The sequence below is a fragment of the Thalassospira povalilytica genome (genome assembly GCF_002844235.1).
Classification (GTDB): Bacteria; Pseudomonadota; Alphaproteobacteria; order Rhodospirillales; family Thalassospiraceae; genus Thalassospira; species Thalassospira povalilytica.
The window spans coordinates 1-57671 of the sequence record NZ_PGTS01000010.1; the positions used below are offsets into that span (position 1 = coordinate 1).

The window sequence follows — 57671 nt, forward strand, 5'->3', positions numbered from 1 at the left end:
GGCATGTGAAGAACCGGCACGCAGGTCAACCGTTAGCTTTGCGTTAATTGGTGTTTTCGCCCCAGCGGCGGATGCTGGCTTCGAGCATGTTTTGCATGGCGTCATCGGCCAGCAGTTTGAGAATCGCCTGGGTGATGCGGCCGCGCAATGCGCCGGTATTGCATTCGGAGCGGTGCGACATGGTCAGATAGAGATTTTCGGTACTGACCGGGGTCTCGTAGCTGCGGATATTGGTGATATGTTCGCGCGCCGCCACGGCCTTGCCGGGGAATTCTTCGTAAATCAGATATTCACCGCGATTATAGGACAGCATGCGCAAGCCCTGTTCGAGGCTGGGCACTTCGGTAATGCTGAGATTTTGCGCCGCATAGGTATCAAAATCCTGACCGAAGCTGTTATTGATCACGGTCAGGCCTTCGAGCCCGCGCAAATCAGACCAGTGTTGATAATTGAGATCAAGATTATCGCGGGTCCAGATGACGGTGCGCGTCCCCTGAAACGCCGGATAGAAATAATCCATATATTCGAGCCGCGGCAGTGTCAGGAAAGCCCCGGCGATCATATCAAGGGTGCCGTCACGCATGCTTTGCTGCACACGGCCCCAACTGCCGGCATGCAAGACTTCGATCCGCACCCCGGCCAGTTCACCAACCTGTTTGAGAAAGTCGGCCGCCGCCCCTTCGAGGTGCTGTCCATCAGCCGATTGCCATAGATAAGGCGGGTAGTCCGGATTGCCCGATGCCAGAAGATGGCCGCAATCGCGCGATCCGTCAGCATTCCGTTTGAAATGCCCGGTTCGCTCATCTGCAAATGCGATATCTGCACCAAATGCACAGGCCATCGCCGCAGCCAGGACGACCAACATCCTTTTCATGCAGAGCCAACTCCTTGTTACCTCAGCCATGGCACGCCGACATTCCCCATATGTGGTGAGACACCACCAGAATTTCCCGAGGGGCCGGTCGATTATTTTGACCTGCCAGACATCCGCCGTGCCGATCCGTTCCACCAAACCGCGCCAGAGCCCGTATCACGGCCTCAAATCACTGGTCCAAATCACCGGCCCGAAACTTGGTCCGGGAATCGGCATCGAACATCAAAACCATGGCAGCAAATCCGCACACCAGACCGGTTTTCAGTCAAGTCGCCATCAAGCCATCTGCAACCTGATCGCAACCTGACTGCAACCTGACTGCAAACCATCCGTAAATCGCCGACCATCCCCCTATAAAGGATAGGTGTTTGGGTTGGAATTTACAGCTTTTGTTTTCAACCAGGAATCGAAAACGAAAAAGCCGGCCTTAACAGCCGACTTTTTCTTTGATTTCCGGACGTTCCGAAGCGCAGAAGCTGGGCTGTGGAACGTTATATCCGTATGCGATCGTGCGAGATCAGCCTGTAATCAGGCCGAACGACGCTTCATGCCCTGATTGCCACCACGGCCTTCGGAGCGGCGCGGGCGATCAGAGAAATCACGGCGTCCGCCGTCACGACCGGCATCACGGCCACCATCGCGACCACGGAAATTGCCACCGCGATCACCACGCGGCTTGTCGGCAAAACGACGTTCGTCACGGTTGCCGCCTTCGCCGCGACCTTCACCACGGGGGCGGAAGTTGCCACCGCGATTGCCACCGCGTTCTTCACGATCACCGCGCGGTGCACGATCATCATTGTCAAAGCGCGGTTTGCGATCATTGCGGAATTCGCGGTCATCACGACGCGGACGATCGGCAAAATCACGACGGCCACCGTCACGGGCACCATCACGACCGCCATCACGGCCACCGAAACCGCGCGCTGCGCGTTCACCCTGGAAGCCGCCTTCGCGGCCACCTTCACGGGCGCCATCGCGACCGGCATCACGACCGCCGCCAAAGCCGCGACCACGACCACCGTCACGGCCACCGCCGAAACCACGACCACGGCCACCATCGCGACCGCCGCCAAAGCCGCCACGACCGCGACCACCAAAGCCACGACCAGCGCCTTCACGGCCACCTCGACCACCACCGGAACGCGGCGGCGGGGGCGGAGCATGGAATTCGTGATCTTCGTCGATATCGACATCCTGCTTGATGATGCGTTCGATGTTGCGCAGCAGACGAATGTCACGCGGTTCGCAGAACGAAATCGCGGTACCTTCGGCGCCACCACGACCGGTACGGCCGATACGGTGGACATAGCTTTCCGGATCGTGCGGCAGGTCATAGTTGATGACATGCGTGATGCCCGGAACGTCAATACCACGTGCAGCAACGTCGGTCGCAATCAGAACCGGGAAACGGCCATTGCGGAAGTTGCGCAGGATTTTCTGACGGATGCGCTGCTGTTTGTCGCCATGGATCGCGTCACTGTCGACACCTTCATCGCGCAGCTGGAACGACAGCTCGTCCGCATCGGCCTTGGTTTTGGTGAAGACCAGAACACGTTCGACTTCGTCACGGTTCAGCAGCTGAACCAGAAGCGACATCTTGTCATGGCGTTTCACGAACATGCCACGCTGGGTCACACGTTCGGTCACGCTTGATTGCGGGGCGGTTTCGACCTTGACCGGGTCTTTGAGCAGACGGTCGGTCAGATGTTTGACTTCGGCCGGCATGGTTGCCGAGAACATCACCGTCTGGTGGTTGTTCGGCAGCAGTTCGGCAACGGTCAGAACATCTTCGGAGAAGCCCATGTCAAGCATACGGTCGGCTTCATCAAGGATGAAGACTTCGACATCGTCAAAGCGAACCGTGTTGCGCGACATGTGGTCAAGCAGACGACCCGGGGTCGCAACCAGGATATCAACGCCACGGCGCAGTTCCTGAATCTGCGGGCCCATCGGCGAGCCGCCATAGACAACAGAAGAAAACAGGCGGATGCCTTTTTTGAAGTCACGCAGGCACTGGCCGATCTGGGTCGCCAGTTCGCGGGTCGGCGCAAGAATAACGGCGCGCGGCTGACCCGGTTTCGGACGCTGCGGGTTTTCAGCAAGACGCTGCAGCAACGGCAGGCAGAAAGCGGCAGTTTTGCCGCCACCCGTATGGGAAATACCCATAAGGTCACGCCCTTCGAGAAGTGCCGGGATCGTCGCAGCCTGGATTTCGGTCGGCGCGGAGAAACCAGCAGCTTCAACATTGCGCAGCAGGGGCTCGATCAGGTTGAGCCCATCAAAATTCGTCATAAAGGATAGCCCTTCGTTTATCCGGTCGGCGCCATGTTCACGCCAATGGTGCCTGCTCAAACGCAGTCGAGACCGGTGCATGGCAAAGCAGCCACTGCGTCGGACCCTGCATGAGAGGCAAATGATGTGAGGTTACGACGTCATCACGTCGAAACCGCCCTCGCCTTGTTCATACAGTTCCTGACAGCTCATTCTGTCTTTGCAAGCGAAGGAATGAGCCGGGTGATACAGATGTCTTGCGCATAAGTCAATCAAATGCCTGCGCCGGGCAGCCATGCAAAAACGCGCAGATGACACATTCAACCAAGGCGATTTACGGTTTCGTTTACGATTTGCGGTAAATAATTCAATCGCCACAATCGCTTGTAAGGGGAAAGTTATGCGGTTCCGGGTTGTTACGGGGATATTTTCCATTCCCGCCATTTGTTTACTTGTGCTGCTTGCCATCATCGCAACGGTCGCACTGAATTACCAAACCAGCCTTCGTAACGGGAAATTCGAACAGATTTCCCATCTGACCGAAGGCGCTGTGACCATCGTCAACAGCTATGTCGCCAAAGCCAAAAGCGGCGATATGAGCGAGGACGAAGCCAAGGCTGCGGCATTGGCAATCCTGAATGCCTATCGGTTTGACGGCGCGAACTATATCTATGCGTCCGATTACAGCCATTGCATGGTGCTTGATCCGTTAAGCCCCGAAGATGTCGGCAAATGCAACCCCGACAGCAAGGTCCGCAACATGATCGTCAATACCGCCAAGGCCGGCGGTGGCATCATCACCTATGAAACCAAGAAACCCGGCGAAGGCGACAAGCTGATTGAAAAGGCCGCCTATGTCCGCCCGATCAAGGAATGGGGCTGGGCGCTGGGTGCGGGTGTCTATATGGATGACGTGCAGTCGGAATTCATGTCGATCATCCAGCATATCGCGGTCATTTCGATCATTGCCATTGTCATTGCAGGGTCCCTGTCCTGGGTTGTCGGCACGCGAATCACGCGCAGCATCGTCGGTTTGAACAGTTCAATCCGCACAATCGCCGAAGGCAATTACGATGCCCCGGTCGAAGTCGAATCGCGTTTCGTTGAAATCGGCGATATGGCGCAGGGCGTTCTGGCATTGCGTGACAAATCCGCACAGGCACAGAAACTTGAATCCGATGCGGCCGTTCAGAAGCAGAAAGCCGAAGAAGAACGTCGCAGCAATATCCGGTCAATCGCCCAGAAACTTGAAAGCGAAGTTGGCGGCATTGCCGGGGCACTTGACCGTTCGATCCAGCGCAGCAACGATCTTGCGATCAGCATGGCCCACAATGCCGACGGCATCCTGGGTCAAAGCCAGCAGGTGGCATCGGCCGCCGGTGAAGTATCGCAGAATGTCGATGCGGTTGCGGCCGCGACCGAAGAACTTTCATCCTCGATCACGGAAATCAACGTTCAGATTTCCCAGATGTCGCACACTGTTGAACGGGCAACCGATGAAAGCCAAAGCGCATCGAACGATGTTGCCGGCCTGTCGGAAACGGTCGAGAAGATCAAGGAAATCATCGGCCTGATCAATGACATTGCCGGCCAGACCAACCTTCTGGCCCTTAACGCAACCATCGAGGCGGCCCGTGCGGGCGAAGCCGGCAAAGGCTTTGCCGTGGTGGCAAACGAGGTCAAGAACCTTGCGACCCAGACTGCCAAGGCAACCGATGAAATTGCCGCCCAGATCAATGCCATTGTTGATGGAACCGAACGTGCCGTAACCGGCATTTCACGGGTTTCGGAAACCATCGAACAGGTGCGCAGTGCATCCACCGCAATTGCCGCGGCCATCGAAGAACAGGGTGCGGCGACCCAGGAAATTTCGGGCAACGCAAACCGCAGTGCGGATGGCGTGAAACAGATTTCCTATAGCGTTGATGAAACCATGAAGAACGCGCAAAGCACCACCGATGATGCCGACGAACTGAAATCGGCATCGGCCGAACTTTCGAACCGTTCGGCCGAGCTGACCCAGATCATTCATCGGTTCTCGGGCGATCTTTTGAAACAGGCCGGGGATTGATCCCGACCCGATCAACCGACTTTGAACGACATTAAACAAGAAAGGGCCGAACGATTTCGTTCGGCCCTTTTTTCATGTCTGACGTCAAGGGTACGAAACGCACCGCCCCAATGATCATTCTGCGGGAAGGTCATTTTCCTTGCGGAACGGGTGAGCCGGATAAACGCCCAAAATGCGAACTTCGTGCGAGAAGAATTGCAGTTCTTCGAGCGCGTGGCGCAGACCAAGCTGTTCGGGATGGGCTTCGACTTCGGCAAAGAACTGGGTCGCGGTGAAGTGGCCTTCGACCATGTAGCTTTCAAGCTTGGTCATGTTGATGCCGTTGGTGGCAAAACCGCCCAGTGCCTTGTAAAGGGCGGCGGCAACGTTGCGCACCCGGAAGACGAAACTGGTCACAACCGGGGTGCCGTCATTGGCGATATCAAGCGGCTCCCGGGCGAGAATGATAAAACGCGTGGTGTTGTGGGCGGCGTCTTCGACCTCGGTACGCAGCACATCAAGGCCGTAAATTTCAGCCGCCAGAACCGGGGCAATCGCGGCAATGGATTTATCGCCGCGATCGGCGACTTCCTTGGCGCAGCCGGCCGTATCGGGACCGACCACCGCATTGACACCGAGTTCCTTGCGCAGTTTGCGACATTGGCCAAGGGCGTGCACGTGGCTGTGGATTTCCTTGATGTCTTCGATCTTTGTGCCCGGTACGGCGACCAGCGCATGGTTAATGCGCAGGAAGGTTTCACCGATAATATGCACGCCCGATTCCGGCAGGATGTGGTGCACATCGGCGACACGCCCGGCCAGGGTGTTATCAATCGGGATCACCGCCAGTTCGACTTCGCCTTCTTCCAATGCACTAAAGGCGCCTTCAAAGGTCCTGTAGGGTACTGTCGTTGCACCCGGAAAGGCGCGACGGGCTGCCTGATCTGAATAGGCACCGTGCATTCCCTGAAAAGCGATCCTTTGTTGCGCTGGCATCTGGCTGTTTCCTGATAGTTTAGACGGACTTGTATCAACCGCCCCGAACAGGCGGCCTGATAGAAAACCCCAATTGGGGCGCGAACTCAATCCAATGTTTGGAAATCAGGCCCCGAGAACCTGACGGGCCCGTTCGAGATCTTCGGGCGTGTCCACGCCAAGCGGCACGCCATCCACCAGCGCCACCGCAATCACCATGCCGTTTTCAAGCGCACGCAACTGTTCGAGCTTTTCACGGCTTTCAAGTTCGCCCGGCGGCAGGGCAACAAAGCGGTCCAGTGCCGCACGGCGATAGGTATAAAGCCCGATATGATGATAAAGCGGCCCGTCACCATAAGGCGCGGTCGCGCGCGTGAAATAAAGCGCCCGGGCAACACGGCCATTGCCAAAGGCGGCCACCGCCTTGACCACATTGGGGTTGGTGCGTTCTTCAATGCGGGTGATTTCAGCAGCCAGCGTTGCAATATCGACCGCCGGATCATTAAGCGGTTCAAACACGGCGCGGATATCGGCGGCATCAATGGTCGGCAGATCGCCCTGCACATTGACGACCGCATCATATTTGCCGTCGGGATCGAAAGTTTGCAGCGCCTGATGAACACGATCCGATCCGCTGGGCAGATCCGGGTCGGTCAGAACCGCGATACCCCCGGCCGCTTCGACCGCATCGGCAATTTCCTGTTCGGCACAGGCCACCAGAACCGGGCCAATCGCGGCCTCGTTCGCGCGTCGCCAGACCTGAACGATCATGGGTTCCCCGCAAATATCGGCCAACGGTTTGTTGGGCAGGCGGGTAGAGGCCATGCGGGCAGGAATTACAACAACTGGATTGCGCGGCGTCGACATTTTGGAACTCCGGTCAGGCATAAATTCCCTGTGTTTGATCTCGCGCAATGCGTGTTCGATCAACGCGATGGCAAAACACGGGTGTGAATCGGCGCGACATTAGCCGGTTTTGGGGAGTTTACGAAAGACGGAAATGTTTTTCAGATGCTACTAGACGAAAGTTCTAGAGCATCCGTTTTCGCCTTGGTGTTTAAGAAAGGTTGATGCAAATCGCTGAAACGTATAGTTTCCCACCGAACAGTTTTGCCTGCGGTAACATGTGTGTTTCTCAACTACGAGGATTGCCAGGGGGGCGCATGGATGAACTGACTATAATGAGAAACCTGAGAGTGATTAGGCTGTAACGGGGTCCCGTCATGAACACGATGGAAATCAACAAGATCGTCGCCGGAGTCATCTGCGCCGTACTTCTGGTAGTGGTTGTCGGCAAAATTGGTGGCGCACTGGTTCATCCCGATGAACTGGAAGCACCGGTTTATCCCTTCTCCGAGGATCTGATGGCGGGTGCGAGTGCCACGACCGCAGCAGCACCGGCTGCGCCGGCCGGCCCGGAACCGATTCTTGCGATGCTGGCATCGGCTGATCTTGCCGAAGGCGAAAAAGTCTTCAAGAAATGCGCATCCTGCCACGATGTCGAAAAAGGCGGCCCGAACAAGACCGGCCCGAACCTTTATGGAATCGTTGGTGCGGCCTTTGCGCATAAAAGCGACTTCTCCTATTCCGATGGCATGGCCAACCATGGCAGCAATTGGGGCTTTGAGGAGCTGAACGAATTCCTTTACAAGCCGCGCGATTACATCGATGGCACGAAAATGAGCTTCGGCGGCCTGAAAAAGGCATCTGATCGTGCTGCTGTCATTGCATGGCTTAATACCAAATCCGACAATCCGCTGCCGCTGCCCGATCCGGCAGAAGCTGCTGCGACCGAACAGGGTGCTGCCGAAGAAGCTGCTGCACCGGCCGAAGGTGAAGCTGCTGCGCAGTAAGCGGATGTGACGTCGTCAGATTTTTCTGATCAGACATTGATTTTTCACAGGGGACAGGTAACTGTCCCCTGTTTGCGTTTGGTGGTCGCGTTTTTGCCGGGACCAGCAGGCAGATGTTATTTGCCGGCCCGATATCGGGTGTTCTGGCAGGCCCTTTGATGCCAACTTCATTCAGGAATGTGCTTTCATGGAAAATCTCGACCGCTTTTTAGAGATCGCCCACAAACTGGCCGATGCGGCCCGCCCGGTTGTGCGCAAATATTACCGCACCCCGGTTGCCGTCGACGTGAAAGCAGATGACAGCCCGGTCACCATTGCCGATCGCGAAGTCGAACGCACCATGCGCGATATCCTGAATGCCGAATTGCCCGATCACGGCATCCTTGGCGAAGAACACGGGCGCGAAAATATCGATGCCGAATATGTCTGGGTTCTTGATCCGATTGACGGCACCAAATCATTCATTTCCGGCAAGCCGAGCTTTGCCACCCTGATTGCACTTTGCCACCGGGGCAAACCGGTGATGGGCATTATCGATCAGGCGATCACCGATGAACGCTGGGTCGGGGTGATGGGCAAGCCCAGCACCATGAACGGTGCCGAAATCAGTGCGCGTGAATGCGAAGACTTGGCAAGTGCGACCTTCTTTACCACCGCGCCCGAACTTTTCCGCGACAAGACGTTTGCCGCCTATCAGGCGGTTTCCAAACAGTGCCGGGTTCCGATGTACGGGGTTGATGCCTATGCCTATGGGCTGACCGCGCTTGGTCTTGCCGATACAGTGGTTGAATGCGGGCTTCAGGCCTATGATTTCTGTGCGCTGGTGCCGGTCGTCGAAGGGGCTGGCGGGGTGATGACCGACTGGTCGGGCAAGGAACTTGGCATCGACAGTGCCGGTGATGTTGTCGCAAGCGGTGATGCGCGCTGCCATGCCGATGTTCTTGCCACCATCAAGGGCGCGATGGCGTAATCGCACACGGTTTCCGACCCGCCAAACAATCAACGATCCGCCCTGCCCGATCGCTGGGCGGCTCTACTGTTTGCTCCACTGTTAACTCCCTTGGCTTCGGCCCACCCCGATCCGTCGGCGCAATTGTTATTTCACGGTTTTTCGGGCACACTTTTGCGATGAAACAACCAGTCGGGGAAACAACCAGTCGGGTCGGGCGATGTTTGAATGGGTGATCATTCTTTTTCTGGGATCGGGGCTGGTTTACGGGCTGTTTTCCCGCCGCCTGCAACGGCGCAATATTTCATCACCGATGATGATGGTTATAAGCGGGGCACTGATTGCCTTGCCGCTTGGCATCTGGCATGAGGCGCCACTTCGGGCGCTGAGTGGCGGGCTTCATTTCGCCACCCGTTTTGCCGAGATGACGCTTGCGATCATTCTGTTTCTTGATGCTGCGGTTCTGAATTATCGCAAGGAACAGGCGGCCAAGAACATTGCGTTGCGGCTACTTCTGATTGGTTTGCCGCTGACCATTTTGGCGACCTGGGGCTTTATTGTCGGGCTTGATGACAGTGTGCGGCTGATCCCGGCACTTATTCTTGCACTGATTGTCAGCCCGACCGATGCCGCCCTTGGCCGTCCGGTTCTTGAGAATCGGGACGTGCCCGACCCGGTGCGCCAGGGCATCAATATCGAAAGCGGGCTTAATGACGGGCTGGTCTTGCCGGTCTTTACCACGGCGGTTTTGCTTGAAGCCAATCTTCTAAGCAACGGGCATCAGGGCTGGATCAAGGAAGCGTTGCTTGAAATTTCGGCAGGTGCCGGGATTGGCATCGGATGCGGGTTTGTGCTGGGCAAGATCGTCAATCATGTGGTGACCCGCGACATGATTGTTGACCGGTTTGAACGGCTGCTGGGTGTGCTTGCCGCGATCCTGATTTATCTTTTGGCCGAACAGCTTGGCGGCAACGGCTTTGTCGCGGCCTTTGCCGGGGGGCTGTCGCTTAATATTTCCAGTGACCGGGTGCGCGACACCATCGAAAGCTTCGGCGAGGCAGAGGCAGAACTTCTGACCATGCTGACATTCTTTGTGTTCGGGATGATTGTCGTGCCGGCGGTGTATGAAAGCTGGACCTGGGAGATGCTGGCATTCTCGGTTGCAAGCCTTGTGATCCTGCGCCCGCTTTGTGTGTGGATCTGCATGATCGGGTCGCCCTACAGCCCGGGGGAAAAGCTTTATATCGGGTGGTTCGGGCCGCGCGGGATTGCCTCGGTGATCTATATGCTGATCATGGCGACCCTGATTGATCCGGGCGAATTCATGCCGCTTTTTGCCGCCGGAACCATGATCATCTGCATCAGCATCGTCGCCCACGGCATCAGTGCCGCCCCGGCATCGCGCGCCCTTGTGCGCTATCTGGCAAAAAGATCCGCCAAGGATTGAGATGCCACCATTGATCCGCCGCCGTGGCTGGAATGGGGGGCCGGGATGGAGAATTGGCTTGTCTTTCGCCAGCATCCCATATCAGGCATGTGACCGGACCTTCATGACTGATGCTCGTGCCTGATGCATGTGGCCGGTGCTTGTAACCGGTGCCGCCCTCCAATAGCTGAGGCCAATACGTCCCCTGCCCGGCCCGCCAATACAGACCGGGCGCGCGCATGACAAATCACGGCACGGCATGGCCCCGCGAGATGCCGGATGGCGCAGGATGGTGAGGGCGCAGGGTGGTGATGGCGCCGGATTACGACGGAGGGTGAAGGAGGCCTTCCGGGGTGCAAGGCCCGACTATTGCTGGCTGATGGCCAGCCGTGCGCCAAGGGTAATGAACATGGCACCAAGGGCGCGCTGCAACCATGCGCCAAGTTTTCTGTGGCCCCTGATCCGAATGGCTGCCGCCGCGACCATCAGGACAAGGCTGCTTTCAACCACAAGCCCGATCAGATTGACGACAGATCCCAGCACCAGAAACTGCATCGCGCCATCACCGCTGTGCGGATCAACAAATTGCGGCAGAAACGCCATGAAAAAGATCGCGACCTTGGGGTTAAGCACATCAATCATCACGCCCTGTCGCCATGCCTGAAAGACCGTCATCGGCCTGGTGGAAATGGCAATGGCCGGGGTACTGTCATCATTCCCATCACGGCCCGGTTTACCTGCAAAGCTTGCGCGCAACGCCCCGATGCCCAGCCACACCAGATAGGCCACCCCGACCCATTTGACGATGGCAAAGGCAAGGGCCGACGTCGCAAGGATCGCCGATAGACCAAGAGCCGCAGCCAAGACATGCACAAAGGCGCCCGACACCACGCCAAAACTCGAAAACAGTCCGATCTTGCGGCCATGCACGGCGGTTTGGCCAACGATATAGGCCATATCAGGCCCCGGCGAGATATTGAGCAAAAAGGCCGCCATCAGAAACGGGCCATATTGCACCAGAAGATCGAACATCAAAGCTGCTCGCGGCCATAATAGATCAGATCGATTTCAAGCGCCTTGCCACCGGCCTCAAGCACCATGCTGGAAACCTGTCCGCGATGGTGGGTCTGATGATTGAACATATGACCCAGCACCAGATCACGCGGCATGGTATAGGCCCCGGCGGTGACCGACTGATAGGTCAGATCCGATGCAATTACATCGTCAGTCAGGGTTGCGATGAAATCGGTAATGTCCTGATCCTGTGCGATGCGCGCAGCACGCAAATCATCAAAATCGGCAAACAGAATGGTATCAAGCGCCATGGCAACCGGTGCGCCACTGAGCCGCGACAACCACAAGCGATCAGCGACCAGAAGATGGTTCAGGGTACGCATGATCGACGGAAAGAACGCCCGGCGCGGCGCATCAAGTGCGGCAGGCGGCAGGGCGGCACAGGCATCATAGACATGCCGGTTGGCCCAGGCATTGTAATCTGCCAGACGCTTGAAATAGGCCACACTGTTCATTCTGATCTCCGTTGACAGGCGGTTGCGCGACCGCAGTGCTCAGGGCTTGAGCCCGGTCGGACTACCGGCAACCTGTTCAAGCACGGCCGCGGCCGGTTTGGGAACACGTTTGGTCAGAATAACCACATTGCCCACCAAAGTCAGGCCCACACCCCAGATGACGTGGCTGGTCCAGTGGAAATCCTCAAACCAGGTCGACAGCAACAGTGCCACCACCGGAAACATCACCGAACTATAGGCCGCCCGATCCGGCCCGATCTTGCCCAGAAGGGTCAGATAGAAGCCGAATGCCAGCACCGATCCAAACAGCGACAGATACACAAGGGCCGCGATAAAGCTTGGGCTGGTATCGAAGGTCACCGGAATCCCGGCAAGCCCGATATAGGCAAACAGCAGAACCGAGCCATACAGCATGCCAAAGGCATTGGCCTGCAACACCGGAATGCCGCGCTCATGGTTGCGCGCCGAGGCCATATTGCCAAGCGATGCGATATAGCTCCCGGCAAGCGACACCAGAAGGCCGATGCTGCCCCCGGTCGCCAGATCGAATGCCGCAAGATCATCGGCAAATACCATCGCAATGCCCGAAAGCCCGATCGCCGCCCCGATCAGGGTACGGGTTTCGGGACGACGGCGGAAAAAGATCACGCCATTAACCATGTTCATGATCACGATGGTCGAAAACACCACCGCCAGCAGACCTGATGTCAAATGCGCACTGGCAACATAGATCAGAACATAGTTCAGCGAAAACAGGCACACCCCGAGTGCCGCCATGAAGAAATGATCGCGCATACCAAACCGCATCGGCAAACGACGCACCACACACCAGGCCATCAAAATAACGGTCGCCAGCGCAAAACGCAGGGCCACGGCGACTTCCGGCGCAACGGTAAGCTGATACTGAATGGCGATCCAGGTCGATCCCCAGATTAAAACGACAGCGGCATAAAGACCGAACATGGTCGGGGTGCTCCAAAAGAATTGAAGCAGCAATTTAAGCCAGAACCCACCCCGCACCAAACCAGCATTTTTGATCCATGCATTAGTCCAGCTAATGCCAATCCGCCCAATCTAATGCATCAGGCATCGAGGTTTGGCAGCGAACTGAATGGGGCGTGGGTTGGGGGAGGCGCGGGTTGGGTTCGTTCCAGTTCCAGGTGTAGGTCTGGTTCTGGGTCTGGGTTTGGGTTTGGGGTCAGCTGTGGGGCGCAGGGTTGGGGCTAAGTTTCGAGGTTGGGGGGGCTGGCTGTATATGGAGGAGCCTTGGAGTTTGGCTGTGGGAGTTGGATGCGGCGTTGTACTGTCGCCGTGTTGTGATGGGGTTTTGGCCGTGACTGGTGCCGGAGCTTTATCCGGGCTGCCGTATTAGCCGTTGGGCCGCGGTCCGGGTTCGGTTGGGGGACGAGGTGATCGCGCAAGGGAGATTGATGGTGAATGGCCGTTGATTGGCAGCATCGGTGGGAGGCATGGGATTTGCCGGGGATTTACCGGTCAGAGGGGATTGCCGGCGGGACCGGTCGCCGATGGCAACGGGCGTGACGGGTGACTTCAGGTGCAGGTGCAGGTGCAGGTGCAGGTGCAGGTGCAGGTGCAGGTTTGTCTATTCCCTGCACCTGACCGATCAAGGTAATTTATGGCCGGTTTCAGGCTTTTTTGCCCGGTGCCTTGGTCGTCGATGATGTGTCTGCGCCATCTTTTGCCGCCGTCGGAGCGGGTGTTTTCGCAGCGTCGCTGGATTTGTCATCGGGTGCCGAGGGGTCGGGTGGGCTCGACGCGCGGTCCGGGTCGGGATTTGCATCCTGATCCGGATCCGTAACCGGGTTTTCTGACGGATCACCGGCAAGTTCATCATCGCTGTCAGGATAATCCGTCGGCAACGCCGTGGCCGGGGTTCCGGCAGTCAAAGCCGCATTCTTTTCCGCGCGTTTGCGTTTCTGCCAGTCTTTCCAGATTTCAAGCAATTCAGCGCGTGACTGGAAGATCGGGATGCGGCGTTTGGGTTTGGCTTTTTGCTGTTCAACGGCAAGGCCGACTTCGATCACGCCATGTTCATCATCGGTCCGGCGCACGATCAGCTCAACCGTTCCGTAAGGCACACGATCGCCCAGTTCGACATCGCCAGACAGATCGCGTTTGAGGATATCGGCCACCGTCAGTTCGGCATCGTCTTCGTCCACGGCAAAGCCGTACAGACGGCCGATATCGGCAATATGGGTATCGGGCGGGAAGCTGAAATCGCCAAACAGGTCGATGTCATTGGCCCCCTCTGCCGGGCCGGCAAACAGCTGATCAAGCAGTTCGACATGGCGCGGCGGGGTGATGATATAGACCTGATCACCCGCCTGGATATGACCGGCCGAATGCGGGCGCAAAGAAGCACCATCGCGCAAAATCAGGCTGGGCCGTGCCCAGCGCGGAATGCGCTGACCGGTGGCAACCGCACTGGCTTCGTGCACGCGATAGACCACGATTTCCTGATTGGCATTGCCCGGCAGTTCCAGATCGATACGATCGACCGGCCCGTGACGGGGCGGCACGATTATGCCCAACCATTTCGCAACCCGCCGGATCGTCCAGCCCTGCAACAGAAGCGACGTGATGACGACGATGAAGGCGGTATTGAACAGAAGCTGGCCTTCGGGGATGCCTTCGACCATCGGCACGATGGCAAGCAGGATCGACACCGCCCCGCGCAAACCGACCCACGAAATAAAGGCGGTATCATTGCGCGAGAAATTAAAGAACATCAGGCACAGCCACACCGCGACCGGCCGCGCGACAAAGACCAGCACCAGTGCCAGGATCACACCCGGAACAATCACCGCCCCGAATTCGGATGGTGTTGCCAAAAGACCGAGCGTGACAAACATCGCGATCTGGGCAAGCCAGGTGGTGACATGCTGAAAACGCCGGACGCCAACACTCATATGCATCTTGCTGTTACCGGCAAACAGACCGGCGACATAAACGGCAAGAAATCCGCTGCCGCCCAGAATACTGGTCGCACCAAACAGGGCCAGCGCACAGGCCATGGTAATGATCGGCACCAGACCCGGTTCAAGTTTGACACGGTTGATCATCTGAACCAGCGCATAGCCGCCAGCCACACCAAACACCGTGCCAAGCCCGATTTGCAGGATGAAACGTTGCAGCAATTCAACAGCGATATTGTCGCCACCGCCCAGAATGATCAGTTCGACCAGCGAAATGGTCAGAAACACCGCCATCGGGTCGTTCGAACCCGATTCAACTTCCAGCGTGCTGCGCGTACGATCACGCAGATTGATCCCGCCGACCCGCAACAGGAAAAACACCGCCGCGGCGTCCGTCGAACTGACAATCGCCCCGAACAGCAATGCCACCAGCCAGGGCACATCGAGCACCAGCCAGGTCACACCGCCAATCACAAAGGTCGTGATCATCACCCCGATCGTGGCCAGCACCAGTGACGGGGCAGCGGCAATTTTCAGCGTTCGAAGCTGGGTTTCAAAGCCGCTGTCAAACAGGATCAGGGCAAGCGCGATCGAGCCGATAAAATAGGCCAGCGGCGCATTGTCAAACATGATGCCGCCAATGCCGTCTTCACCGGCACCAAGGCCGACAAACAGAAACACCAGCAGCAATGGCGCGCCGACCCGGAAACTGACAAGGCTTGTGAAAACCGCGACCACAACCAGAATCGATGCAATCAGGATTACCAGATTCATCGATTCAATCATGTTGGGGCTCCTCTGTCGGGAATGTCAGAACGGGATCAGTCGGCAATTCGCATCGCAATATCGCATCAGATACTTAGGAAATGATGACCGGAAATGCCACCACAGCAGATAGTTCCGAATTTCGTCCGAATTATGAAAGCCGATCAGTCATTTTCCAGTTGAGCCGGAACAAACATGGTTTCCTTTGCCGTCGACAGGGCAATTTCCGGAAGCACTTCGACAACGCCGGGCATTTCCTTGATCGTGTCGGAAACAAAGCTTTCGAGATGGGCGGTATCGCGCAAACGCAATTTGACCAGAAAATCAAACCGTCCAGTCATGTGATGACATTCAAGTACCTCGTCGGCCTTGATCAGCGATTTGACCAGTTTCTTGTTGCCCTTGGCCGGGTCGGTGCGAAGCCAGACCATGGCGGTCAGTGCGCGACCGATTGCCTGCGGATCAACCGCAATGCGATAGGCCTGAATGACCCCCTGTTCGCGCAGTTTGCGCACCCGATCATTCACCGCAGAAACCGACAATCCCACCTTGGTCCCCAAAACCGAATAGGACAGCGATGCGTCTTCCTGCAGGATGTCGATCAATTTGCGATCAATAGCATCCATTTATCTTCCCCCTGATGGATTATTGTCGACGGCCCTGATCTTACACGAAAAGCCGGCTTGCGCGAACTGTTCGCCAAAATCGGTGGGGCTGCCATGCGCAATTAGTATGATAAATCGCGCCGTGCAGACTGGATTTTTTCCAAAATCACGCTTATTCGTTGAGGATAATGGTTTTTTCACGCGCCACCACCGACAACACAGCCCTTAAGGGCGCCCTGCTGATGATTACTGCCGCGCTGTGTTTTGCGGCCATGGCGGTGCTTATCCGTTATGTCACGCGTGATGTTCATCCGTTCGAGGCGGCATTTTTCCGCAACTTTTTCGGCCTGTTGCCGATGGTGCCCTGGCTGATCGGCAATGGCCTTGGCGGATTGAAGACCGAACGGTTCAAGTTGCATTTCCTGCGCGGGGCATTGGGGTTTGGCGCGATGTCGTGCCTGTTTACCGCGCTTGCGATCACGCCGGCCGCCCAGGTGATTGCGATCAACTTTACCCTGCCGATCCTGACCACGGTGCTGGCTGCGATCATTGTGCGCGAAACAGTACGCGCACGACGCTGGAGTGCGGTTGCCATCGGCTTTGTCGGGGCCATGGTGATTATCCGCCCGTTCGGACAGGATTTTGAAACCGGTGCGATCCTGGCACTTTTTGCGACCCTGTTCATGGCGTGCGCGATGACGACGGTCAAAATGCTGTCGCGTACCGATAGTGCCAATGCCATCGTGACATGGATGGGGCTGGTCATGACGCCTCTGTCGCTGCCGCCTGCGATCTATTTCTGGCAAACGCCGAGCCTGTGGCAATTGTTCATCATGTTGCTGATTGCGGTCACGGGAACGGCTGGCCAGCAGCTTCTGGTGCGGGCCTATCGCACGGCCGATCAGTCTTATGTGATGATTTTCGACTTCCTGCGCCTGCCCTTTGTCGCGGCCATGGCCTTTGTGATGTTTGGCGAGGTGGTTGATCTTTGGACCTGGGCCGGGGCGGCATTGATTATCGGGTCGGCCCTTTATATCGCAAGGCGCGAAGCGGTTCTGGCCAAGCGCGCCAAGATGGCCGCCCGTGTCCCAACCACGGCCCCGGCCGATCCGCAAGCCATTCCGGCAACCAGACCGGATCGCCCCGAACAAAGCCCGGCTGATACCGATCAGCACAGTAATACCGGCGACAACAGACAGGAAAGAACACCCGATGCGTGATCGGTTCAACGCCCTTCCCCCTTATTTGCAGGCATCCGTCTTTGGGGTGATGGCGTCGATCAGTGCAGCGATTTTTTCGGTGTTTGTCCGACTTGCCACCGAACATATCGATCCGCTTCAGGCGGTGTTTTTCCGCAATCTGTTCGGACTGATCCTGATTGCGCCCCTGGCTTTTCGAAGCGGTCTGGCGCCGCTCAAGACCCGGCGTCTGCCAATGTTTGTGTTGCGCGCCGTGCTGTCGATGGGGGCAATGAGTTTCTGGTTTTCCGCGATTGCGGTAATGCCGCTGGCCGAGGCAACGACATTGAACTTTACCGTGCCGCTGTTCGGGACGGTTCTGGCGGCGATTTTTCTGGGTGAGCGGATCCGAAGATACCGGGTTGCGGCCCTTCTGGCCGGTTTTTGCGGGGTCCTGATCATCATCCGCCCGGGCAGCGAAACCATGCAGGTCGCCAGCCTGCTTCCGATTGCAGCAGCAATTTGCATGGCCAGTGCGGGATTGACGATCAAATCACTGTCACGCACCGAAAATCCGACGACGATCATTCTTTACATGATGGCCCTGACCACGCCGATGACCTTGATCCCGGCCTTGTTTGTCTGGCAAACACCGAGCTGGACGGCGATCGGCCTGATGGCGGCGGGGGCGTTCATGGCCAACATCACCCAGATTTGCAACACCAACGCATTCCGGGTTTATGATTACGGCTTTGTCATCGGGTTCAATTATTTGCGCCTGCCCTTTGTGCTGGTGATTGCATTGGTGATGTTTGGCGAAGTGCCCGAAATCTGGCTTGTGCCCGGTGCGGGACTGATTATCGGTGCGGCCCTGTTCATTGCGCGCCGCGAGGCCAAGCTCAATCGCGAAGCCAACCGGATCAAGCGTGGCCCGTCATCAACCGCAAGCGATCTTGACCCGCCGCCAGCCAAACCCTGATCGCCCCGCAACACAAAGGTTCCCTGATGATGCCCGGTTCAGTGACAACATGGTTTGAAGGCCAGCCTGCATCGATCCGGGCCAGTTTCTTTGCGCTTGCCGCGGCCGTCCTTGCGGCCTGTTTTACCCTGACCATCCGGTTTGCCACCGCGGAAATCCATCCCTATCAGGCGGTGTTTCTGCGTTTTGCCTTCGGGCTTTTATTGATGGTGCCGATGGTGATGAAGGCCGGGGTCGCAACCCTTGTCACCAGGCGCCTGCCCTTATTCGGGGTGCGCGGCGTTCTGTCAGCCGCCGAGATGTGTTTGTGGTTCATGGCCGTGCTGTATCTGCCGCTGGCCGAGGCGACGACGCTTAATTTCACTGTGCCGCTTTTTGGCACCATTCTGGCGGCTCTTGTCTTGCGCGAGACGGTGCGTATTCACCGCTGGCTGGCGGTTGTGATCGGTTTTGTCGGGGTGGGACTGATCATTCAGCCCGGAACCGATGCCATGCAACCGGCCAGTCTTTTTCCGATTGCGGCGGCCATGTGCATGGCCTGTGCCGGGATGATCACCAAGCAACTGGTCAGCACCGAAAGCACCACCTCGCTGCTGTTTTATCTGATGGTGATTACGACCCCGGTGTCATTGATCCCGGCACTTTTTGTCTGGCAGACGCCAAGCTGGACGGCCATTGGCCTGATGGCGGTAGCAGCCCTGATGATGAATGTGATGCAGATCTGTAACGTCAAGGCGTTGCAGCTTGCCGATTACAGCTTCTTTGTCGGGTTTTCCTATTTGCGATTGCCGATTATTGCCATCCTTGCCCTGATCCTGTTTGGCGAAGTGCCCGATATCTGGATCATTCCGGGCGGGGCGATGATTATCGGGGCGGCAATTTATGTTGCCCTGCGTGAACGCAAACTTGCGCGTAAAACGGCCAATGACAACAGCGTGACCATCCCGGCCCAGGACCCGCAGGGCGAAACAACCCCGCGCAAATAATCCGGTTTTACACGATTCCCGCACCGTTAAAATGGCGTGACAGAATAGCCTTGCCCGTTAAAGATATAATTTGGTATAGAAATACCAGATTAAGTGAAATCATCAAAAAAAGCGGGAGGCTTCACGCCATGCAGATCAAGGGTTCCATCGCCATTGTAACCGGCGCGGCATCGGGGCTTGGTGCGGCGACGGCGGCCGTTCTGGCCGGGGCCGGGGCGAAAATTGTTGCCTTTGATCTGAATGAAGCCGGGGCGAAGGCCACCGCAGAAAAGCTTGATGGTGTCGGGTTTGGCGTTGATGTGTCCGATGCCGTCAGTGTCGAAAAGGCGGTATCTGATGTGGTTGCGTCGGTCGGCACACCGTCCATTCTGGTCAATTGCGCCGGGATCGTGCATGGCGAACGCATTGTCGGACGCGAAGGCCCGGCCGATCTTGACGCCTTTGCGCGTGTCATCAATGTCAATTTGATCGGCACATTCAACATGATGCGGGTTGTGGCAAACGCCATGAGCAACAATGCCCCGTCGGCCAGTGGTGAACGTGGCGTGATCATCAACACCGCATCCATCGCCGCCTTTGAAGGGCAGATCGGACAGGCGGCCTATGCCGCATCGAAGGGCGGGGTGGCGTCCCTGACCTTGCCGGCGGCACGCGAACTTGCCCGCCACGGCATTCGGGTCGCGTCGATTGCGCCCGGCCTGTTTGGCACGCCGATGTTGATGGGACTTCCCGACGAGGTTCAGGAAAGCCTTGCAGCCAATACACCGTTCCCCAAACGTCTGGGCGATCCGGCGGAATATGGCCGGTTGGCGATGCATATTTGTGAAAATGAAATGATCAATGGCGAGACCATCCGGATTGATGGCGCGGTACGACTGGAACCGAAATAGTCCCGCATAACCGGTTCCGGATATGCTCCAATCACCGCAGCCACATGCACCCTGCCGTCCCCCACCGGCAGGGTGTTTTCGTTTTCAGGCGGCCTATTGGCCCGATGCCTTGTCACAGAAACTTGCCAGATCAATGTCCTTTTGCGTGACACCACCGGCATCATGGGTCGTGAGCGTCATTTCGACCTTGTTATAGACATTGAACCATTCGGGATGGTGATCCATCTTGTCAGCCATCAGGGCGACCCGGGTCATGAAACCGAAGGCCGCATTGAAATCGCCAAATTTGAAGGTCCGTTCGATTGACAGCCCGTCCTTGGCAAGCTGCCAGTCCTTCAGGGATTTCAGCGCCGTTTCGATGGCGGGTTTTTCAAGTTTTTTCATATCGTTGCCTCCTGACTGTTTTCCGGCATGGTGACCGGTCAAACGTTGCGGTATCAGACCATAAAAGGCGATCTAACCCAACAGGTGATGCACGCGGTCACGCAAGACCGGCAAAAGATCGGCTTCGAACCACGGGTTCTTTTTCATCCAGGCGGTGTTGCGCCAGCTTGGATGGGGCATCGGCAACAGATTGTCGGGCAGATAATCGGCAAAGCGATGCACGGTTTCGGTCATGGTTTTGGCCCGGCGTCGCCCCAGATAGTAGCCTTGCGCATATTGCCCGATCAGCAGGGTCAATTCGATATCAGGCATATGATCAAGCAAGGCACGATGCCAGGCCGGTGCACATTCGGGCCGCGGCGGCAAATCCCCGCCGCGATCAAACCGGCCGGGATAACAAAAGCCCATCGGCATGATCGCAAGCTTTGCCGGGTCATAAAAATCATCGACCGACAGATCAAGCCAGTCACGCAACCGATCACCGGACGCATCATTCCAGGGCAGACCGGTTTCATGAACCCGGGTGCCCGGGGCCTGCCCGATGATCAGAATACGGGCGCCCTTTGCCATGCGCACCACCGGACGCGGTCCCAGCGGTAATGCTTCGGCACAGATGCGGCATGCGCGCACATCGGACAGCAGGGCATCAAGTGCCCGATCCCCGCCCGGCGGGTCAATTTCTGGCAAATCACCACGCAAACCGGGCATGGGTTATTTGACCTCGGACTCTTGGATCACCCATTCCTCGGCGGCGGCATCGGCATACCATTCCTTCATCGCAGGCAGATCAAGGATCGCCTGCATATAGGCATTGCCAACCGGGTCAAGATCGACGCCATAGGTTTTGAACCGTGTTACCACCGGGGCATACATCGCATCGGCAATCGAAAAATCGCCAAACAGGAAATCCCCGCCCTGCCCATATTGCGTGCGGCACATTTTGAAAATCCCGGCGATGCGGGCGATATCCTTGTCCACGCCATCTGCCCGGCCCAGCCCCGGCAGGCTTTGGCGGCAATTCATCGGCATATGGGTGCGAAGGGCAGAAAACCCGCCATGCATTTCAAGCGACACCGCCCGCGCAATCGCGCGCACATCGATATCAAGCGGCCATAGCAAGGTGTCCGGGCGGCTATCGGCGATATATTCAAGAATGCCCAGGGCCTCCCAGATGGTTTTGGTGCCATCATAAAATGCCGGGACTTTGGCCGTCGGCGAGAAAACCGGGGCCTTTGCCGCCCATTCATCGGTTCGCAGCGGCACCAGCCGTTCTTCGAAATCGATCCCGGCCACTTTGAGGCCAAGCCATGCGCGCAGCGACCAGGATGAGTAATTCTTGTTGCCGATATAAAGAACGGGGCGCGTTTCCATGATGGTTTCTTTCTGTTCGGGGACGATGATCCCGTGGCCGGGACACCGGAACTATCGGGTGTTTGGATTTCGGGTTCAAGCCCATCTCGGGAATTTGATTTACCGTTTTTGATGCCCCGGACGTCGTAAAGATCAGAGGCGGCATTATTTCAGTTTGCCCCGCATGCATCATCTGGTTCAGGGGGCTTTATGCCGGTATCACTTCGTCGATTTGTCTTTGCCGCCGCGTCGCTGTTTGGTGTTGTCCATGCAAGTACGGCAATTGCCGATGACCAGCCCAAAGCACCAACCATCATGGCCCCGACCGAGGTGATTTATGAACATGTGGTGCATTCGGATCTTTTGGGCCGTGACATGCGGCTTCTGGTCTGGAAACCCGATCATGATGCGCCCAAAGTCGGGTTTCCGGTGATTTACAGCTTTGACGGGGAAACATCGATCACGGCCTTTGCCGAATTTGCCGCACAGGCCGGTGTTCTTGGCGCACGATACAAACTCAGCGCCCCGATGATTGTTGCCTTTGCCGAAATGCCCGGCGCGCACAGCAATGACCAGCGCATGTATGATTTCACCCCGTTTGCCGATACCTATGAGCTTCATGAACGGCCCAATATGCTTGAATGGCCGAAACTGGGCGGCGGGGATATTTACCTTGATGCGGTGATGACGGAATTCAAACCGTTCATCGCCGCGCAATATGCCATTGATGCGGATCGCGAAACCCTGTTTGGGCATTCACTGGGCGGGATGATGGTGTTGCACACGCTTGCCACCCGGCCCGATGCGTTTGATGCCTATGTCGCGGTCAGCCCGTCGCTTTGGTTTAACCGGCCGCAACGGTTTGACGAAATCAAAGATCTGATTGCCAACCCCGATTTCGCACCGGCCCGGCCAATACCGGTCATGATCACGGTCGGGGCCGATGAGTCGGACCTGACAGCATGGGACAAGATGCGCCTTCCCTCTGATCATCAGGAACGGCGCCTTAAATGGAAAAAGATCAATGCCATGGTCGATAATGCCCGCGCATTGGCGGCCCTGATCGCGCGCGATGGCAGTGCCAAGATCGATCTGGATTTCTCGGTGCTTGATCGCACCAATCACCATACCGCCAAGCCGATCACGATGTATCGGGCAATCGAAATGGCCATGACCCCGCGCGAGACCCCGTAACAGGCAACGGCAAGTGCGAGCGGCACGGGAGGCGCATCGGACGCGAGAAGCTCAACCGCGGCGAAAGGCGCGGCGGGAGCAAGAGGCGTGGCGGATGGCAGGGGTTGAAGGACTGGGGGCTGCATGACCGCGGGGCCGAATTACGGCATTACGGCGCTTCGGCTTTGCGGGGTTGCGGCGTTGCGCTGTTAAGGCATGACCGCCCAACCGCCGAAGGGTCACTTTGTGCAGGCAACCATGATTGTCATTACCGCACCCCCGCGCCCGATATGTCCGATGGGGCCAACGGGCCCGATGCAGGCGGACGGCCTGTTCGGACTGACCTGTTCAATCGGGCTGGCGGGGTTTTGTTTTCTGGAATTGCTCTGTGACGGTGGCAGCCTTAAGATCGAGACACATATCTTGTTCTGGCAGCCGGGCCGTGCCCGCAAATCTGTCAGCCATCCACCCGTCGCATGTCACCAGCAGGGAAGTCTGAAATTGTTCGACCACATTATCGCACGCGATCATTCCACCAACCCGATCACCATCACCCCGATTGCCGAGGGCGATTTCCAAAGCTGGCTTTCGGATCAGTCCGAAACCACCAAGGCCTGGGTGGCGGCAAACGGCTATGAGGCAAAGCGCGGTACGCAGCTTGCCCTGCCCGGCACCAACGGGGCGTTTGGATCGGTCCTGATCGGTTATGTCGATGATGCCAAGGCAATCTGGGATTTTGCCGGGCTTCCGACCAGCCTTCCCGAAGGTGTTTATGGCCTTTCGGCCAGCATTTCAGACAATGCGGCCCTTTATGAAAAGGCGGCCCTTGGTCTTTATCTTGGCGGGTATCGCTTTGACCGGTATCGCAAGGATGACGGCAAAAAGGACAAGCGCGCCAAAATCGCCCTGCACGACAATGACGCCACCAAGCGTGCGGAAAATGTCGCGCACGGTATCGGGCTTGCCCGTGATCTGATCAATATTCCGGCCAATGACATGGGCCCGGCCGAACTTGAAGCCGCAGCACGGACACTGGGCGAAGAGTTCGGCGCCAAGGTCAGCGCGATTGTCGGTGAAGAGCTTTTGAAACAGAACTTCCCGGCCATTCACACGGTCGGTCATGGCAGCGACCGTGAACCGCGCCTGATTGATCTTGTCTGGGGCGATGAGAATGCACCAAAAATCACCCTGGTCGGCAAGGGCGTGTGCTTTGACACCGGTGGCTATGACCTTAAGCCGTCCAGCAACATGCTTTTGATGAAAAAGGATATGGGGGGTTCGGCACAGGTTCTTGGCCTTGCGCGGATGATCATGGCGGCCAAGCTTCCGGTGCGGCTGCGCGTTCTGATCCCGGCGGTCGAAAACATGGTTTCGGGTCGCGCCTATCGCCCGAGTGACATTTTGCAAACCCGCAAGGGCATCACGGTCGAGGTCGGCAATACCGACGCCGAAGGCCGTCTTGTCCTGTCCGATGCACTGACCCTTGCCGCGGCAGAAGATCCGGAAATGCTGCTTGATTTTGCCACCCTGACCGGGGCGGCGCGCGTCGCACTTGGTCTTGGCCTGCCGGCACTGTTTTCCAATGATGATGATCTGGCTAACGGGCTTATGGAAAACGGTTTGGCGCTGAACGATCCGTTGTGGCGTCTGCCGCTGTGGGATGATTACCGCAGCCAGCTTGATAGCAAGGCCGCCGACATGAACAACATTTCCGGATCACCGTTTGGCGGGGCGATCATTGCCGCCCTGTTCCTGGACCGCTTTGCCGAAGGTGCAAAAAGCTGGGCGCATATCGATCTGATGGCCTGGAACCCGACCGACCGTCCGGGCCGCCCGACCGGTGGCGAAGCCCAGGGAATTCGCGCTGCTTTCAAGCTGATCGAAGATCGTTTCGGTAAGTAAACAATCATAAAAACCACCGGCAACGATTGTTGCCACCGCACGGATCAGGGATCACGGGCATATTACCTTCATGCTTTGTGATCCCTGGCTTACAGCCCGAAAACGGGTGACCGCGCGACCGTTTCAACCCAGAGCAAAAAAGCATCGACCTGCATATTTCCCAATAAGACCTTTGACATATGCGCAACCGTCAGGTAGACAGATTACGTATTCGTAACAAATTAATTGTTAGGCACAAGCATGTCGATCGAGATCAAACCGTCTCAGGCGCTCGACCTTTGGCGTATCGCGATTGTAGAAAGTGTGCGTCGGGATTCACCCGATCTTTCTGCCCGGCAAATGGCCTTGTTGCTTAATGTTTACCTGACCCCTGCCCCGCATACGGTGCGCGGCCTGTCAGAAGCCCTGAACATCTCCAAACCCGCAATTACCCGTGCACTGGACCGCCTGAGTTCGCTTGGCATGGTCAAACGCAAGGTCGACGAAGAAGATCGCCGTTCTGTCCTGATCCAGCGGACCGTCAAGGGATCGGTTTTCCTGCGTGAATTTGGCGATATCATCGTTTCGGCGGGCAAGGAAACCGAATGACCTGATCAGACTGGCCCGTAAAACACCGCCAGATCGACGATCAAAAACCCCGATCACGCTAGGTCATGAATGACATTCGGGGTCGCCGGAACCAAAAACCGGCATTTAGGACAAGAGCCCTTCCCCATTTTACATACGCATCATCTGATATGGTGAAAACGCGCTATATACAGACCAGTCGGTTTGTATGGCGTCTTTTTGCACCATATTGACCCGGCACGTTTTTATCAATGATAACAGATTGTTGCAGGCAGATCGGTCAGACGGAACTCATCCCACACATCGCAGATACCCGAACACACAGATCACAATGCCAATGATCAGTGACGGGTGCCCGCGACACTTTCGGGCATCTCGATCAGCGATAAAAGCCCGGCTGCGATGATCAAAATGCCACCAGAGACACGCGCAATGACATTTGTGCCGCCGCGTCTGATCAGCCAGGGCATGATCCGCGCGGCCCCCATCGCGTAAATCATTACGAAAGTGTAATCAAGAACCACAAAGGTTGCCCCCAGGATCAGCAATTGCGGTGCAAGCGGTGCCGTCGGGTCGACAAATTGCGGGAACAATGCCCCGAAAAAGGCAATTGCCTTGGGATTGCCAGCGGCAACAAGGAACCCTTCACGGAACAGCTTGCGCCGACTGACCGGCTCATAGACACCGGTATTTTTTATTTCGATACCGGTTTGGTCCTTGTTTTTCGGGGACTTGCGAAAGAATGACATCAAGCCGATGACCAGCAGGAAAGCAACACCGCACCATTTCACCACGGCAAAGGCGGCTGCCGATGTTGCAAGCACCGCCCCCAACCCGACAGCCGCAATCACCATCTGGATCATGTTGGCACTGACATCCCCAAGGGCGGTCATCAGGGTCGGACGCGCGCCATAGCGCAAGGCGTGAGACATGCCGATCAGAATACTGGGGCCCGGTGTCAGGACCATCAGAAAGACAAGGACAGTAAAACTCAGCCAGATTTCGAACGACATGGTGGGGCTCCGCTAAATTGCTTGCACCGGAATAGCACAGCGGGCCGGTCACACAATTGCATCCTGCGCAATCGCCCCATGCGTCCGTCGGCGCACGACAGATGTGGCGACAAGACGTACTGCCACAGACACCCCGGGGGCATGCCACGGCAATACCGCGAAGGGCCAACACGGGTGCTTGAGGCGTCCAGGAAAGTCGTGAAGGAGGAAGAGGGAAGAGGGGAGCTTGATGGCCTGTTGCCTGAGGCCAGAGGCGGGAGGCGGAAATTGGACGTTGGACGGGACGGTGGATGGTGGACGGTGGATGGCGGACAGTGGAGGGAGGCATATGGGCGATGTTTTGCATATCACGGTCACACGATCACCACCGCTGCCTGTTCCGGTTTGTCTGGAAGTGGGCCCGACACAGGAATGCCGGTGCCGCCCAGCACAGGTCGACACGCAGTCACGATCGGGGTGGATTGCGATCAAGGGTAATGGCGTAACGTCGCAACCAGATGAGCATCATGCAGGTACGAGCCGCGGCCTTATTCCTTCCCACAGCCTCAATGGTCGACATCGGGGCACACCGGCGACAGAGGCACTTACTTGGCAGGCCGGAGGAGGCAAGCCCTGGCATTGCCCCACCCCCTTTGATGGCGGTGACGGGTAACGCAAAGCAGGCACATCACAGGACAGCCCCCCGCCTAGCGTTTTTGGGCGTCACCCGGCCAGTGATCATAGAACATCCGGACCTGCACCGAACGCAGGGTATCGGGCGGCAGGAAGCTTTGCCCGGTACGCAGAAGCTTGTTCTGAAGGGCTGCGAAATAGCGGTTGGTAACCGGTGCAAACGGGCTGAAGGGCGGCTCGGGAACGATTTCCTCGCCCTTTTCCTTGGCGGCTTCGATTGCCTCGGCCTCGGCGGCAAGTTCTTCTTCGGTTTTGGGTGGCGGCGGGGGCAGCAATGCCGGGCCGCTATATTTGAAGGACCGCTTGCCCGCCGGACGGGTTTCAAACCGTTGCTTGGTATCGCGATACATCAGGCGTTGCAGATCAACAAGGAAGCCATTGATGATCTTTGGCAGGTTATGTTCGATCAGCGGCACGGCTTCCCTGCTTTGGGCTTCCAGCCAGATATGGAAAACGATCTGACGGATCGCACCGCTTTTGGGCAGCAAAACCGTCAATGAAACCGGATCGGGTACAATAACGGTTTCGGGGATTTCCGGTTCGGCATTGGCCGGTTCTTCTGATTCCTTGGCGTCGGTCTTTTCACTGCTGGCAAGTGCCGGGCCCGACAGGGAGACAAACGCAAACAGCGCAAGGGATATCATCGCCCAAAAGGCCGTATCCCATAAGCGATTAACGTTTGACCGGTTGCTCCTGCGCGCAAGCATGATGACTTACCACCCTGTTATCATTCCCTTTTCTGACACTGTTGTAACATGTCTGATGGCGAAATGTCGCGATCACTTACTGACAAATTCTGCCCCGGCAGCCTTAAGATCGAGTGCCGCGGCCAACAATGCCTTGGTATAGGGCTGTTGCGGATGATCAAACACATCCGCCGCCGCCCCGCTTTCGACCAGTTTGCCGCCTTGCATAACCATCACACGGTGTGACAGGGCGCGAACCACGCGCAAATCATGGCTGATAAACAGATAAGCCATTTTGTGGCGCGCCTGCAGGTCCCGCAGCAATTCGACAATCTGGGCCTGTACTGACATATCAAGTGCCGATGTCGGTTCATCAAGTACGATGAAACGCGGTTTTAGGACCAATGCGCGTGCAATCGAAATGCGCTGGCGCTGTCCGCCGGAGAATTCATGGGGATAACGATCCATCGCATTTTGCGGCAGATCGACTTCTTGCAGGGCTTCGGCAATGCGGGCTTCGCGTTCGACAATTGTCAGATCGGGCTCGTGAATTTCAAGCCCCTCGCCAACGATCTGGGCAATTGACATGCGCGGGCTGAGCGATCCGAACGGGTCCTGAAACACCACCTGCATGTCGCGGCGCAATTTGCGCAAATCCGCACCAGCATATTTGCGGATATCCTGTCCGCCAAACCGGATATCCCCATCCGATTTCAAAAGACGCAGGATCGCCATGGCAAGGGTGGTCTTGCCCGATCCGCTTTCCCCGACAATGCCAAGTGTTTCACCCTGTTTAAGGGTCAGGGATATCTGATCGACCGCATCAAGATAGCGTTCCGGACGCCCCAGAATACCCTTTCGGCCAATAGGGAACCGCACGTGAATGTTGCTGGTTTCCAGAAGATCGGCGGCATTTTCGGGCAAGGGTGGTGCCGAACCGCTTGGCACAGCCGAAAGCAGCTTTTTGGTATAGGGATGCTTGGGATTGTCAAACAGGCTGTGCCCGACCCCGCGTTCGACAATTTCACCATCCTTCATGACACAGATGCTTTTGGCCATTTTCTGCACGATTTGCAGATCATGGGTAATCAGCAACAGCGCCATGCCAAGCTTGTTTTGCAAATCCTGAAGCAGTTCAAGGATCTGGGCCTGAATGGTAACGTCCAGGGCCGTGGTCGGTTCATCGGCAATCAGCAATTCCGGTTCATTGGCAAGCGCCATGGCGATCATCACGCGCTGGCGCTGACCACCGGAAAGTTCATGCGGAAGGGCCTTGAGCCGTGATTTCGGATCAGGAATGCCCACCAGATCAAGCAGTTCGAGAATGCGCGCACGCGCCTTTGCACCGCGCAGTCCCTTGTGGAGCAACAGTACCTCGCCGATCTGCTTTTCGATGTTATGGAGCGGATTAAGAGATGTCATCGGCTCCTGAAAGATCATCGAAATCCGGTTGCCCCGGATTTCGCGCAGGGTCCGTTTGTCAGCCCCGACCAGTTCATGCCCGTCAAAGGTGATGGAGCCGGACGGGTGGCTGGCACGCGGATACGGCAGCAATTGCAGGATCGAAAGCGCGGTTACCGATTTGCCCGATCCGCTTTCGCCGACCAGTGCCATGGTTTCGCCGCGCGCCATGGAAAGGGACACACCCTTGACGGCCTGCACATTGCCAAAATTGACCGAAAGGTTGCTGACATCAAGGAGCGGCTGATGGACGGATTGATCTGTCATGGTTCAGGTCCCCTAAAATGTCTTGCGCGGATCAAAGGCATCGCGGACTGCTTCGCCAATGAAAATCAGAAGACTGAGCATGATGGCAATCGCAAAGAAGGCCGTCATGCCAAGCCAGGGTGCCTGCAGGTTGTTTTTGCCCTGTGACAGCAATTCACCCAGCGACGGCGACCCCGGCGGCATGCCCAGCGACAGGAAGTCGAGTGACGTCAGCGCGACAATCGACCCGTTCAAGACAAAGGGCAGGAAGGTAATGGTCGCCACCATGGCGTTGGGCAGGACATGGCGATACATGATCCGGTAATCGGTCATGCCAAGTGCCTTGGCCGCGCGCACATATTCAAAGTTACGCGCCCGCAGGAATTCGGCACGGACAAGTCCGGTCAAACTCATCCAGCTAAACAGCACAAGGATGAACAAAAGCGTCCAGAAGCCCGGTGCAAACAGGCTGGCCAGGATGATCAGGATGAACAGCTGAGGCAGGCCCGACCAGATTTCGATCACACGCTGGAACCCAAGATCGACCCAGCCGCCAAAATAACCCTGCACCGCACCGGCGGCGATCCCGATGACCGAACTGACCGCGGTCAGCGCCAGGCCAAACAGGATCGAAATCCGGAAACCGTAAATCAGCCGCGCAAGAACATCGCGCCCCAATTCATCGGTGCCCAGCAAGTGGCGCGAAGATGGTGGTGCCGGTTGCGGTTCGCGCATTTCGAAATCGATGGTCGAATAGGAAAACGGGATCAGCGGCCAGATGGCAAAGCCGTGATGGTCGATCTTGCCCTGAATATAGGGATCATAGAAATCGGTCTCGACATCGAAATCCCCGCCATAGGTGGTTTCCGGATGGTCGGAAAAGATCGGCATATACCAGTTATCGTCATATTTGACGAAGATCGGCTTGTCATTGGCAAGCAGTTCGGCAAACAGGCAGATCACAAACAGGATCGTAAAGATCACAAGCGACCAGTAGCCGCGCTTGTTGGCTTTGAAATTCGCAAGACGACGTTTGTTCAGTGGAGAAAGGGCCATCAATGTCATGATCAATTCTCCCGCGCTTCAAAGTCGATGCGCGGATCGACGAAATGATAACTCAGGTCGCTGATCAGGTTCAGCACCAGCCCGAACAGCGTGAAGAAATACAGGGTCGCAAACATCACCGGATAGTCACGCGTCATCACGGCGTTAAAGCCAAGAAGACCCAACCCGTCGAGCGAGAAGATCACTTCGATCAGGACCGATCCGGTAAACAGCAACCCGACCAGGGCACTCGGGAAACCGGCAATGACCAGCAACATGGCATTGCGAAAGACGTGACCATACAGCACACGCCGTTCTGTCAGGCCCTTGGCCCGCGCGGTGACGACATATTGCTTGTTGATTTCATCAAGGAACGAGTTTTTGGTCAGCATGGTCAGGGTCGTAAAGCCCCCGATGGTCAGGGCAATGATCGGCAGCGTCAGATGCCAGAAATAATCGCCGATCTTGCCCAGAAGCGACAATTCATCAAAGTTCGATGACGTCAAACCGCGCAACGGGAACCAGTCGAAATAGGTCCCCCCGGCAAAGACGACGATCAGCATCACCGCAAACAGGAAACCGGGGATGGCATAGCCAACAATGATGGCCGCCGATGTCCAGATATCGAAACTTGATCCGTCGCGCACCGCCTTGGCAACGCCAAGCGGCACGGAAATGATATAGATGATCAAGGTCGACCAAAGCCCGAGTGATATCGACACCGGCATTTTATCGAGCACGATATCGACAACATCGCGATCCTGAAAATAGCTTTGGCCGAAATCGAAGGTCAGATAGTTCTTCATCATCATCCAGAACCGTTCATGAGCCGGTTTGTCAAAACCGAACTGAACTTCGAGCTGTTTGATGATTTCGGGATCAAGCCCCTGAGCGCCACGGTAGCTGGAGGTCGAGGAGAAATTGTTCCCCGCCCCGGATGAGGATGACCCACCACTGTCGCCCCCCTGATTGGTGATGCGCGCGGTTGATGAAACGTCGGTGCCCTGAAGCTGGGCGATGACCTGTTCGACCGGGCCGCCAGGTGCGAACTGGATAATCACGAAGTTCAGCAACATGATGCCAAACAGCGTGACCGGGATCAGAAGAAGACGCCGCAGGATATAGTTCAGCATGGTCTAGTTCCCCCCCATCGGCAGTTTTGCGGCTTTTTGCGGATCAATCCACCAGCGCATGACCGACTCGCCCTTCAGCGGGACGGTATCGGGCCGACCAAAGATGTTCCACCAGGCCAGCCTGTCCCCGCCAAGGTAATATTGCGGGATCACGTAATAGCCCCACAGCAACACCCGGTCGAGCGCATGGGTCGCGGTGACCAGTTCGTGCCAGCTGTCAGCGGTTGCGACCTTATCGACCATCGCATCGACGACCGGGTTTTTGATGCCGGCAAAATTGCGGCTGCCGGGTTGGTCGGCGGCCTCGCTTGACCAGAAGACGCGCTGTTCATTGCCCGGGGTCAGGGCCTGCGTCCACCAGAAGGTGGTGACGTCAAAATCAAAGGCCTGAATACGGTTGACCCACTGTCCGGTATCGATCAGGCGGATGTCCATCTCAACGCCAAGCTGTTTGAGGCGGGCCTTGAAGACCAGCGCGATTTTTTCCAGTCCGGGCTGGCGAATGATCAGCTCGAAGCGGAACGGTTCGCCGGTTTCCTTATTGACCAGAATCTTGTCGCGCAGTTCCCAACCCGCTTCGTTCAGAAGGGTCATGGATTCCCTAAGCGCCTTGCGACGGCCATCGGGTTCGTCAAAATTTGGCAGCCTGAAAGGCTGGGTAAACAGTTCCGGCGGTAATTGATCGCGATAGGGTTCAAGCAAGGCCAGCTCATCGCCGGTTGGAATGCCGCTTGATGCCAGTTCGGAATTCACGAAATAGCTGTCCGTGCGTTTATAGGCCCCATAGAACATCGCACGGTTGAGCCACTGGAAATCAAAGCCGTATTGCAACGCCTTGCGCACCCGCCAATCGGCAAAAATCGGCAGACGGTTATTCATCACATAGGCCTGCATGCCCACCGGAAGGTTATCGGGCAGGAATTCTTTTTGAATGTCGCCGCGCTCAACTGCCGGGGTGTTGTAGGCCGTGCTCCAGTCGCGCGATGAATGTTCGGAGCGCACCATATATTCGCCGGCAAGGAATGCCTGGCGCTGGACTTCCGGATCGAGATAGGTGTCGTAACGGATGATGTCGAAATTGTTCTGGCCGCGATTGACCGGCAGATCTTCGGCCCAGTAATCCTTGACCCGTTCATAGGTGATGCGTCGGCCCGCCTCGATGCTGGCAATCCGATAGGCACCGCTGCCGACCGGAATTTCAAAGGTGGTTTTCGAGAAATCCTTACCGTCCCAGAATTTCTTGGGCATGATCGAAATGCCCGCCGCCGTCATTGGCGTTTCGCGGTTATTGCCGGGCTTGAAGGTGAATTTGACGGTCAGTTCGTCAATCGCTTCGGCCCCTTCGATCTGGGAGAAATATTGCCGGTAGACCGGGCTTCCTTTTTCGACCAGCACTTCATAGGAAAACACCACATCTTCGGCGGTGATTTCCGATCCGTCCTGAAAACGGGCGCGCGGGTCCAGATGGAAGATGGCAAAGGACCGGTCATCGGGGACTTCGATGCTGCGCGCAATCAGGCCATACATCGCATAGGGTTCATCGGAACTTGCGACCATCAGGCTGTCATAAATCAGGCCAAGCCCGGCAGCCGATGTCCCCTTGAGCGTAAAGGGGTTGAGGGTGTCAAAGGCGACAATCGATGACTGGATCAGGGTTCCGCCCTTGGGCGCGTCGGGATTAACATAATCGAAATGGGTGAAATCCGGCCCGTATTTCAGATCACCATAAAGCGATATGCCATGGGATGTGGTGGTCAGGGGGGCAAGTTCGGCTTCTTCGACGGCGACGGTCGGGGCCGGCTTGATGACCGGTTTGTCACTGTCCTGTGCCCGAGGGGCGGTGACGGGCAATAGCGATGCGAAAACCGTCACACCAAGCGCAAGACATGCGGATGACACCGCCTTGCGCACAAGTTGCTTGCCCGACAGTTTCATATTGGCGACATACGCGATCATGTGACTTATCGTCTTTCCCCTGATGCAAACTGGTTGCGAGTCTTGTCACGAATTGGGACGCAGCAGGCCGGGTTTCCCGGACATTATATTCGCTACACGGTCATCGCCCGGCTGCGGTCTTTTATCTGCGGATCATAATGAAGAATAAAATGGTTCAATTTCAAGGCATCATGACGGCCCCGGTGCCTTTTGCGCCAGTTTTCGCCGTTCGGTTTCAATTTTGATTTCACCCATCAACCAGTTGCGGAACGCCCGGACCTTGCGCCGTTCAAGACGACCTTCGGGGTAACAAAGCGAATAGGCATAGGGACTGTCGACCGGCAGATCAAAAGGCACGGTCAGACGATTGGTCACGACATATTCCCCAATCATCGCCGGATCGGAGATCACCACGCCAAAACCACTTGCCGCGGCCTCCATCGCCATATCAAGGGTGGCAAAGACCGGGCCGCGATCGGCATCAACGCCCTTGATCCCCGTGCCGCTCAGCCAGATGCGCCAGTCTTCGCGCTGGGCCGAGCAATGCAAAAGCGTCACCCCGGCAAGGTCTTCGGGGGTTTTGAGCTTTTTGGCAAGATCGGGATGACAGACCGGCAATAACCGTTCCCCGGTCAGGAATTCATGCACAAGCTGTTCATCCTGGGTATCGGCGAAACGCACGGCGATATCGACCTCGTTGAAATCGACCGGGGCCTTGTCATCATTATAGGTGCCCAGTTGCACCTGAAGATCGGGATGCTCCATCTGAAAACGGCCAAGCCGTGGCACGATCCAGCGCATGGAAAAGGTCAGCGGCGCCAGAACCGAAAGCTGGGTGTCATCAGCGCGGTCTTCGACCCGGGCCACCGCATGTTCGATCGCATCAAAGGCCGGGGTCAGCCCAACCAGAAGATTACGCCCCGCCCGGGTGAGCTTGAGACTTCTGTGCTGTCGCTCAAAAAGTTTACGGCCCAAAACTTCTTCAAGATGCTGCACCTGTCGGCTGACCGCACCTTGGGTCACGTTAAGCTCATGTGACGCTTTGGTGAAACTTTCAAGACGACCGGCTACTTCAAAGGCCCGAAGCGCATTTAATGGCAATGGACGGCGTTTCATCGCGATGACTTTGCATGACTAAAACTCATGCCATGATGACAAAAGATGGTTTGAGCGCAAGTGTTTTTCGGCGTAACTCTGGGTTTATCGAAACGAGACACACGCATCACAGATGCCGGGCCGCTGATGTATTGAGAGCAGGCCTCAGATTACAAGGATGAGAATCATGGTCGCGATCACCAAAGATGCAGGCGCATTTGTTGCAACCCGCCCCCATAACACCGTCAGCCTGATGGATCTGCCGCGCGAATGGTACAAACGCCACGATCTGCGCAAGAGACTTGGCCTGATGGATGCCCGTATGCTGCGCGATATCGGCTGGAACGTCTATGACGCCCGTCGCGAAGCTGCAAAACCGTTCTGGAAAGCCTGATTTCCGGACAAAACCCGCGCTGATGCGCACAACAGAGTATGTATCATGTCTGCCCCGATGTTTCGCTTGCAGGGGTCCCTTTCATTCCCCCTGCAGGTGCTTGATGCTCTTTTGAGCATACTGAAGATCCCGAGCCTTAAATAAGGTTTGGCATTCTTCTTCTCCCTGAACGCAGATGCCAGCATCCCCCCGTTGGCACATGCGTATGAGATTGCCGGTCACTTCCCTTGGTGACCGGCATTTCTTTTGCGTGATTCCCGTCTGTCAAAAGTCGCTATTTCTTTGCCGGCTGGCGCAAATACATCAGGTTTGCGGCATTCAGAACCGAATACATCACGGCAAACTGTGCATTGAATTCAAATTTTTCCGGTTTTGGATCGAACATTTCGTAAATTTCGCGAATGCTGCGTTTACCATCAATCCGCGACAGGATGGCCGGTGATGCGGCGGGCATGGTGCGAGTGACGGACAGACCGGTAAAGGTGATCTTGATATTGCCCGACTTGGCCACCGACCGGGCAAGGGCCGCACCATCAACCCGGGTAAAGAACGGAATGGCGTCTTCGGCCGGGACCGGTGGTTTGGTCTTGTTCTTGGCCTTTACCACATAAAAGATGTGCTTGGTGATGTTGCCTGCCATCAGTTCGGCCAGCGCGGCCCGTTCGCGGAACGGCACATGAACCGCCTTTTCCAGAACATCATGGCGCGAACAATAGGTGGTCGGGTCATAGCGCATCGGCTCGATAAAGCTTTGCAGGCGCAGACCGGCCTTTTCAACGAAATCAAACACTTCATCGACGCGATAGGCCCGATCCTGCTGATGCAAAAGCAGGTCATAAAACCCGGCATCGCCGCCATGAATATGATCGCCGACAAACGGATTGCGCTTGAGCCAGTTGGTCCCGGGCAGGGAATTGAACAGCGCCTTGCCGAAATTAAGGCGGCGCGCCCCGCCGGCCTCGGCATTGAGGCGTTCCATCATTTCCTGCATGTGATAGACGCCCTGGCGACCCAGTTCGCCATAAACCATCAGCCCCATGCCACCATTGGGTTTGAGCGCATCAGAAAGCGCGCGCAATCCCGCATCGGGATCAGGCAGATGATGCAGCACCCCGCAACAGTCAATGTAATCGAACGGCCCGTATTCGGATGCCAGATCAACGAACGAACCGGTGACAAAGGTCACGTTCTTTTCAAGATTGCGGCGCTTGATGCGGGCTTCGGCGATCTCGCGGGAACTTTCGGACAGGTCGATATAGACGATATCGGCCTTGGCCTTGCGGTCGCGGGCCTGCTGGGCCAGCATGACAAGCGCATCGCCCGTCCCACCGCCGGCGACCAGAATTCTGATCTTGCCGCTTTTGGTTTGTGCGGACGGATCACGCCCGCCAAAAACGAAATGCACCACTTCGTCCCAGTTGCCCGGCGATCCGGTGACAAGTCTTTTATCCTCATCCTCGGGATTGCGGGCCGGATAGGGATATGTCTCGTACTGGTCGCGTGTCTTTTCAGACGATTGCACAGCATCGGCACTTTTTTTGTTGTCGGGCATTACCGAGTTTTCCAGCAGAGAAGTGATTGGGACGGAAACATCCTATACCAACGAATTAATTAATAAAATCCAGCAGTTCATGCCAACTCAATCCATCCGGATCACAAGTTTGCCGGTCGCGGTGCGATTGCGGATGGCATCAAGGGCGACCATCGCGTCATCCAGGGGATAGGTTGCTGAAATCATCGGCGTGATCCGGCCATCGCGCAGCAGATCAAGAAGCTCGCCCATGCCCTGTCGGGCGATATCGGGATTTTGTGCCAGATAGGCGCCGAAATAAAATCCGATCGCGGCAACGTTTTTGACCAGAAGAATATTGGCCGGGATTTGCGGCACGGTGCCGCTGGCAAAGCCGATCAGCAATATCCGCGCGCCCGGCGCAACACAGCGCAGGCTTTGATCAAACACATCCCCGCCCACCGGATCATAAACCACATCAACCCCGGCTGGCCTACCAAGGCCGGTGGCAATTTCGCGTACCCGGTCGCGGATATTTTCGACCTTGTAATCAATGGTGTAATCGGCCCCGTGATCGCGTGCGATCCGGCATTTGTCAGCCCCGCCGGCCGTGGCAATGACCGTTGCCCCCAAAAGCTTGGCACATTCCACCGCCGTCAGCCCGACACCGCCAGCCGCCCCGTGCACCAGAACGATGTCACCAGCCACCACACCGGCGCGATATTTCAACCCGAACCAGCTTGTGCCATATGCGATCTGAAAGGCCGCTGCGCCATCCATATCAACCCCGTCGGGCAAGGCAACAACACCGGATGCCGGAACAACCACCTTTTGGGCAAATCCGCCCCAGTCGGGCATCGCCATCACCCGGTCACCAATATGAATATCATCGACATTTTCGCCGACCGCATGAACAGTACCACTGACTTCAAAACCCGGGGAAAAGGGACCATCAGGGCGCTTTTGATATTTGCCTTGCAAGATCAGGGTATCGGCGAAATTCACACCACAGGCGGCAATATCAATCACCACCTGACCCGGACCGGGTTGGGGATCAGCCCAGTCAACCAGTGCCGGTGTTTCACCAAATGCCTTGCAAATCCACGCCTTCATACCCGCCCCCTGCGATCATCTGTCCAAGTGATGCGAGTTTGCCGACCAAGCCCGCGCCAGACAAGCCGACATTCGACTAAACACACCCGATCAGTAGCATGACGACCGGATCAGACAGGGTCAGACCGGGCTGGAAAGCAGATCAGATTGGAAATCAGAAAGGAAAAAGACAGGCCGGAACCGGCACAAGGAACAATCAGAAAATGCGCTGACGCTTGCGCTTGCGGGTCAGCACCAGCAGAACCAGTGACGGCACAAGCAACACCACAAGGGCCGGTGCCAGCAAGACCGGGACAAAAAGCGTGTCCCATGCCCAGGAGGACACATAACGCTGGATGAAAGACTGCAACAGGTTCAGGCTTCCGGCATCCAGTCGATACCAAAGCTCACCGGCGGCAACCAGTCGAAAACTGCCTGTTTGAAGTGCGGTAATGGAATCGTCAACCAGCACCGCGATGCTGGCAAACAGTAAAATCCATCCCAAGGCCCTTAGAACCCACATTATCTTCTCCAGACTACCCGTCACGGGCGGCTTATATTAGCGAACCCTGATCGCACCGTAACGGCTCTGCCCTGCCAAGGTAAAGGGGCAGGAAAAGCGCGTGCAAAGACATAGCGATCGGAAATCCTAACGTGAAACCTTACGGATCAAGCATCAACAAGAAGTAAAGATCACGCCAAGCCACGGTTTATCAAGGGTTTCAGCCGGTTAAACCGAGCTTTGGCACCCTGTTTGACCGATGAAATCCCGCTGATTTCATGAAAGTGAAAAAAGAGGCTTATTGGGCCTTGTCAAGCAAGGTCGGGTCGGCTAATGTCCGCCCGCTTTCGCGATATATACAAGATCGCATGTGGAGAGGTGGCCGAGTGGTTTAAGGCGCACGCCTGGAAAGCGTGTTGGGGTGTAAGCCCCTCAGGGGTTCGAATCCCCTCCTCTCTGCCACTGACCAAATTCCCGAAAAATGACAGATCAGACGCCACACAGTTCCCACTGTGTGGCGAAACGCGTTTGCCTATTTATCCGATCCGGTTCGGGCGGAAACGGCACCAAGCCATTTGCGCAACAGCCCGTCGAGCTGATCCAGCTCATCGGCATTAAGGCCATCAAGCAACCGGTGCTGATTGGCGACGTGGTCGGTGACGGCGGCATCGATCAGCTCAAACCCGTGCGGGGTCAGGGCGACAACAAAGCCGCGGCCGTCTTCGGGGTTGCGCTGACGGGTGATCAGGCCGGCTTCTTCGAGTTTATCAAGCCGGTTGGTCATGGTGCCCGATGTCACCATCGTCCATTCGATCAATTGCGACGGGCTTAGCGCATAGGGTGGCCCCGACCGGCGGAGTGTCGCCAATACGTCAAAGCTGGCCCCGTTCAGATCGTGCTGTTTGAAGACACGATCCATTTCCGCCATCAGAATGGCGCGCAATCGCCCGACCCGGCCAATCACCCCCATCTGGGCAACATCAAGGTCAGGACGTTCGCGACGCCATTGCGCCAGAATGCGGTCAATTTTGTCTGTGCCGTTTTCCATGGTTTGAGGATATGCCGAAAATTTATCTTGACGTCAAGATTTCTGATTATATCTTGACGTCAAGATAAATGGAGCACCCATCATGAACCGAACGACCGACTTATTCCTGACAGCAATTGCCCCGGTGATCTGGGGCAGCAGCTATATCGTGGCGACCGAATTGTTGCCGCATGGCTACCCACTGACCGTATCGCTTTTGCGCGCTTTGCCTGCCGGGCTAATCATGTTGCTGGTGGTGCGCCAGCTTCCCGGTGCCGAGTGGCGTGGCCGGGTTTTCATCCTGGGTGCGCTTAACTTCGCGATATTCTGGGCGATGCTGTTTGTTGCGGCCTATCGCTTGCCGGGCGGAGTTGCGGCAACGCTTGGCGCGATCCAGCCATTGCTTGTGCTGTTTCTGGCACGGTTTGCCCTGGGCAACACCATCACCCTGCTTGGCATTTTTGCCGCCATTTCGGGACTGATCGGGGTTGCGATGCTTGTTCTTGGCCCATCGGCAAGCCTTGATCCGATTGGCATTGCCGCGGCCCTGTTTGGCGCAGCTTCCATGGCGGCGGGTACGGTTCTGACCCGCAAATGGCAGCCGCCGGTATCCCCCCTGACCTTTACCGCATGGCAATTAACCGCGGGCGGCATCCTTTTGATCCCGGTTGCCCTGATTGTCGAGCCGGGCTTTCCGATGCCAACCCTCACCAATCTTGCCGGGCTGATCTGGTTGGGACTGATCGGTGCGGCCCTGACCTATTTCCTGTGGTTTCGGGGCATTGCGCGGCTTGGCCCGACCACGGTGACAAGCTTTGGCTTCTTAAGCCCGACCAGTGCGGTTCTTTTGGGCTGGGTCATTCTGGGCGAACAGTTATCGCCGCTTCAGATCGCCGGTGTTGTCGTTGTCCTGATCAGTATCTGGCTGGGACAACGTGCCGCACGGCCCAAACCGGCCCTTGCCGCCGACATGACCGCCGATAACAGCCCCCTTGCTGCCACCCCAAAACCGTAACGCACCACCAAACACAATTCAGAAAAGGAACGCCCCATGATCAACACCACCCCGCATAATCGCAAAATCGTTGTTTTTGGCGCCACCGGCGATGTCGGCCGCGAAGTTGTGAGCGAAGCACTTTTGCGCGGATATCAGGTCACAGCCATTGCCCGCGAAATTGCAAAACTGTCGGCCCTTCCGGACATTGTCGCGCGCCAAAGCATCGATATCCTTGCCAATCCCGAGATTGTCGCAGAAGTCCTTGCCGACCATGACGTTGCGGTCAGCGCACTTCGCCCGGCAACCGGACAGGAAACGCTGTTACCGGAAATGACCAGGGTGTTGCTGGATGCGGCCCGGCAATGCAAGACGCCAATCTTTGTTACCGGCGGGGCGGCAACCCTGAAACTTGCCGATGGTAGCGGGCACACAGTTCTGAGCGCACCGGACTTCCTGCCGGGCAGCGTACGCCCGATTGCCGAGGCCTGCCAGCAGGTCGATATCCTGTTTGATCAATATGACGATGTGCGATGGACCTGCCTGCGCCCGCCGGCCATGCTGATCCCCGGCGAGAAAACCCGTAATTATGTGCGCGGCACCGATACGCTGGTTACCGATCACGATGGCGTTGCCCGGATTTCCTTTGCCGATTTCGGTGTGGCGATGGTGGATCTTGTCGATGCCGGTTTTGAGGCCGGTATCAGCAACCCGCAACGTTTGACAGTTGGCTATCAGTTACAGGTTGCGGCAGCCTGATCGACCCCGGCAACATATATATAGATATAGATGCAAAACGGGCGGCACGACAAAACCGGATAATGCCGCCCGTTTTCAATTCTGATCAGTCGGATCTGATGCAGCCTTGATCCGGGCAAAGACTTCATCAAGGGCGGTATGGATTGCAGATGCGCCGTTTTCACGGGCGAAGGTTTTTGCAACCTGTTCATTCAGGCCACCCGGTGTGGAATGACCATCAACCAGTTCGGCAAAGCTTTTATCCGGTGACTTGGCCGTATTTTGCGCGAGCCCCGAAAACAGGGCGGCAAGGTAACGCCTGGCATCGGCCGCATCCGATCCCTGTTTGACCATCCAGTCCGCCGCACTTTCAAGCACCGTGAAATAGGTCGCCATCAGCGCACTTCCCGCTGCATAACCATCAAAGGAATCAATGGTTTTGGCGGCAACCGCCCCGCCAAGTTTGTCAAACAGAGCCATCACATCGTCCGATCCGGGATAGATCGCGGTCACACAGGCATGATGTTCGACCGATGGCAGGGGAATGGCACGGTCACATTGCGCATTGGTGCCAAGCCAGGATTTAAGTTCAGCAATCGGGATGGTGGCGATCAGGCTGACGAGTTTTTTGTCATCGGGCACATCAAGCGGTTCAAGCACATCACGGGCAATTTGCGGCAACACGGCAAGGAAGATCATATCGGACTGATCAATGATCGCCTGATTGTCATCGCAGATACGGACATTTTCAAAATCAGCGGCAAGCTTGCGCGAGACCGCATCACTGCGCCGCGAAACAATGAATTCGGACACCGGATAATCCGATGAAGCCAATCCACGGATCACCGCATCACTGATGGCGCCCGTGCCGATAAAGCCAAGCTTCATTTAAAGTCCCCTGTCATATCCTTTGCCCTATCGTCTGGCATGTCGCCAAACATATCCTGCGGCGCAAACGCATCGGCCCGATCAGATGGTCGCATGCCCGCATCGCTGCCATCATAGGCGGCAATGACCCGGAATTCCGGCCCGTCCGAGGTCGAATGGCTTTCATAAAGACAGAACCGATCAATGGTGAAAACCCGCGAGGTCAGATCAACATGATCGGCAACCGTTTGTTCGATGGTGGCACGCGCAGCATCGCGGTTCCGGCCGAGCGTGATATGCGGGGTGAATTTGCGCATATCCATATCCGGGCAATCATCGAGTGCCAGAAGCGCGTTTTCAACCCGTTGTGCCAGGCGGTGCAGGGCCGGCTGGTCTTTTATCCCGGCCCAGAAGATGCGGATCTTGCGGCTGGAGGCAAAGACATCCAGTCCCCTGACCTGAAGATCAAAGGGTTCGAACGATACCTGGGCAAGGGCCTGATCGATCTCGGCGGCCAGACCGGGATCGACATTGCCGATGAATTTAAGGGTGATATGCATGTTTTCCGGGGTCTGGGCATCCAGCCCCTTGATCCCGCGCGCAAGCGGATAAAGATCGGCTGCGATATCGCCGGGAATTTCCACGCCGACAAACAAACGCATGACAGGGGGTATCCAATTCTATTCTGGTGGCAGGGTGGCTTTTGGAAATATCGCCTAGCCGGTGGAACGTCCGGGCAGCGGAAGAACATCGTCCTCGCCATCGATCTGCGGGAAGTTGCCCGATGCCCAGTCGGCCTTGGCCTTTTCGATGCGTTCCTTTGAAGACGCAACGAAATTCCACCACAAATGCCGATGGCCCAGCGGCAAGCCGCCCAGCAACATCACCCGACTGTCGGTGGCGGCAACGATATCGGGGATTTCTTCGGGCGCGACATAGACGAAGCTTTCCGGGCCAAAGGCATCGCCATCAATGGCTACACTGCCTGACACCACATAAATCGCGCCTTCCTGATTTTCACCGGGAAGCAGCAATTGCGCGCCTTCATCCATGTGAACATCAAGATAATACAGCTTGGATTTGACCGGAACGGGTGCGGTTTTACCAAATGCCTCGCCCGCGATCAGGCGCATGTGAAGACCGGCATCTTCAATGATCGGAAGATCTTCCTTGGGCACATGATAAAAGGCGGGATCGGATTCTTCGGCCTCTTCGGGAAGGGCGACCCAAAGCTGCAAACCGTCAAGTTCATGAACCGAATTGCGGACTTCGGGTGTTTCGCGTTCGGAATGGGTGATGCCATGTCCGGCATTCATCCAGTTGAGATCACCCGGCGTGATTTCCAGATTGCTGCCCAGACTGTCACGATGAAGCACCGCCCCCTTGAACAGATAGGTCACGGTTGCCAGACAGATATGGGGATGCGGGGGCACATCAATGCCCTGACCGGGTTGGAATTCGGCCGGACCCATATGATCGAAAAAGACGAACGGCCCGACAGACCGCACTTCGCGATGGGGCAGAACGCGGCGCACGGAAAAAGCCCCAAGATCGGCTTCCTTGCCAGTGATAAGCTTAACCATGCGCCGCCTCCTTATATCTGTGGGTCGGACACAGCCCGATGCGGGCTGCGCCGATTTACGAATGCGTGATGACCATCCCGATTACGGGCACGGGAACGGCCATTTCTGATGGATCGCCTCGATCTCGGCCAGAACATCGTCGGACAGGGTAATGTTGGCCGATCCGATATTGGTTTTGAGCTGTTCCATGCTGGTCGCGCCAATGATGTTCGACGTCAGGAACGGACGCGAATTGACATAGGCCAGCGCCATCTGGCACGGATCAAGACCGTTATCCTTGGCCAGTTTCACATAGGCCTCGGTCGATTTGATGCCGTTTTCGGTCTGGTAACGGCCGAAATATTGCGGCCATTTGGCAACCCGCGATCCTTCGGGACGGGCACCGCCCAGATATTTGCCCGAAAGCGCCCCGCCGCCCAGCGGCGAATAGGCCAGAAGACCGGCATCTTCGCGGATCGAACATTCAGCCATGCCAACTTCGTATTGGCGGGTCAGAAGGCTATAGGGGTTCTGAACCGAAACCACGCGCGGCCAGCCATTTTTTTCGGCCAGCTCAAGGAACTTCATCAGTCCCCACGGGTTTTCGTTCGACAGCCCGATATGGCGGACCTTGCCGGCCTTTACCAGTTCATCAAGGGCCGCAAGGCTTTCCTCGATCGGGGTGAAATCCTCGTTCTCGTCATGGACATAGCCCAGCTTGCCAAAGAAGTTGGAATTCCGGTCCGGCCAATGGAGCTGATAAAGATCGACATAATCGGTCTTGAGACGTTTGAGCGATCCGTCGATTGCCTCGTGAATTTGCGCACGGGTCAGACGCGGCCCGTTGCGGACATAGGCAAAACGTTCAGCCGGGCCAACGATCTTGGTCGCGATCACCAGATCATCACGACGCCCGCGCTTTTCAAGCCAGTTGCCGATGATGGTTTCGGTCGCGGTAAAGGTTTCTTCCATTGCCGGGACCGGGTACATTTCGGCGGTATCAATGAAATTGACTTCGTTTGCAGTCGCATAGTCGAGCTGTTCGAACGCTTCGTCCTGCGTATTCTGCTGTCCCCAGGTCATAGTGCCCAGGCAGATAACACTGACATCAATGTCAGTACGTCCCAATCGACGATATTCCATATAACAATCCCCTTTTGCATCCTGCCGCCAAGCGGCTCCTGAAAGGATGCGACTTTTCACAATGGTATGAATATATCCCGTGACGGGCGTGATGAAACCGCCCGCGGCAAAAAATCTTATGCGATCACGGATTTAGCCAACAATTCCCGGGGATGTTAGCGCTAACACGCGTCAAGAACCGCCCCTAGACAAACAGGGTCAGAACCCCGGTATAGCCATAGAAACGGTCATTGCAGATTTCACCATTGCCGTAAAACCCGGTCAGGGGCAAATCCCCCAATTCGTCGCGGATGATCATCATTTCACGGCTTTCGGTGCCAAACAGATGCGGGCCACGGGCGACACAGCTGCAATAAAGGGCACCGCGCGGTTTGCCGGGCAGACGTTTTTGCAATTCCGATAGCATCCGACGCAAATCCTGTTCGGCGGCGGCCCCGTCGCGCCGGACAAAGCGGATGGCGTCACCGGCCTGCACATCGCCGCTGATGGCGATCATGTTGTTGTGGGGATCAACCCCCATCAGATTGCGCACGACAAAATCACCGGTATCGGAACCGGGCACCATCAGGGCCGCATGATAACGCCCGGATGCCATGGAATGTTCACTGCCATCGGCGTCGAGTTCTTCCTTAAGCACCGAAAGAGCCGGACGGTCATCAAGGGTGGAAACGATGCCTTCGCGGCCTTCGGTCACGCGATGGACCGGACCGATTGGCGTGCAGGCCTGGCTGATGCCGACCTGAACGGTGGTTTTGCTGTCAAACAGTACGCCTGAAAGACCGCCATTGACCACGCGATCGGCAATCTGTGGCGCGCTTCGTTCGCCCGATGCAATCCCGCCGACCAGATAGGTTGATCCCATACGCGCCAGTTCCGACAGGGTCGCCAGACTTTGCGGTGCACCGGGATCGCCATGGACCAGACCGAAAATCGGTTGCAGACGATCAATCGCCTTTTGCAGTTCCGGTGCATCAAGATCGGCATCGGTTTTCAGCGGTTCGAAAATATGAAAGTCGTCACTGGCAAACGGGGCCACCATGACAGAAGCCGCCGGAACCCCGAAATAGGCGCGGCCCGATCCACAGACACCGACACCCGATGTGCCGATCCAGTGTTCAATCGACAGGCGCGATCGCAAAAAGGTCAGGATGCTGCCGATATCTTCGGCAAGGGCTTCGGAAACATAGAGAAACGCCAAAGCCTGGGAGGGGAGCGGTTCTTTTTCCAACAGTTCCGCCAGCTCGGAGGCGACAGACGCCCAGTTTTCCCCGCTGGCATGTGCAGCCCGAAATTCCGCCGTCATGCATTCTCCCGATTTTGACTGATCACACGATCCGGGTCTTGCGCCCGCCTTTGTCCGAACATCCCGACACGACCGCGTGCGGCGATCCGGATAGCTCACTGACATTATATCTAAGCATCGGGTCCGGTTTTCGACAAGGGCCATCGAAAAAGCAGGGCGTGATACGCGCTTGCGGTCAGGAAATATGTTTGCGCAACAGGTCCATGGCGGCATTCAGCTGTGTCATGCGTTGATGGGATCCGTAGTTGCTGTCGGGATGATGGATCGCGGCAAGCACCCGGTATTTGGCACGTATCGTGCGCATATCGGGCCGGGCACTGGGCGCGAACCCCATGACATGCAGGGCCTCGTTAAAGGTGGTCACACCACGATCAAGCGGATCAAAGGCAAGGTTATCCACAATCTGGCGCAGACGTTCGAGTTCCTCGCGCGATTGCAAAAGTTCGACCGGGGGTTCGGCCTGACGCTTTTTGATGGCGCGCGCTTCTTCAAGGGCGGCGCGTTCTGCGGCAAGGACATCGGACTTTTCAACCCGCATATTGACGTCCCCCGCATCAAAATCGATGGCCATTTTCAAGGCCTTGCGCACGGTGACCACCGCAAATCCCGGTGGCAAACGCAATTGCAGGCGTGGTTTGCGCCGCCACGGGCGACCTTCGGCCGGGCCTGATTTCAGAACAATGGTTTCACGGTCCCCTTTGGGCGGATCACCGGGATCTTCGTAATCCTCGATCGTTTTTTCCGGCACGATCAACATCACTGATCGCGCCAGATCCGCGGCATTGACGCCGCGCCGTTCGGCCAATTGCAAAACGGTGTCACGAAATGTCGACGAACAGGGGATGGTGTAGGATTGTTTGACGCCAGATGATGCGGACACGCCCGATGCCTCTGTTAAATTATTGATTTAATTTAATAATTATCACGTCCCGGGTAACTTTAACCGCCCGATTGCGCGGGCTTTTTCTGTTCCCGGATGGAAGTGTATCGGGTGATTCCGGCAGCTGCAACTGCATTTGCAGTCAAAATCGAATCGCTTCCGATTCATCCACAGGGAAAATTGCGACTCGGGATGAATCCTTGGAGTCGCCAAACAGCATCCAAAGCCCTGATATTGCGCCATTCCCGCCGAATCACCAGGGATTCCAAGCTGCGACTCGGTAAAAAGTTATTCAACAAACTTATCCACAGGCCCGGATTGGCATTTTACGGGTAAATTTACCTAAATTATTGAATCATATAGATTCTTTATATGAATCAGCGGTTATGACATTCCCCCACCCTGCGCAGCCTGCAGTTCCGCGATTGAAGATCGGGCGCCTTTGAAAACACCCACCGCACTCTTAAAACAACATACGCAGTTAACGGACTGACAATTCGGAACATATCCGAAAGTAAATGGTCTGTTAATTTTACAGTAAAGCCGGTGTTTTGGGGTCAAATTCGCGTATTTTCGGGTGTTTCAGGCACTGATGGCACATTCCGAACTTATACTTAATAAATTGATTTTAAACGATTATTACAAAATCTACGCCATATTTCCGACCTTCCCCCTCACAGAGAGAGAAATCGTTTCGGGTTGTTGATGTTTTCTATCTACATTTGCAGTTTTTTCGCCACCCCCGTTCCGAAAATGTCGCAATTCCATCGCCAAACGACATTTTCCGTCGGAATTTCTGACCGATAACCCATTGGAAAACGGTTGTTTTTCAAACCAACACCCGACAGGCGGCAAAATTCAGAAACTGCTGCACTGCACTAGCTGCCTGCATGGCGCAGTCGCACCGCACCATCGATCACCGGTCACAGATTGCGCCAAAATTGACGCCATCGGCTAATCCGCCCCGATCCTCAAAACCCAAACCATGGTCTGCAAACAGCAAAAAACCCCGATACCACGCGGCAATTGGGGCTTTTGGCAGGGACAAGATTAATCAGGCAGGATCAGGATGCATCATCGAGCAGATTGATCACATCGGGCAAAATGCGTTCAACAATGACCGCGACCCCGTCCGCATTGGGATGCATGCCGTCATCCTGGTTAAGGTCGGGTTCGGCCGCAACGCCATCCAGGAAAAATGGATAGAAATCAACTTCATAGCGACCGGCAAGGTCGGGATAGATGCTGTTGAATTCTTCGCCATATGCCTTGCCCATATTGGGCGGCGCCATCATCCCGGCCAGCAGGACATCGACATCCTGTGCGCGCAGTTTTTCAATGATTTTGGCCAGATTGTCGCGCGTCTGGGCCGGTTCGACCCCGCGCAAGGCATCATTGGCGCCAAGTTCAAGCAACACCGCATCGGGTTTATCCACAAGCGCCCAGTCAAGGCGGGCCAAACCGGCAGCAGAGGTATCACCCGACACCGAACTGTTAATCACCCGCACATCGTGACCGGCTTGCTTCAGGGCGCTTTGGAGCTTCGGGGCAAAGCCGTCATCATGGGCAAGGCCATATCCGGCCATCAAACTATCGCCAAACAAAACAATGGTTTGCGGCGATTTATCAGCGGCCTGAACCGGTAAAACTGCGCCAAACAGGCCAAAGAGTGCGACCATCGCCACCAAAAGCCCGCGTGAAAGCCGCCTGATCGCAGTGCGCAGTGCAGTGAACTCGATTACAGTGCGGTCTTGCCCGATCGCCAAATTCATAACAAATCTCACCCCATATGCTGTCACCTTGCCGGGATGGTTACCAAGCGGTTACCCTGCGACAGCGCATTCAGATCATTAGAAATATTATCTGAACCAGAAACGTCCTGATCCGTAAGCTTATGTAACCTGCTTTGATGATCTTGCAACGGACAAGCCCGATAGGACCCCAAATGAGTGTGACCGAAACCACCGCCGTCGCGGAACAAACTGATGCTTCTGCGGGCAAAAAAGCCGAACAGACCATTGATGTCCGCAACCTGAAGCTCAGACTGCAAGGCCCCGCCGGCATTGTCGAGATCCTCAAAGGTGTTGATCTGTCACTTTATGCCGGGGAACGGGTCAGTCTGGTCGGCCCGTCCGGATCTGGCAAAACATCGCTTTTGATGGTTATTGCGGGATTGGAACAAGCCCAGGAAGGTGTGGTCAATGTCTGTGGCAATGACCTGCGCGCGCTTGATGAGGATGGCTTGGCTCTTTATCGCCGCCACCATGTCGGCATCGTGTTTCAGGACTTCCATCTGATCCCGACCATGAGCGCGCTTGAAAACGTTGCACTTCCGATGGAGTTCGCCGGACGCAAGGATGCATTCGAAAAGGCCCGTGCCGAACTTGAACTGGTCGGGCTTGGCCATCGCACCGATCATTATCCCGGCCAATTGTCGGGTGGCGAACAGCAACGCGTCGCCCTTGCCCGGGCGCTTGCCACCGATCCGGAGCTTTTGCTGGCTGACGAGCCGACCGGCAACCTTGATGGCGCGACCGGTGAAACGATTATCGAATTGCTGTTTGATCTGACCAAACGACGCGGTTCCACGTTGCTTCTGATCACCCATGATCCGGGACTTGCCGAGCGGTGCGACCGTACCGTGATGCTGCGCGACGGCGAAATCGTTTCGCAACTGGAATCGCGGTCATGAGCAACGGTTTGTCTTTATCCCCAAGCGATGACCGCCTGTGGTCGATTGCCTGGCGGGTGTGCCGCCGGGAATTGCGCGGCGGTCTTTCGGGTTTCCGGATTTTCCTGGCCTGCCTGGCACTGGGCGTCGGGGCGATTGCCGCTGTCGGAAACGTTTCGGAATCCGTTCTTTCCGCGCTGGAGCGCGACGGGCGCAAGCTTTTGGGCGGCGACGTCGAACTGCGCCTGACCCATATGGAAGCCACAGCCGAGCAACTTGACTGGCTGCGCGCCAATACCGAACGCATGGGCGAACTGGCAACCATGCGCACCACGGCCTATGGCCCGGAGCAGCGGCGGCTGGTGGAACTCAAGGCGGTTGATGATATCTATCCGCTATTTGGCGAGATGGAGCTTGCCGATAACATTCCGTTTGACGGTATCCTTGATCGGAAAGACGGCCTTTGGGGTGCGGTGACCGAGGCCGGCCTTCTGGAACGCCTTAACATCGCGATCGGAGATACGGTCAAACTTGGCGATATTGACGTCCAGATCCGTGGCGTCATTGCCACGGAACCTGACAAGGCGGTCGGGTTCTTTAACTTTGGCCCGCGCCTGATGGTGTCAAAAGCCGCCCTGATGGACACCGGCCTTGTTCAGCCCGGCAGCCTGATCCGCTATTATTACGCATTGGATCTGATGGGCAATGAAACGCCAACCGCGTTTCGTGAACGGCTTGAAAACCAGTTTGAAGATGCCGGTTGGCGCATCCGCGACACATCGAACGCCAATCCCGGTTTGCGCCGTTTTATTGAACGTCTGACCCTGTTTCTGACACTGGTTGGTCTGTCCGCCCTTCTGGTGGGCGGCATCGGGGTCGCCAATGCAGTGCGCAGCCATATCGAAAGCAAAACATCTGTTATCGCCACCCTGAAATCGATCGGGGCGTCACATGGACTGGTGTTGCGGATTTACTTCCTGCAAATCCTGGTGCTTGCACTGATCGGGATCGGGATCGGGCTTTTGATCGGGGCTGTGACCCCGGCAATTGTCGCCCCGCTTCTGGCCGGGCGGTTGCCAATTGATGTGACCCTTGGCCCGGCATTGCCATCCCTGATCATTGCCACCAGCTTCGGGGTGCTGACCACACTGGTCTTTGCATTGCCGTCCCTGTTGCGGGCGCGTGAAATTCCCGCCGCCCGGCTTTTCCGGGCCAGTGCGGGTCTGTTTAACGGCAGTCCGGTGCGTCGGCGCGATCTGCCCTATATCGGCATCCCCCTTGTGCTGTTGCTGGTCCTGACGGTTTTGACGGCAACCGACCGGGCAATTGCACTGGGCTTTATTGCCGGATCTGCCGCGGCCGTGGTGATTTTCACCTATGCCGGACGGGGAATTGTATCTCTTTCGAAACGGTTTATCACCGGTCGGGATGCCTTTTCGCGCCTTGCCCTGGCCAACCTGCATCGTCCGGGGGCAAGCACGGTTCCGGTCGCCCTGTCACTTGGGCTTGGGTTGACATTGCTGGTGACGATTTCCGGGATCGAGGGCAATCTTGATAACGAGATTAATGAAAACCTTCCTGAATCTGCCCCGGCCTTCTTCTTCCTTGATATCCGCCCGGATCAGATGGATCAGTTCCGAAGCCAGCTTCTGGCGCAGGAAAATGTTTCGGATATCGAACAAACACCGATGCTGCGCGGGCGTGTCACCGCGATTGACGGGGTTGATGCCAATGATGTGGGTCCGGGCGATGATCGCTGGTTCCTGCGTGGTGACCGTGGCCTGACCTTTGCCGCCGCCCCGCCGCCCGAAACCAAGCTGGTGCGCGGGGAATGGTGGCCGTCTGATTATGATGATGCGTCCAAGCCGCTGGTATCGATCAGTGCCGATATCGGTAATGCCTTTGAACTTGAACCCGGTGACACCATCACTGTCAATATTCTGGGCCGCGACATCACGGCCGAGATCGCCAACTGGCGCGAAGTCGAATGGCAAAGCCTGCGCATGAATTTTGCCATGGTGTTTTCACCCGGCCTGATCGACAAGGCCCCCTATAGCCTGATTGCCACCGCCCATATGCCGCGCGAAATGGAAGAACCGGTTGATCGTATGATCGGGCTGGACTTCCCGAATGTATCCGCCATCCGCGTGCGCGAAGCGCTGGAAGCCGCCAATGCCATTCTGGCGGGGATCGGAACCGCACTTAATGCGACAAGCATGATTGCGATTGTTGCCGGGGTGCTTGTCCTTGCCGGCGCAGTTGCCGCAGGCCGTCGCAAGCGGATCTATGATGCCGTGGTGCTCAAGACGCTTGGCGCGACACGGGCAAATATCCTTTATGCCTATGCGCTGGAATACGGGATTTTGGGTCTTGCGACCGGGGTGATTGCCGCCTTTGTCGGCTCGGTCGCGGCATGGTCAGTGCTGGTTCTGGTGATGGAGGCACATTGGGTCTTCTTGCCGATGACCATTTTCGGTCCGATTGCCATCGGTCTTCTGGCAACGCTTTCGGCCGGCTTCGTTGGCACCTGGCAGGCGCTGCGCAGTCCCGCCGCACCGATGTTGCGCAACGAATAGGCCATTTCCCGATATCTTGAAAAAACAGGGCCGGTCACATGTGACCGGCCCTGTTTTATGTTTCAGATCATTTCGACATCAAACCGGAAAGACCGGTTTGGCAGGCAATGGCATCACGCCAGATCACGCAAAGCACGCCTGACGACCTTGCCGGTCGTGGTCATTGGCAACTGATCGAGAAACGCGATTTCGCGCGGATATTCATGCGCGGCAAGGCGGGTTTTGACGAAATCCTTGATATCGCTTTCAAGTTCGGGGCTTTGCGCATAACCATCAGCCAGAACCACAAAGGCCTTTACGATCTGTCCGCGCTGGTCATCGGGTTTGCCAATCACGCCGGCCATACGAATGGCCGGATGGGCAATCAGGCAATCTTCGATCTCGCCCGGGCCGATGCGATATCCGGCCGAACTGATGACATCATCATCGCGCCCGACAAAGCGGATATAGCCATCCGCATCGACACAGCCCATATCACCGGTCAAAAGCCATTCGCCGACAAATTTGTCACGGGTGGCTTCGGGATTGCGCCAATATTCCAGAAACATCACCGGATCGGGTGCCCGCACTGCAATGCGCCCCATCTCACCGGGGGCCACGACATTCCCGCCCAGATCAATCACCGCAACATTATGGCCCGGCACCGGACGGCCCATGACGCCGGGCTTGGGCGCCATGATCGACTGACAGGAACTGACGACCATATTGCATTCGGTCTGACCGTAAAATTCATTGATGGTGACACCGAACACCCGACGCCCCCAATCAAGAAGTTCCGCACCAAGCGTTTCACCACCACTTGCAATAGAGCGAAGATTACAGTTGAATTTTTGCGCCATTTCATCACCGGCCGCCCGCATCATCTTTAATGCAGTTGGCGGCAGGAAGGTATTGCGCACACCATATTCGGCAATCAGGCCAAAGGCGGCTTCGGGTGTGAATTTTTCAAAACGGTGCGCAACCACCGGCACCCCGTGATGCCAGGCCGGTAACAACACATCAAGCAGCCCGCCGATCCAGGCCCAGTCCGCAGGGGTCCACATCACATCCCCGTCCTTGGGGAAGAAATCATGGGACATTTCAACACCGGGCAAATGGCCGAGCAAAACCCGATGGGCATGAAGCGCGCCTTTGGGCTGGCCGGTGGTGCCGGATGTGTAAATGATCAGGGCCGGTTCATCGGCACGGGTTTTGACAACATCGAACTGGTCGCTGGCCTCGGCTGACAGGGCCTTGAAATCAAAGCAGCCATCCGGCGCGCCATCAATGACATAGACATATTCAAGTGCCGGCAAAAGATCGCGGATTTCAGCAATTTTTGCCGCCCCCTCCTTGTCGGTCACCAGCGCCTTGGCGGCACAGTTGCCCAACCGGTATTCCAGCGCATCAACCCCGAACAGGGTAAAGAGCGGAACCGCAATCCCGCCCATCTTGTAGGTCGCGATATGGGCAATCGCGGTTTCGGGGCTTTGCGGCAACAGAATACCCACCCGGTCCCCGCGCCGGATGCCATGGCGGCGCATGACATTGGCAAAGCGGTTCGACAAACGTTTGAACTGGGCAAATGTGTAATCACGGCGCGATCCGTCGCGCCGACGGTGCATCAGCGCCAAACGATCCGGGTCATCGGCCCATTTGTCGCAAACATCAACACCAATATTGAAATGAGTCGGTACATCCCAGACAAAATCCGAGCATACCGTCGCGTAGTCATCACGACTGGTCAGCATATTTCCTCCCTGAATTTACCGCTGTTATTTGTTTTTGGCTGCGGCAAATATTGGCGACATGATAGTGCCTTTTGCATTCGGATTGCACCGATTTTGTTTATCGTCGGCGATCTGAATGGCAAGAAAGCCCCATCAGAACGATGCAGTGCATCATACAAACCATAAACCGGCCTTGTCTGACCCGGGGTTATTTGCGGGGAAGTCAATGATCGTGGTTCAGGGCGACGGATCAAGCAGGAAAGTGAAATTCGCAGACTGTCCGGCATCGGTTGTGGCCCGGCTGTGGCAGCCCAGACAGGTGGCATCGGCTTGGTGCTGCATGAAGCTTTCAAGCGCACTGTTGGTCAGATAACGGGGAACTTCGCCCACCCCGAATGTCGCCCCGCCCGGATTTCCGATCCATTGTGTGCCAAGCAGCATGTAATTCTGCCAGACGGTACCGGCCAGTTTGCGTTGCCAGATGAAATTGGACTCCGCCGTGCCCGAAAACAGTCGCCAGCAGCGAACGATATCGGATCCCCCGACCGGTTCCCCGGACAGGCGCCGCGCATAGGGTGCGCTGTCCGCCCATTTCACATCCCCCGAAACCGGATTATTGGCCGCCGTCCCGCCAACGCCATGGCCGCCGTAAAATGCATAAGGCCGATCAATATCAGTTGGCGCCAGACATCCGTTGGCAAACGGGCTATCGGTGATGATGCTGTTGGGGCGACGGGCATTCGACGCCAAGGGCACATTGTCGATATGTTCGAAACTTGACCAGATCCAGCGATCCCCATTGCCACTTTGCACCCGCTGTACCAGATGCAAGCCCACCAGCCCGACCGTGACATCAAGACATTTCGCCCGCCCGTCGATTGTTTGCGATGGCCCCAGCGATATACGAGCCGGACGGGTGTAATATCCATGATCGACCAGCGGTTTGGTGCCGTTATTGCCCGGTAAAATGCGCCAGGCAAATTTCAATAATTGCGCGCCCATAACCCCGGGTGCGCTTGGCGGAATGTGCGGCGCATCGCCGCCGGATGCACCATTCCTTAAAGCGTTGCGCGTATCACCACTTGATCCGGATGATGTGCTGTCTGTTGTGGCCGTCGCTGTGATTGGTGGCGTCATGTGCCCGACGGGAAAGCTTATGGGGTTTTGCCCGTTGGCAAAGGCCAGACGTCCGGACTTCTGATCAAGGCCGTTCTCGCGGATATAATCCGCAGCAATCCGATTGATCCGGGTTTCATACAGCACAAAATTCCCGGCCTGATCGATCAGGATATCGCCGGTCGATTGCACATAGCTTGCCAGCAGCAAAGACCCGTCGGGCAAATCATCGGCACAGGACGGGTTGGGAAAGGCGACTTCGGAAAACAGATCCCGCCGGGTCGGGAAGTCTTGCCAGGCGGCTTTGCTGCCCGGGATATCAAGATCGGCATCACGTGCGACATCATGTGCGACATCATGTACGGCATCACGCGGGGCCATCAGGGCGGTAAAAGCCTGCCAGGAGAAGCGGTCAAACGGACGTTGCGCATGATAGGCCAGAAACCGGTAGACGAAACTGGCATCAAATTCCGGCACATCGACGGGCGCAATCGCACAGGGTTGCGCGCCCGAACCGTCGGCACAGAATTCACCGTCATCGTATTTTTCAACAAAGACCGGGATATCCCCACGTTCGGCACTGGCGGTGAATTTCGCATTCTGGGCCAGCGTGGCAGACGGCATCGCCAACATCACCGGCATCAGACACAGGGCAATGCCAAGTTTGCGCATCGAAAATGGTGGTGCCACGATGGTTTCTGACATGCCTGTTGGTACCTTTGATGTATCGCGCTGCACATCATGCTTTACGCCGTGGCGCCATCATAAACCTGTTTGAGCGAGCTGTCCTTAATGTGGAATTTCACATTCTTGTCAGATGTCGGGTGAACAAGATCACATTCGGGTGCGCCGGAGGATTGCCGTTTCCGCCAAACCGTTGCTTTTCACGGAAATCCTGCCATATTTTGACCATCGCAGAATTGTATAAACGATTCTGCCCACAATTGGATCAAAGAGGGATTTCAATGGCTTTTGAAACGCGTCAACGCGGCTATGACGTCTCGGTTGGCCGGTCGGCGGCCGAGATCGATGAAGGTCTCCGCGCCTATATGCTGCGTGTCTATAACTACATGGCATCCGCACTTGCCCTGACCGGTATCGTGGCAATGGCTGTGTCGACCAGCCCGGCCCTGATGCAGGCTATTTTTGGCACCGGACTGCACTGGATTGTCATGCTGGCCCCGATCGGGCTTGTCTTCTTCCTGAGCGCACGAATTCATAAAATGAGCTTCGGCGCAGCACAGGCGACATTCTGGGTATATGCCGGGCTGATGGGCTTGTCCCTTGCTTCGATCTTCCTGGTTTATACCGGTGAATCGATCGCACGTACCTTCTTCATCACCGCTGGCACCTTTGGTGCGATGAGCCTTTATGGCTACACCACCAAGAAGGACCTTTCGGGTTGGGGCAGCTTCCTGTTCATGGGTCTGATCGGCATCATCATTGCCAGCGTGGTCAACATCTTCCTTGGCAGCAGCATGCTGCAGTTCGTCATTTCGGCGGCTGGTGTTCTGATCTTCACGGGCCTTACCGCCTATGACACTCAGCGCATCAAGGAAGCGTATCACGAGCATGATGACGCAACCACCGCAGGCAAAAAAGCCCTGTTCGGTGCGCTGCAGCTTTATCTCGACTTCGTGAACCTGTTCATCATGCTTCTGCACTTCTTCGGTAATCGCGAATAGAAGTGACGTTGTATGCTGCCCCCGGGCAGTCGCAGTCAAAACCCCCGCAGCAGCCGCTGCGGGGGTTTCTTTTTGTTCGGATCACTAGATGATGCCTGACGTGCTTCCGGCATCCCCTGAACGCCCGGCGCAGACAGATCGCCAGCTGGTGATCAGGAGGCCGCGGCCTTTGCCGATCCGTCACCGCCGGTGGCTTCCATCACCGCCTTGCGATGGCCCATTTGCGAAATGATGTTTTCAGCACGGGTATAGCCCCCGGAAGCCGCGCGCGCCGCGCCCTTGGCCCCGGCATCGACAAAGGCCTCATAGGATTGCGAGAAGCCCATTCTGGCATTGGACAGCATGGTGACATCCTGATCCTGGGTACCATTGGTCAGATAGACCGTCGCCAGGGCAAACATTGTCCTGCCCCAGATATAGGGATCATCACGCCGGCCACAGATTTTAAGGGCGGCCTGAAAGACAGGAACGACCTGCGCATCGGGGATGCTGACATCATTGATGATGGCCGCAGACACAATCGATTCCGCCAGCCCATAGGCGGTAATCGCATAAAGCGGCGCATGTGCCCGACTGTTGATCATGCCAAGGGCACGGCGATATTGCGATGCCCCCTGTTCGACAAGTTTGGCGTCCTCGGCATCCTTGCCGGTTGCGACCATTGCCTCGGCCAGTTTGCAGATCGCCAGCGCACGATCAACCGGCGATCCCATCGACAGTTCGAACCGCCGTTCAAGCATTTTCCAGATGCCAATGGCCAGCGCACCCGAGCGCGCCTTGAGACTGGCGATCAGCGACCAGTTCACAAGCCCCGCATACAGCGCAAGAAGGGCGGCCGATCGGGCGTCGATTTTTGAAAAGTCGCTGATTTGCGCCACCAGATCTTCGGTGCGCAATTCACGTACGACTTCTTCTTTTTGCTGGGGCCGTGATGATTCGCCCAGCAATCCCGATGATGTACGGGCCTTGGGT

Annotated in this window: 50 protein-coding genes and 1 tRNA gene (1 of these 51 running past the window's edge); 18 read left to right on the plus strand and 33 right to left on the minus strand. The window is 56.5% G+C overall.

Annotation, left to right across the window (positions count from 1 at the left end; translation table 11 throughout):
* Positions 1-43 precede the first annotated feature (43 nt).
* A complete protein-coding gene (locus CU041_RS19830; protein WP_101248197.1) occupies positions 44-874 on the minus strand; it encodes a substrate-binding periplasmic protein in 831 nt (276 codons plus the stop codon).
* Positions 875-1402: 528 nt separating this feature from the next.
* Complete coding sequence (locus CU041_RS19840) at positions 1403-3169, minus strand: DEAD/DEAH box helicase (protein WP_101248199.1); 1767 nt, start codon at positions 3167-3169, stop codon at positions 1403-1405.
* A 379-nt stretch (positions 3170-3548) separates the two neighbouring features.
* Between CU041_RS19840 and CU041_RS19845 the strand changes: the two genes are divergently transcribed.
* Positions 3549-5219, plus strand: a complete 1671-nt coding sequence (locus CU041_RS19845) for a methyl-accepting chemotaxis protein (RefSeq protein ID WP_101248200.1) — start codon at positions 3549-3551, stop codon at positions 5217-5219.
* 114 nt (positions 5220-5333) lie between these two features.
* On the opposite strand, the gene CU041_RS19850 is transcribed toward CU041_RS19845, so the two are convergent.
* Together CU041_RS19850 and CU041_RS19855 are read right to left on the minus strand one after the other, a co-directional pair.
* The gene (locus tag CU041_RS19850; protein WP_101248201.1) at positions 5334-6194 is read right to left on the minus strand and encodes a prephenate dehydratase; all 861 of its coding nucleotides are present in this window, start codon (positions 6192-6194) and stop codon (positions 5334-5336) included.
* Between the two features lie 105 nt (positions 6195-6299).
* Positions 6300-7040: a 3-deoxy-manno-octulosonate cytidylyltransferase gene (locus tag CU041_RS19855; protein WP_101248202.1), complete on the minus strand. Its 741-nt coding sequence runs from the start codon at positions 7038-7040 to the stop codon at positions 6300-6302.
* 356 nt (positions 7041-7396) lie between these two features.
* On the opposite strand from CU041_RS19855, the gene CU041_RS19860 reads away from it, so the two are divergent.
* From CU041_RS19860 to CU041_RS19870, 3 genes are all read left to right on the plus strand, one after another.
* Entirely contained in the window at positions 7397-8026 is a 630-nt protein-coding gene (locus CU041_RS19860) for a c-type cytochrome (protein ID WP_233433192.1), read from the plus strand.
* 187 nt (positions 8027-8213) lie between these two features.
* A complete protein-coding gene (hisN, locus tag CU041_RS19865) occupies positions 8214-8996 on the plus strand; it encodes a histidinol-phosphatase (RefSeq protein WP_101248203.1) in 783 nt (260 codons plus the stop codon).
* Between the two features lie 199 nt (positions 8997-9195).
* Complete coding sequence (locus tag CU041_RS19870; protein WP_101248204.1) at positions 9196-10422, plus strand: cation:proton antiporter; 1227 nt, start codon at positions 9196-9198, stop codon at positions 10420-10422.
* 345 nt (positions 10423-10767) lie between these two features.
* Here the strand turns inward: CU041_RS19870 and CU041_RS19875 are convergent, their stop codons facing one another.
* The 5 genes from CU041_RS19875 to CU041_RS19895 all read right to left on the minus strand — a co-directional run bounded on the left by CU041_RS19875 (position 10768) and on the right by CU041_RS19895 (position 16257).
* Entirely contained in the window at positions 10768-11433 is a 666-nt protein-coding gene (locus tag CU041_RS19875) for a LysE family translocator (RefSeq protein WP_101248205.1), read from the minus strand.
* Complete coding sequence (locus CU041_RS19880; protein ID WP_101248206.1) at positions 11433-11930, minus strand: DinB family protein; 498 nt, start codon at positions 11928-11930, stop codon at positions 11433-11435. Before CU041_RS19880 ends, CU041_RS19875 begins: the two co-directional genes overlap by 1 nt.
* Before the next feature lie 39 nt (positions 11931-11969).
* Entirely contained in the window at positions 11970-12893 is a 924-nt protein-coding gene (locus CU041_RS19885; RefSeq protein ID WP_101248207.1) for a DMT family transporter, read from the minus strand.
* 683 nt (positions 12894-13576) lie between these two features.
* Positions 13577-15652, minus strand: coding sequence for a potassium/proton antiporter (locus CU041_RS19890; RefSeq protein ID WP_233433193.1), 2076 nt, complete (start codon positions 15650-15652; stop codon positions 13577-13579).
* A gap of 143 nt (positions 15653-15795) precedes the next feature.
* Positions 15796-16257 (minus strand): Lrp/AsnC family transcriptional regulator, encoded by a 462-nt coding sequence (locus tag CU041_RS19895; RefSeq protein WP_101248208.1) that lies wholly within the window; start codon positions 16255-16257, stop codon positions 15796-15798.
* Between the two features lie 167 nt (positions 16258-16424).
* Here CU041_RS19895 and CU041_RS19900 point away from each other — a divergent pair, with 167 nt between their 5' ends.
* The 4 genes from CU041_RS19900 (at position 16425) to CU041_RS19915 (ending at position 20269) form a co-directional block, all read left to right on the plus strand.
* The gene (locus CU041_RS19900) at positions 16425-17456 is read left to right on the plus strand and encodes a DMT family transporter (RefSeq protein WP_101248209.1); all 1032 of its coding nucleotides are present in this window, start codon (positions 16425-16427) and stop codon (positions 17454-17456) included.
* Positions 17449-18393: a DMT family transporter gene (locus tag CU041_RS19905; protein WP_101248210.1), complete on the plus strand. Its 945-nt coding sequence runs from the start codon at positions 17449-17451 to the stop codon at positions 18391-18393. The genes CU041_RS19900 and CU041_RS19905 overlap by 8 nt, the downstream gene beginning before the upstream one ends.
* A gap of 26 nt (positions 18394-18419) precedes the next feature.
* Positions 18420-19379, plus strand: a complete 960-nt coding sequence (locus CU041_RS19910; RefSeq protein WP_233433194.1) for a DMT family transporter — start codon at positions 18420-18422, stop codon at positions 19377-19379.
* 128 nt (positions 19380-19507) lie between these two features.
* Positions 19508-20269, plus strand: coding sequence for an SDR family NAD(P)-dependent oxidoreductase (locus CU041_RS19915; protein ID WP_101248211.1), 762 nt, complete (start codon positions 19508-19510; stop codon positions 20267-20269).
* Between the two features lie 93 nt (positions 20270-20362).
* Here CU041_RS19915 and CU041_RS19920 read toward each other — a convergent pair whose 3' ends face one another.
* The 3 genes from CU041_RS19920 to CU041_RS19930 are packed head-to-tail and all read right to left on the minus strand — an operon-like array spanning position 20363 to position 22024.
* Positions 20363-20695 carry a 4a-hydroxytetrahydrobiopterin dehydratase gene (locus tag CU041_RS19920; protein WP_267893506.1) on the minus strand — a complete coding sequence of 111 codons (333 nt, stop codon included), beginning with the start codon at positions 20693-20695 and terminating at the stop codon, positions 20363-20365.
* Between the two features lie 30 nt (positions 20696-20725).
* Positions 20726-21361 (minus strand): uracil-DNA glycosylase family protein, encoded by a 636-nt coding sequence (locus CU041_RS19925; RefSeq protein ID WP_101248212.1) that lies wholly within the window; start codon positions 21359-21361, stop codon positions 20726-20728.
* A gap of 3 nt (positions 21362-21364) precedes the next feature.
* Positions 21365-22024 (minus strand): glutathione S-transferase family protein, encoded by a 660-nt coding sequence (locus CU041_RS19930; protein WP_101248213.1) that lies wholly within the window; start codon positions 22022-22024, stop codon positions 21365-21367.
* Positions 22025-22213: 189 nt separating this feature from the next.
* Between CU041_RS19930 and CU041_RS19935 the strand changes: the two genes are divergently transcribed.
* From CU041_RS19935 to CU041_RS19945, 3 genes are all read left to right on the plus strand, one after another.
* Positions 22214-23197, plus strand: a complete 984-nt coding sequence (locus CU041_RS19935) for an alpha/beta hydrolase (RefSeq protein WP_101248214.1) — start codon at positions 22214-22216, stop codon at positions 23195-23197.
* A 480-nt stretch (positions 23198-23677) separates the two neighbouring features.
* Entirely contained in the window at positions 23678-25078 is a 1401-nt protein-coding gene (locus CU041_RS19940) for a leucyl aminopeptidase family protein (RefSeq protein WP_101248248.1), read from the plus strand.
* Between the two features lie 240 nt (positions 25079-25318).
* Complete coding sequence (locus tag CU041_RS19945; protein ID WP_101248215.1) at positions 25319-25666, plus strand: MarR family transcriptional regulator; 348 nt, start codon at positions 25319-25321, stop codon at positions 25664-25666.
* A 320-nt stretch (positions 25667-25986) separates the two neighbouring features.
* Here the strand turns inward: CU041_RS19945 and CU041_RS19950 are convergent, their stop codons facing one another.
* From CU041_RS19950 to CU041_RS19980, 7 genes are all read right to left on the minus strand, one after another.
* The gene (locus tag CU041_RS19950) at positions 25987-26658 is read right to left on the minus strand and encodes a LysE family translocator (RefSeq protein ID WP_101248216.1); all 672 of its coding nucleotides are present in this window, start codon (positions 26656-26658) and stop codon (positions 25987-25989) included.
* A 686-nt stretch (positions 26659-27344) separates the two neighbouring features.
* On the minus strand, positions 27345-27974 hold the full coding sequence (locus CU041_RS19955) for a hypothetical protein (RefSeq protein WP_212733825.1): 630 nt from the start codon (positions 27972-27974) through the stop codon (positions 27345-27347).
* Positions 27975-28109: 135 nt separating this feature from the next.
* A complete protein-coding gene (locus CU041_RS19960) occupies positions 28110-29744 on the minus strand; it encodes an ABC transporter ATP-binding protein (RefSeq protein WP_101248217.1) in 1635 nt (544 codons plus the stop codon).
* Positions 29745-29756: 12 nt separating this feature from the next.
* Positions 29757-30788, minus strand: a complete 1032-nt coding sequence (locus tag CU041_RS19965; RefSeq protein WP_101248218.1) for an ABC transporter permease — start codon at positions 30786-30788, stop codon at positions 29757-29759.
* Between the two features lie 2 nt (positions 30789-30790).
* Positions 30791-31900, minus strand: a complete 1110-nt coding sequence (locus tag CU041_RS19970; protein ID WP_101248219.1) for a microcin C ABC transporter permease YejB — start codon at positions 31898-31900, stop codon at positions 30791-30793.
* A gap of 3 nt (positions 31901-31903) precedes the next feature.
* Complete coding sequence (locus CU041_RS19975) at positions 31904-33856, minus strand: extracellular solute-binding protein (protein WP_233433196.1); 1953 nt, start codon at positions 33854-33856, stop codon at positions 31904-31906.
* Positions 33857-34024: 168 nt separating this feature from the next.
* Entirely contained in the window at positions 34025-34951 is a 927-nt protein-coding gene (locus CU041_RS19980; RefSeq protein WP_101248220.1) for a LysR substrate-binding domain-containing protein, read from the minus strand.
* A gap of 166 nt (positions 34952-35117) precedes the next feature.
* Between CU041_RS19980 and CU041_RS19985 the strand changes: the two genes are divergently transcribed.
* On the plus strand, positions 35118-35324 hold the full coding sequence (locus CU041_RS19985) for a DUF1127 domain-containing protein (protein ID WP_101248221.1): 207 nt from the start codon (positions 35118-35120) through the stop codon (positions 35322-35324).
* Positions 35325-35598: 274 nt separating this feature from the next.
* Here the strand turns inward: CU041_RS19985 and CU041_RS19990 are convergent, their stop codons facing one another.
* The 3 genes from CU041_RS19990 to CU041_RS20000 form a co-directional block, all read right to left on the minus strand.
* Positions 35599-36876, minus strand: coding sequence for a class I SAM-dependent methyltransferase (locus CU041_RS19990; protein WP_101248222.1), 1278 nt, complete (start codon positions 36874-36876; stop codon positions 35599-35601).
* A gap of 87 nt (positions 36877-36963) precedes the next feature.
* Positions 36964-37947 (minus strand): NADPH:quinone oxidoreductase family protein, encoded by a 984-nt coding sequence (locus CU041_RS19995; protein WP_101248223.1) that lies wholly within the window; start codon positions 37945-37947, stop codon positions 36964-36966.
* Positions 37948-38143: 196 nt separating this feature from the next.
* Complete coding sequence (locus CU041_RS20000) at positions 38144-38449, minus strand: hypothetical protein (protein WP_101248224.1); 306 nt, start codon at positions 38447-38449, stop codon at positions 38144-38146.
* Between the two features lie 351 nt (positions 38450-38800).
* Here CU041_RS20000 and CU041_RS20005 point away from each other — a divergent pair.
* A tRNA-Ser gene (locus tag CU041_RS20005) sits at positions 38801-38890 on the plus strand.
* 70 nt (positions 38891-38960) lie between these two features.
* On the opposite strand, the gene CU041_RS20010 is transcribed toward CU041_RS20005, so the two are convergent.
* On the minus strand, positions 38961-39476 hold the full coding sequence (locus CU041_RS20010; protein ID WP_101248225.1) for a MarR family winged helix-turn-helix transcriptional regulator: 516 nt from the start codon (positions 39474-39476) through the stop codon (positions 38961-38963).
* 82 nt (positions 39477-39558) lie between these two features.
* On the opposite strand from CU041_RS20010, the gene CU041_RS20015 reads away from it, so the two are divergent.
* Both CU041_RS20015 and CU041_RS20020 read left to right on the plus strand, forming a co-directional pair.
* The gene (locus tag CU041_RS20015) at positions 39559-40470 is read left to right on the plus strand and encodes an EamA family transporter (protein WP_101248226.1); all 912 of its coding nucleotides are present in this window, start codon (positions 39559-39561) and stop codon (positions 40468-40470) included.
* Between the two features lie 36 nt (positions 40471-40506).
* The gene (locus tag CU041_RS20020) at positions 40507-41208 is read left to right on the plus strand and encodes an NAD(P)-dependent oxidoreductase (protein WP_101248227.1); all 702 of its coding nucleotides are present in this window, start codon (positions 40507-40509) and stop codon (positions 41206-41208) included.
* A gap of 75 nt (positions 41209-41283) precedes the next feature.
* On the opposite strand, the gene CU041_RS20025 is transcribed toward CU041_RS20020, so the two are convergent.
* The 7 genes from CU041_RS20025 to CU041_RS20055 all read right to left on the minus strand — a co-directional run bounded on the left by CU041_RS20025 (position 41284) and on the right by CU041_RS20055 (position 48714).
* Complete coding sequence (locus CU041_RS20025; RefSeq protein WP_101248228.1) at positions 41284-42075, minus strand: pyrroline-5-carboxylate reductase; 792 nt, start codon at positions 42073-42075, stop codon at positions 41284-41286.
* On the minus strand, positions 42072-42716 hold the full coding sequence (gene thpR / locus CU041_RS20030) for an RNA 2',3'-cyclic phosphodiesterase (RefSeq protein ID WP_101248229.1): 645 nt from the start codon (positions 42714-42716) through the stop codon (positions 42072-42074). The genes CU041_RS20025 and thpR overlap by 4 nt, the downstream gene beginning before the upstream one ends.
* Before the next feature lie 54 nt (positions 42717-42770).
* On the minus strand, positions 42771-43637 hold the full coding sequence (locus CU041_RS20035; protein WP_101248230.1) for a pirin family protein: 867 nt from the start codon (positions 43635-43637) through the stop codon (positions 42771-42773).
* A gap of 81 nt (positions 43638-43718) precedes the next feature.
* Positions 43719-44759: an NADP(H)-dependent aldo-keto reductase gene (locus CU041_RS20040; RefSeq protein ID WP_101248231.1), complete on the minus strand. Its 1041-nt coding sequence runs from the start codon at positions 44757-44759 to the stop codon at positions 43719-43721.
* Between the two features lie 184 nt (positions 44760-44943).
* Entirely contained in the window at positions 44944-46062 is a 1119-nt protein-coding gene (locus tag CU041_RS20045; RefSeq protein WP_101248232.1) for an FIST signal transduction protein, read from the minus strand.
* A 175-nt stretch (positions 46063-46237) separates the two neighbouring features.
* The gene (locus CU041_RS20050; protein WP_101248233.1) at positions 46238-46942 is read right to left on the minus strand and encodes a J domain-containing protein; all 705 of its coding nucleotides are present in this window, start codon (positions 46940-46942) and stop codon (positions 46238-46240) included.
* Between the two features lie 1064 nt (positions 46943-48006).
* Positions 48007-48714, minus strand: a complete 708-nt coding sequence (locus tag CU041_RS20055; RefSeq protein WP_101248234.1) for an arylesterase — start codon at positions 48712-48714, stop codon at positions 48007-48009.
* A gap of 173 nt (positions 48715-48887) precedes the next feature.
* Here CU041_RS20055 and CU041_RS20060 point away from each other — a divergent pair, with 173 nt between their 5' ends.
* Entirely contained in the window at positions 48888-49634 is a 747-nt protein-coding gene (locus CU041_RS20060) for an ABC transporter ATP-binding protein (protein WP_101248235.1), read from the plus strand.
* Positions 49631-52189, plus strand: a complete 2559-nt coding sequence (locus CU041_RS20065; protein WP_101248236.1) for an ABC transporter permease — start codon at positions 49631-49633, stop codon at positions 52187-52189. Before CU041_RS20060 ends, CU041_RS20065 begins: the two co-directional genes overlap by 4 nt.
* 113 nt (positions 52190-52302) lie before the next feature.
* On the opposite strand, the gene CU041_RS20070 is transcribed toward CU041_RS20065, so the two are convergent.
* A complete protein-coding gene (locus tag CU041_RS20070; protein WP_101248237.1) occupies positions 52303-53919 on the minus strand; it encodes an acyl-CoA synthetase in 1617 nt (538 codons plus the stop codon).
* Positions 53920-54135: 216 nt separating this feature from the next.
* Positions 54136-55719 carry a hypothetical protein gene (locus CU041_RS20075; protein WP_233433197.1) on the minus strand — a complete coding sequence of 528 codons (1584 nt, stop codon included), beginning with the start codon at positions 55717-55719 and terminating at the stop codon, positions 54136-54138.
* Between the two features lie 260 nt (positions 55720-55979).
* Here CU041_RS20075 and CU041_RS20080 point away from each other — a divergent pair, with 260 nt between their 5' ends.
* Complete coding sequence (locus CU041_RS20080; RefSeq protein ID WP_101248238.1) at positions 55980-56699, plus strand: Bax inhibitor-1/YccA family protein; 720 nt, start codon at positions 55980-55982, stop codon at positions 56697-56699.
* Positions 56700-56851: 152 nt separating this feature from the next.
* Here CU041_RS20080 and CU041_RS20085 read toward each other — a convergent pair whose 3' ends face one another.
* A protein-coding gene (locus CU041_RS20085; RefSeq protein WP_101248239.1) for a hypothetical protein crosses the window boundary here: on the minus strand, positions 56852-57671 show its 3' portion. 791 nt of this gene lie beyond the right edge of the window; 820 of the gene's 1611 nt are visible here — the last part of the coding sequence; its start codon lies beyond the right edge, outside the window; it ends in the stop codon at positions 56852-56854.

What these genes read in the sequence shown, in the direction of transcription:
- CU041_RS19830 (WP_101248197.1), bottom strand. Translation starts at nt 874, where the DNA reads ATGAAAAGGATGTTGGTCGTCCTGGCTGCGGCGATGGCCTGTGCATTT.
- CU041_RS19840 (WP_101248199.1), bottom strand. Translation starts at nt 3,169, where the DNA reads ATGACGAATTTTGATGGGCTCAACCTGATCGAGCCCCTGCTGCGCAAT.
- CU041_RS19845 (WP_101248200.1), top strand. Translation starts at nt 3,549, where the DNA reads ATGCGGTTCCGGGTTGTTACGGGGATATTTTCCATTCCCGCCATTTGT.
- CU041_RS19850 (WP_101248201.1), bottom strand. Translation starts at nt 6,194, where the DNA reads ATGCCAGCGCAACAAAGGATCGCTTTTCAGGGAATGCACGGTGCCTAT.
- CU041_RS19855 (WP_101248202.1), bottom strand. Translation starts at nt 7,040, where the DNA reads ATGTCGACGCCGCGCAATCCAGTTGTTGTAATTCCTGCCCGCATGGCC.
- CU041_RS19860 (WP_233433192.1), top strand. Translation starts at nt 7,397, where the DNA reads ATGAACACGATGGAAATCAACAAGATCGTCGCCGGAGTCATCTGCGCC.
- hisN (WP_101248203.1), top strand. Translation starts at nt 8,214, where the DNA reads ATGGAAAATCTCGACCGCTTTTTAGAGATCGCCCACAAACTGGCCGAT.
- CU041_RS19870 (WP_101248204.1), top strand. Translation starts at nt 9,196, where the DNA reads ATGTTTGAATGGGTGATCATTCTTTTTCTGGGATCGGGGCTGGTTTAC.
- CU041_RS19875 (WP_101248205.1), bottom strand. Translation starts at nt 11,433, where the DNA reads ATGTTCGATCTTCTGGTGCAATATGGCCCGTTTCTGATGGCGGCCTTT.
- CU041_RS19880 (WP_101248206.1), bottom strand. Translation starts at nt 11,930, where the DNA reads ATGAACAGTGTGGCCTATTTCAAGCGTCTGGCAGATTACAATGCCTGG.
- CU041_RS19885 (WP_101248207.1), bottom strand. Translation starts at nt 12,893, where the DNA reads ATGTTCGGTCTTTATGCCGCTGTCGTTTTAATCTGGGGATCGACCTGG.
- CU041_RS19890 (WP_233433193.1), bottom strand. Translation starts at nt 15,652, where the DNA reads ATGATTGAATCGATGAATCTGGTAATCCTGATTGCATCGATTCTGGTT.
- CU041_RS19895 (WP_101248208.1), bottom strand. Translation starts at nt 16,257, where the DNA reads ATGGATGCTATTGATCGCAAATTGATCGACATCCTGCAGGAAGACGCA.
- CU041_RS19900 (WP_101248209.1), top strand. Translation starts at nt 16,425, where the DNA reads ATGGTTTTTTCACGCGCCACCACCGACAACACAGCCCTTAAGGGCGCC.
- CU041_RS19905 (WP_101248210.1), top strand. Translation starts at nt 17,449, where the DNA reads ATGCGTGATCGGTTCAACGCCCTTCCCCCTTATTTGCAGGCATCCGTC.
- CU041_RS19910 (WP_233433194.1), top strand. Translation starts at nt 18,420, where the DNA reads ATGATGCCCGGTTCAGTGACAACATGGTTTGAAGGCCAGCCTGCATCG.
- CU041_RS19915 (WP_101248211.1), top strand. Translation starts at nt 19,508, where the DNA reads ATGCAGATCAAGGGTTCCATCGCCATTGTAACCGGCGCGGCATCGGGG.
- CU041_RS19925 (WP_101248212.1), bottom strand. Translation starts at nt 21,361, where the DNA reads ATGCCCGGTTTGCGTGGTGATTTGCCAGAAATTGACCCGCCGGGCGGG.
- CU041_RS19930 (WP_101248213.1), bottom strand. Translation starts at nt 22,024, where the DNA reads ATGGAAACGCGCCCCGTTCTTTATATCGGCAACAAGAATTACTCATCC.
- CU041_RS19935 (WP_101248214.1), top strand. Translation starts at nt 22,214, where the DNA reads ATGCCGGTATCACTTCGTCGATTTGTCTTTGCCGCCGCGTCGCTGTTT.
- CU041_RS19945 (WP_101248215.1), top strand. Translation starts at nt 25,319, where the DNA reads ATGTCGATCGAGATCAAACCGTCTCAGGCGCTCGACCTTTGGCGTATC.
- CU041_RS19950 (WP_101248216.1), bottom strand. Translation starts at nt 26,658, where the DNA reads ATGTCGTTCGAAATCTGGCTGAGTTTTACTGTCCTTGTCTTTCTGATG.
- CU041_RS19955 (WP_212733825.1), bottom strand. Translation starts at nt 27,974, where the DNA reads ATGATATCCCTTGCGCTGTTTGCGTTTGTCTCCCTGTCGGGCCCGGCA.
- CU041_RS19960 (WP_101248217.1), bottom strand. Translation starts at nt 29,744, where the DNA reads ATGACAGATCAATCCGTCCATCAGCCGCTCCTTGATGTCAGCAACCTT.
- CU041_RS19965 (WP_101248218.1), bottom strand. Translation starts at nt 30,788, where the DNA reads ATGACATTGATGGCCCTTTCTCCACTGAACAAACGTCGTCTTGCGAAT.
- CU041_RS19970 (WP_101248219.1), bottom strand. Translation starts at nt 31,900, where the DNA reads ATGCTGAACTATATCCTGCGGCGTCTTCTTCTGATCCCGGTCACGCTG.
- CU041_RS19975 (WP_233433196.1), bottom strand. Translation starts at nt 33,856, where the DNA reads ATGATCGCGTATGTCGCCAATATGAAACTGTCGGGCAAGCAACTTGTG.
- CU041_RS19980 (WP_101248220.1), bottom strand. Translation starts at nt 34,951, where the DNA reads ATGAAACGCCGTCCATTGCCATTAAATGCGCTTCGGGCCTTTGAAGTA.
- CU041_RS19985 (WP_101248221.1), top strand. Translation starts at nt 35,118, where the DNA reads ATGGTCGCGATCACCAAAGATGCAGGCGCATTTGTTGCAACCCGCCCC.
- CU041_RS19990 (WP_101248222.1), bottom strand. Translation starts at nt 36,876, where the DNA reads ATGCCCGACAACAAAAAAAGTGCCGATGCTGTGCAATCGTCTGAAAAG.
- CU041_RS19995 (WP_101248223.1), bottom strand. Translation starts at nt 37,947, where the DNA reads ATGAAGGCGTGGATTTGCAAGGCATTTGGTGAAACACCGGCACTGGTT.
- CU041_RS20000 (WP_101248224.1), bottom strand. Translation starts at nt 38,449, where the DNA reads ATGTGGGTTCTAAGGGCCTTGGGATGGATTTTACTGTTTGCCAGCATC.
- CU041_RS20010 (WP_101248225.1), bottom strand. Translation starts at nt 39,476, where the DNA reads ATGGAAAACGGCACAGACAAAATTGACCGCATTCTGGCGCAATGGCGT.
- CU041_RS20015 (WP_101248226.1), top strand. Translation starts at nt 39,559, where the DNA reads ATGAACCGAACGACCGACTTATTCCTGACAGCAATTGCCCCGGTGATC.
- CU041_RS20020 (WP_101248227.1), top strand. Translation starts at nt 40,507, where the DNA reads ATGATCAACACCACCCCGCATAATCGCAAAATCGTTGTTTTTGGCGCC.
- CU041_RS20025 (WP_101248228.1), bottom strand. Translation starts at nt 42,075, where the DNA reads ATGAAGCTTGGCTTTATCGGCACGGGCGCCATCAGTGATGCGGTGATC.
- thpR (WP_101248229.1), bottom strand. Translation starts at nt 42,716, where the DNA reads ATGCGTTTGTTTGTCGGCGTGGAAATTCCCGGCGATATCGCAGCCGAT.
- CU041_RS20035 (WP_101248230.1), bottom strand. Translation starts at nt 43,637, where the DNA reads ATGGTTAAGCTTATCACTGGCAAGGAAGCCGATCTTGGGGCTTTTTCC.
- CU041_RS20040 (WP_101248231.1), bottom strand. Translation starts at nt 44,759, where the DNA reads ATGGAATATCGTCGATTGGGACGTACTGACATTGATGTCAGTGTTATC.
- CU041_RS20045 (WP_101248232.1), bottom strand. Translation starts at nt 46,062, where the DNA reads ATGACGGCGGAATTTCGGGCTGCACATGCCAGCGGGGAAAACTGGGCG.
- CU041_RS20055 (WP_101248234.1), bottom strand. Translation starts at nt 48,714, where the DNA reads ATGAATTTGGCGATCGGGCAAGACCGCACTGTAATCGAGTTCACTGCA.
- CU041_RS20060 (WP_101248235.1), top strand. Translation starts at nt 48,888, where the DNA reads ATGAGTGTGACCGAAACCACCGCCGTCGCGGAACAAACTGATGCTTCT.
- CU041_RS20065 (WP_101248236.1), top strand. Translation starts at nt 49,631, where the DNA reads ATGAGCAACGGTTTGTCTTTATCCCCAAGCGATGACCGCCTGTGGTCG.
- CU041_RS20070 (WP_101248237.1), bottom strand. Translation starts at nt 53,919, where the DNA reads ATGCTGACCAGTCGTGATGACTACGCGACGGTATGCTCGGATTTTGTC.
- CU041_RS20075 (WP_233433197.1), bottom strand. Translation starts at nt 55,719, where the DNA reads ATGTCAGAAACCATCGTGGCACCACCATTTTCGATGCGCAAACTTGGC.
- CU041_RS20080 (WP_101248238.1), top strand. Translation starts at nt 55,980, where the DNA reads ATGGCTTTTGAAACGCGTCAACGCGGCTATGACGTCTCGGTTGGCCGG.